We start from the raw sequence: 47,463 nt of genomic DNA, 5'->3' as shown, positions 1-47,463 counted from the left end.
GGTGCTGGTCCGGATCGAGCTGCCGGACAAGCATTCCGCCGAGACGCCCGCCCTGGCCCAGCTGCCGCGCGACTGGCCGCGCGTGCCCGCCACGCCCGGCAGCATGACCTTCGGGACCGCCTGGGCGAAGGAGCTCCGCTCGCTCGTCCTCTATGTCCCCTCCGCCCTCGTGCCCGAGGAGAAGAACGCGGTCGTCAACCCGGCCCACCATGAGTTTGCCGCGGTCCGGATGGCCATCGAGCGCGAGTTCCGCTACGACGACCGCATGTACCGGCCGCGCAGATCTTCTCGCGAGAGCAGGTAAGCAGCTTGGTCTGACTATCGATCCGTAGACCAACATCTGCGCGTATCAAACATTTCACGTTGACGGCTGGCATTTGCGCGGCTTAGTTTGCGCGCATGAAAGCCCGTACGGACTCACCTCGGCCCGAAAAATCCGACCGCCCGTGGGCCGGTCTCCTGGCACGGCGCGAGACGCGAGCAGTCGCCGCAGTATCGCTGGGTGTCGTGTCGCTGATCGTCCACATTTCTCCTGAAGGCTCTCGCTGGCTACGACTTGATAGCGCGGATTGGCTGGTCGCAGCTCAGGACGTCAAGCAACGGGAGGCCATGGTGAAGGTCAAAGCAGTGCGAAGGATTGTGCTCGATGCGCCGGGCTATGCCAACGTCATGGCCTGGGCGCCCAACAGCCAACGACTCGCTGTGGGTGGTCTGCTGGACAAACGGATGAGCGTCTGGGATGTGCGCACTGGTCAACGATTGCCCGGACCGGCGGATCAGATGGGCGGCACTCATGGCCTTGCCTATAGCCCGGACGGCCGCTATTTGGCGGTGGCGCGCGGGATGATCGGGCGCGGCCCGGATCAGCCCATGCCGACAGGCCCGGGCCGATACGTCGTGAGTGTGTGGGACGGGCAATCCAGCGCGTGGGTGCAAAATCTTGTCGACGAAACGCAGGAAATTGGATCGTTCGGCGTCCGGGCAATTGCATTCAGTCCAGATGCTCGACATCTCGCTGTGAGCTACACAGGCGGGTTGGCCTTCTATGCCAAGGACGGCATGACTTGGCGTCGTGTTGGAGCTCTAGCGCCTAATGCAGCCCAAGTGGCCTTCAGCCCAGACGGCGCTCGGCTCATCGGGACCATCGGCAACGAGATCCTCGTCTATGACGTACCTAGTGGCCGTGTACTGACGCAATGGGTCAGTCTCCGGACGGGAATAGAGGTCGGGTATCCGAGCATTGCATTTCGTCCTGACGGTCAGCAGGTAGCTGTTGGTGAGGGTACGCGCTTAGGTTTCTTCAATGCAGTCACCGGAGAATTGGTGCAAATGCTGGAGCCGTCGAAACCCTACACCATCTATGGTTTGTCCTTTTCACCAAACTCGCGCTATCTGGCCATGGCATTGCGCCGGTCTGTCTATCTTCTGGATGCCAGTAGTCGCGTAACAGTGGCTGTACTTACCGACCATCGGCACAGTGTCGATCGCCTCGGAGTTAGCCCTGATGGGACCATCATCGTTGCCGTCGGGGGTTCTGAGATTACACTCTGGGAGCTTTCCGGTCTCGAACGCGCGGAACGCTGATCACCTTACTAATTTAGGAGGTCTCTATGGGTTACTCCCCGACTGTTGTCGATGCGAAAGAACTCATAGAGCTCAATGCACACGCATACGACAGCGCGACCAGAGTACCGGCCGGTTGGGTTGTAATCAGGACAGCCTTTGATCCCGAGTCCGGACTCAAGGCAGTGGCCTACCAGAACAACTTGGATCCAACCCGCATCGCGGTGGCAGTTGCAGGAACGCAATTCAATGGCGGCGGGAGTCTCGATACTGATGGGGCGGTGTTGGGAAACAACTTCCCACAGCTGTATAACGATCAACTCCGACTTTTTCTCGACGCCGTTACTCGCGATCAACCCAAGGATGTTCAGATCGCCATGACGGGTCACTCCCTGGGAGGACTCGGTGTTCAACTGTCCGTACCCTACCTCATCGATCAAGGGTTCATCAACGCATACGGAGTTACATTCGGCGCTCTCGGAGCGGCAACTGTTGCCGGCGAGGCAGGATTCGTGTCTCCGTTGTCCAGTTACGCGCCCTCCATCTTGAACATTGTCAACGCAGGCGATCCCATCGCTACGATCAAGTCTCAGATCGGGCAGGTCGTCCAGATCGGCGAGCAAGGACCAATATGGCGGCTTCTGGACGTGGTGACTTCTGTCCTCTTCCCGACCCGTCCGCTCTATCTGGCCGGAGCGATCGCTGCCTTCCATGCGCTGGACGAGTACCAAGCAAAGCTTGACACGGTTCCGGGGACGGACCCATTGCCGCCCTTGCAGATTGATCCGACGCGGGACACTCCGGACAATGCTTCGGCCCTGTCAAGTGCGTTCCTCAGTCTACGTGACGCCAGCGACAGATTGATCGACCCCACCGCGGAGATCGACCTGGAGCGACTCGGGAAGGCCTACGTCTTGCTGGCGGGCGAACCGGGGCAGCCCGCATCCCTCTTGACGGTGCCAGCGGAAGGTTCGACAGAAGGAATGCTTGTGGGCCTCGACCGAGACGGGGCACCCAACCTTGTGGCTACCGCCGGCTCGGTTGAGCGCATCCAAGGGCTGGTGGATGGAGGGGCGAGGCTAATTCTTGAAGTCGGCCCATCACTCGAGCTCGAGAGCATCGACGAGAAAGCGGATGGTTCGGGCACCTTGAAATTCATTGACGGACGGACGGCCGATTTTGAGCGCGGCACGTTGATTCAGATTGGCGGATTTGCGAGTGAGCAACTCGCCGGTAGCGACAGGCCTGATCTCATGGTTGGCGGAGATGGTGATGATGCCCTCGTGGGCGCCGGTCACCATGACCAGCTCTATGGCGGGCCTGGAAACGACAAGCTGGACGGCGGGCACGGGAACGACAAGCTCATCGGGGGTCCGGGAAACGACGGCCTCGAGGGCGGGCGCGGCAACGACAGGCTAGACGGCGGCCCGGGCGACGATGCCATGCGTGGTGGCAGTGGAAGCGATACCTATGGCGTCGACGGAGCCGGCAATGATTGGCTATGGGATCAGGACCTGACCCCCAGTGCCGATGAGGTGGATACAATCGAGCTCGATCCGTCGATCACCCCCGATCAGGTAGAAGTGTTCCAGTCCGGAAACGATCTTGTCTTCCGTATCAACGGGACAGATGGCGGAAATCAGAGTGGCGGGACTCTCTGGATTGAAGATGGGGTGCCGAGCTGGGACGATGAGGCGGTCTCGAGAATCGAGCTGGTTCGGTTTGGAGACGGAACGGTGTGGTCCTGGAAGCAGGTGCTGGACCGAAAGCAGGCGCTGCCATCCGATCTGCTGTCGCTCGACCCTCAGTCGGAATTGACCGACCAGCTGACAGGGCCGCGCGCCCTGTCTGTTCCCGGGTCGTGGATCGATCAGACGATCGGAGCTATCAGCGACAAGTTCGACCACGCGGAGCAGATCGTCTCGCCCATCGTGCTCGACCTGGACGGGGACGGCGTGGAAACGACGCCGGCCACGGATGGCGTGCCCTTTGACCACAATGGCGACGGGTTCAAAGAACGGAGCGGTTGGGCAGGATCGGGCGATGGGTTCCTCGTGTGGGACCGGGATAGCAATGGTCACATCGATGGTGGGTCCGAGCTCTTCGGGAACCGGACTCCTCTGCGAGGGGGTGGCGTGGCGGCCAATGGCTTCGCGGCGCTGGCCTCATGGGACGGCAATGCGGATGGCCGGATCGACGCCAACGATGCGCTGTGGTCCAACCTCCGCATTTGGCGCGATAGCAATGATGATGGGGTGAGCGAGCCGGATGAGATCACCTTGCTGAGCGATCACGGGCTCACGGCCATCAACACCGCATACGTCAACGCCACGACGGTGGACACCCAGGGGAACGCACACAAGCAGATCGGCAGCTTCACACGGGTTGACGGTACAACGGGAGCGGCTGAGGATGTCTGGTTCCAAGCTGATCCGCTGCACAGCACCGCAGCGTCCCTGCTCAACGTTCCCGCAGATGTCGCGGCCCTGCCCGACTTCCCCGGATACGGGACGACTCATAGCCTGCACCAGGCGATGGTGCGCGATGCGAGCGGAACATTGAAGGGCCTCGTCGAATCGTTCACGAATTCGAGTGATCCGAATCAGCGTGGTGGGCTCGTGGATCAGATCCTGTTCCGCTGGACGGGGAGCGACGGAATCAACCCCGCCGGCCGGGGCCCCCTCATGGATGCCAGGCAGGTAGCGGTGCTCGAGGCCTTCATGGGCAGAGGCTATCTTGGTTACGGCGGCGCCACGGACCCATATCACACCTCCGCGCCAATCCTGAAAGAGGCCTACGCGAATCTGAAGGGCCTCGTACACGCAGGGCTCATGGCCCAGACGCATCTGGCTGACCTCTATGATCGCATCGGCTTCATCTGGGACGAGACGAGGGGATTGAAGGCTGACCTCAGTGCCGTCACGGCCGAGCTTCAGCACCGGCTCGTCGTCGATGCTGTTGCCGCCCAGGCAGATCTGGCCGAGTTCGCGCGCGGGCTGCGCACGTTTGCAACCGAGGGCATGCTTGACTACTGGTCGTTCCGCGACGCCTTCGTGTCGCAGGATCCCTCGCTCGGATGGGTGTTCGACTCGCTCCGGAGCAATTTCATCCTCGGCACGAGCGGCCCCGATGTGCTGTCAGGGACACTGAGCGACGACGCGCTGCGTGGCGGGACCGGCAATGACGTGCTGAGAGGCGCTGAGGGCCCCGACGCGCTGTATGGCGATGAAGGGGCCGACACGCTGTGGGGCCAAGACGGCGATGACGTCGTCGTGGGTGGCGTCGGCAGCGATCAATTGTACGGCGGTAACGGAGCTGATCGGCTGGAAGGCGGCGACGGGGACGATCTCCTGTTCGGGGAGGCCGGCGACGATGCGCTGCTCGGGGGAGCGGGCAATGACCAGCTGGGCGGGGGCGCCGGGGATGACGTGCTGCGCGGTGGCGACGGGACCGACGTGCTCACCGGCGGACCCGGGGCGGATCTCCTGGATGGGGGACCAGGCTCCGACAGCATGCAAGGCCATCAGGGTAACGATGTCTACCTCTTTGGTCGCGGCAGCGGGCAGGACTCCATTCAGGAGAATGGGGATATCACCGGGGCATCCGATGTCATCCGCCTGGGGGCGGGCATCGCGCCGAGCGATATTGCCGTCCGACGCGAGGGCGATCATCTCGTACTTGGCATCAAGGGAACCACGGATCAGCTGACGGTCTACTACGCGTTCGGACAATTCAGCCCCGCCAACGAAATGGAAGCGATTGTGTTCGCCGACGGCACCGTGTGGGACCTCCTCCAGGTCAAGAACATCCTGATCCAGGGGACGGGTGGGCCGGACACCTTGATCGGTTACGAGACGCCCGACAGCATCAGCGGTCTCGGGGGCAACGACGTCATTTCGGGCCGAGGGGGTAACGACACACTCGATGGTGGTCCCGGGGCGGATCGCCTCGACGGGGAGGCGGGGGACGACAGCCTGCGGGGCGGCGCCGGAAACGACCAGCTCTACGGTGGGTCCGACGACGATGCCCTCAGTGGAGAGGTCGGGGACGACTATCTCGATGGCGGTACCGGTGCGGATCGGCTCGATGGTGGAGCCGACAATGATTCGATGAATGGTGGCCGTGGGCCCGATACCTATCTCTTCGGCCGTGGGAGCGGACAGGACACGATTCAGGATGCGGACACGATGCCGGGAGTGATCGACGCCATCCAGCTCGCATCTGATCTGAGGCCGAGTGACGTCGCCGTCAAGCGCGACGGCGATCATCTCGTCCTCTCGATCAATGGCACGAGCGATCAGCTCACCGTTTACAACTGGTTCTGGCAGGATCTGCCCGACAACCAGGTCGAGCAGGTCCGCTTTGCCGACGGAACGGTGTGGGATACGCCCACGATCAAGGCGAAGGTGGTGACGGGGACGCCTGGGGCTGACACGTTGACCGGCTATGCCACGGCCGACACCCTTGATGGTCTGGCCGGCAATGACACCGTCTTCGGCCGGGCCGATGATGACATGCTGAGGGGTGGCGACGGGGCGGACCGGCTCTATGGCGAAACGGGCAATGACACGCTGCTGGGCGGCCCCGGCGACGACTATCTCAATGGCGGCGCGGGAACGGACACGCTGGACGGCGGTGCCGGCAACGACTCGATGGATGGCGGGCTCAGTGGCGACACCTATCTGTTTGGCCGCGGCAGCGGCCAGGACACCATCCAGGACGCGGACTCGACGGCGGGAGTGGCGGACACCATCCAGATGGCGGCGGGAGTCTTGCCGATCGACGTCGCCCTCTCTCGCAATGGCGATCATCTCGTGCTGCGGATCAACGGCACGACCGATCAGCTCACGGTCTACTACTGGTTCTGGCAGGATCTCGCCGACAACCGGGTGGAGCAGATCCGCTTCGCGGATGGAACGGTGTGGGACGCGGCGGCGATCAAGCTCAACGTACTGACGGGCACGCCCGGGGCCGACTCGCTGGTCGGCTACGCCACGGCCGACACTCTCGTTGGGTTGGGCGGAAATGACACCATCTTTGGCCGGGCCGGCGACGATCAGCTGGACGGTGGCCCCGGTGCCGATACCATGTACGGCGAGGCCGGCGACGATACGTATCTCGTGGACAATCCTGCCGACGTCGCCGTCGAATCCTCCGGCAAAGGGACGGACACCGTCCTGAGCTCGGTGACTTACGCGCTGCCCGCCAACATCGAGAACCTGATGCTGGTCGGGAGCGCCATGATCAACGGCAATGGCAACGCGCTCGACAATGTCCTGACCGGCAATAGCGCGGCCAATATCCTGGCCGGGGGCGCGGGAAACGATACCTACGTCTTCAAGCCTGGCTGGGGCCAGGACACCGTCGCTGAGAATGACTCCGCCGCCGGAAACAATGACAGGCTCCTCTTCGGCGGACCCGTGCGGCCACTGGACCTCGTTCTGAGCCGGGCCGGCAGTAGCCTGGCTCTCGCGCTTCACGGGTCGGCGGACAGGGCCACCGTGCAAGGCTGGTACAACGGTGGTGCCTGCCAGACGGAGGTGATCCAAGCAGGGGACGGGAGCAAGCTGCTCAGCAACCAGGTAGACCTGCTGATTCAAGCCATGGCGAGCTATAGCGACAACACGGGCCTTACTTGGGACCAGGCTATCGACCAGCGGCCCGAGGACGTCCAGACGGTTCTGGTCGGCTACTGGCAACGCCCGTCCTAGGCGACGGGACGTGGGCGAGCAGCGAAAGCATGAAGTGTCTGCGGGAGACGGCTCGCCCGCAGAACTGGACACCGGCCTCATGTGCCTGGTCCTGCTGGCTCGCTACCTGGGTCTGCCCGCTGACGCGAATCACCTCAAGCACCTTTTCGGCGCGCCGGCCACGCTGTTTGGCGACACGGAAATCCTCCGCGGTGCCAAGTCCTTGGGGCTCAAGGCCGCGCGTCTCTCGAGCAGCTGGGAGCGGCTCGAGGCGACCCCGCTCCCCGCCATAGCCGTATCAAGGGACGGGCACTACGTCGTGCTGGCGCGAGTCGAGGGCGAGCAGGTCGTGCTCCAGGACCCGCGGGAGCCCGCGCCTTCGCTTCGACGGCGCGAGACCTTTGAGCAATCGTGGACGGGTCACCTGATTCTCGTCGCCCGCCGCGCCATGGACCCTTCGTCGGACCGGGGGTTCGGCTTTACCTGGTTCATTCCCGCCCTCGCGCGCTACCGACGCTTCCTCGGTGAGGTCCTGATTGCCTCGTTCTTCCTCCAAATCTTCGCTTTGCTGGCGCCGCTCTTCACCCAGGTGGTCATCGACAAGGTGCTCGTCCACAACGCTCCAACCACCCTGCATGTGCTGTCCGTGGGCATGCTGGCGTTGACGGTTTTCGAAGCGCTCCTGGGCGGGCTCCGAGCCTATGTCCTGTATCACACGTCGAGCCGCATCGACGTCGAGCTAGGGGCTCGGCTCTTTCGCCATCTGCTTGCCCTTCCCCTCGCGTATTTCGAGGCGCGCCGCGTCGGGGACACCGTGGCCAGGGTTCGCGAGCTGGAAAACATCCGCCAGTTTCTCACGAGCTCCACCGTCACCCTCCTCGTCGACGTTCTCTTCACCGGGATTTTTCTGGGCGTCATGTTCTTCTACAGTCCATATCTGACGTGGATCGTGATCGGGTTGCTGCCCGGCTACGCGATTCTCTTCGCGGTGGCCACGCCCGTCTTTCGCGCGCGGCTCAACGAGCGCTTCGATCGAGGAGCCGAGAACTACGCCTTCCTTGTTGAGTCCGTGAACGGGATCCAAACCGTCAAGGCCCTGTCCGTCGAGCCACAGATGCAGCGCCGATGGGAGGAACAGCTCGCGGCCTATGTGAGAGCAAGCCTGAGCGCGGTCAGCCTCGGCAACGTGGCGGGGCAGGCGGGGTCGTTTCTCAACAAGGTCTCGCTGATCGCCATTCTCTGGACGGGGGCCCATCTCGTGATGCGCGGTGAGCTGACGGTGGGAGAGCTGATAGCTTTCAATATGCTCGCGGGGCGGGTGACCGGACCTGTGTTGCGCTTGGTCCAGCTGTGGCAGGAATTTCAGCAGGCGGGAATCTCGATTCACCGTTTGGCGGATGTGCTGAACGCGCCCGCCGAGCCGCGCCACCGATCTCCGGACATGGCAGCCTGGGTCTTGAACGGTCAGGTCACCTTCGAGAGCGTCACCTTTCGCTATCGCCCGGACCGCCCGGAGGCTCTCCGCCGAGTCTCGTTCGTGGCGACGCCCGGCACGGTCATGGGAATCGTGGGTCGGTCGGGCTCAGGTAAGAGCACCATCGCCAAGCTCATCCAAAGGCTGTACGTGCCGGAGAGCGGCCGGGTCCTCATCGACGGCATAGACGTCGCCCAGATCGACCCGACGTGGCTACGTCGCCAGGTGGGCGTCGTGCTTCAGGAGAACTTTCTGTTCAACCGCTCTGTTCGGGAAAATATCGCCCTGGCCGATCCCGGCCGACCCTTTGAGTCCATCGTCCGGGCCGCCCAACTCGCAGGGGCCCACGACTTCATCCTGACCCTGCCCGAGGGCTACGACACCGTAGTCGGAGAGCACGGCTGCTCGCTGTCGGGGGGCCAGCGGCAGCGCATCGCGATCGCTCGCGCGCTCGTCGTCGATCCGCGAATCCTCGTCTTCGATGAGGCCACGAGCGCCCTCGACTATGAATCAGAGCGGATCATCCAGCAGAACTTGAGCGAGATGTGTGCGGGCCGGACCGTTTTCCTCATCGCCCACCGCCTGGGCACGGTGCGGAGAGCAGACCGAATCGTGGTCATCGATCAGGGCACCATCGTCGAGGAAGGCAATCACGACGAGCTGATCAGGCTGGGTGGCTCCTATGCCCATCTTCATGGTCTCCAGAGCGGGCGCGAAGTCCTGGCTGTTTCCGTGTGAGGGAACGCCGCCCGGCGCCGCGCCGACGAGAAAGCGAATTCTTGCCCGCGGCCCTGGAGATTCAGCAATCTCCTCCATCGCCGATCGGCCGGACGGTGATGTGGGTCATTGTCCTTGTGTTCTCGACGGCGATTGGGTGGGCCGTCGTCGGCAGGATTGACGTGGTCGCGGTGGCTCGCGGGAAGCTGATCCCGAGCGGCCATTCCAAGATCATCCAGCCTCTCGATGCGGGGATCGTCCGGGTCATTCACGTGCGCGATGGGCAGGACGTCGGCCAAGGGCAGGTCTTGATCGAGCTCGATCCGACGGCCAGCCGCGCCGAACAGGAACGGGTGACCCGGGAGTATTCCGCCGCCCGAGCGCAGGCGACGCGACTACGTGCGCTCTTGGCGGGAGGACCCTTCGAAGCGCCAGTGGATGTCCACCCGGCTTTTGCGACGCTCCAGGGGCAGCTCCTGCAAGACCAGCGACGTGAGCACGAGAGCCGGCTCGAGGCGGCCCAACTGGCCGTCGAGCAGCGCGAGGCCGCCATGGCCGCGACGCAAGCTGACGTGCAGCGACTTGAAACCACCGTACCCATGCTGACTGAGCGTGCCGAGGCCTTCAAGAAGCTCCTGCAAGGCGGCTTTGTCGCCCGGATGCAGTATCTCGAGATCGAAGAGCAGCGAGTCACGCGGGTCCAGTCGCTGGCCATGCAAAGGGAGCGGCTGGTTCAGGACGAGGCGGCCTTGGCCGAAGCGCACCAGCAAAAGGCCACGCTCGAGGCTGAGTTCAGGCGTACTCATTTGACCGAATTGACCGAATGGGAGACACGGGCAACGTCGCTCGCCCAGGAGCTCGTCAAGGCTTCCCAACGAACGGCCATCCAGCGACTTGCTTCACCTATCGCTGGCGTGATTCAGCAGATGGCCGTGCATACCGTCGGCGGAGTGGTCACGCCGGCGCAACAGCTGATGGTGATCGTGCCGCACGACCATCCCCTCGAGGTAGAAGCATGGATCGAGAACAAGGACGTGGGCTTCGTCAGCTCCGGCCAGCCGGTAGAGGTCAAGATCGACACCTTTCCCTTCACAACATACGGAACTGTGCCGGGAAGGATTCTCGTCGTTTCCCGGGACGCCGTGCAGGTGGACAAGGTCGGGCTCGTCTACGCGGCCCGGGCCAGCCTGGATCGGTCTGCCATCGTTGTGGATGGGCCGGCGACGCCCCTGCTGGCCGGAATGTCCGTGAGCGTCGAGATCAAGACGGGACAGCGCCGGCTCATCGAATTCTTCCTGAGTCCGCTGATTCGCCACGCTCGGGAGAGTCTGCGCGAACGATAGTGTGGCGAGCCAGACTGCTACCCGGCGCGGGACGTCAGCCGATGATGCGGATGGTCGCCGTCTTGTGCACGGACTCGTAGGCGCTCTGCTGCCCCACCCAGGCCACGGCCTCTTCCAGATAGGACAGGGCGTCCTTCTTGGCCTGGCGGCGCAGGTCCTTGACCCAGGCGTGCCCGATCTCGGTGGGGCGGAAGAGCGAGCAGGCCTCGCCGGGCTGCCAGGTCTTGCTGACCAGCCCTTCGTCGACCAGGGCGTCCAGGTCGGCGTAGAGCTCCTGGGAGAATGGGCCCTCGGCCTCTTTGGCGGCGGAGCCATAGTTGTGCGGCTCGAACTCGTAGAAGTCGGGGCCGGAGTCTTTCTCGCGCTTCAGATTGAAGAGGAACAGGCTCTGCTGCAACTGGATGGGGGCGATGCCGGGATCATCGGCGGCGGCGATGGCGAGGACCAGCCACTCGTCGCGCGTCATCTGCGAGGCTTCCTCACCCTCGGCCACCTCTCGTGCGTCTCGTGGTCGAACCTCGCCGACACCCGGCCGCGTCACCGGCGCCGGCGCTCTGTTCGGGCCAAGGCTAGCACATCGCCATCGCGCAGGGCTGCCTGGTTGCGCCTCGATTGCGCGGCGTGTTAGGTTCGCCCCGGCTTGGCCTCGCATCTACGCCCAGGGGCTGGGCCTCGGAGGATCCTCGATGAGCGAGCGGCAGCCCCGGCAGGCCGAGCTGGCGCACCTGGCCGGCATCATCGAGCGGCTGGCGGGCGAGCTGGCGCTTGCCGAGGAGCCGGCCGGCTTCGAGGCCGCGCTGGAAGAGGGCGCCCCCAAGACCGGCGATGAGTGAGCGCAGCCTCGTCACCATTGCCGCGGCCATCCGCACGCGGCGCATGTCGCCCGTCGAGGCGGTGGGAAGCTGTCTGGATCGCGTGCGACGGCTCGACACGCGGATGCGGGCCTTCATCCGCCTGGATGAGTCCGGGGCCCTCGGCGCGGCACACACGCTCGAGGCCGATGGCGCGGCGGGGCGCTGGCGCGGGCCGCTGCACGGGGTGCCGGTGGCCTTCAAGGATCTCTGCCATCTGAAAGGCCTGCCGACCTCCTGCGGCACTAAGACGGCCGAGTACTTCAGCTCGCCGCAGGAGTGCACGGCGGCCCGGCGTCTGCTCGATGCCGGCGCCATCAGCCTGGGCAAGCTCAACATGACCGAGCTGGCCATGGGCCCCTATGGCGACAACGCCCATCACGGCGACGTGGACAATCCCTGGCGGGCGGGGCATTGCGCCGGCGGCTCGTCCAGCGGCTCGGGGGCGGGGGTGGCCGCGGGCTTCTTCCTGGGGGCGCTGGGCACCGACACGGGCGGCTCCATCCGCCTGCCCGCGGCCTGCTGCGGCATCGTCGGCCTCAAGCCGACCTATGGCCGCGTGAGCCGCGCGGGGGCCATGCCGCTGTCCTGGTCCATGGACCATATCGGGCCCATGGCGTGGACGGCGCGCGACGTGGCCATCCTGCTCCAGGTGATCGCCGGGCGCGATCGCGCCGATGAGACCTCGAGCCGCCACGCCGTGCCGGACTATCTGGCGCGTCTTGACGACGGCGTGGCGGGGCTGCGCGTCGGGGTGCCCGAGAACTATTTCTTCCAGGGCGTGGATGCCGAGATCGCCGTGGGCGTGCGCCAAACGGGGCGCCTGCTCGAAGAGCTGGGGGCGCATGTGTCCGAGGTGAAGCTGCCCGATCCGCAGACCATCCTGGACATCGCCATGCTGATCACGCGCTCGGAGGCCTCCACTCTGCACGCGCGCATCGCCCGGGAGCGGCCGCACGAGCTGCAACCCATGGTGCGGGCGCGCCTCGAGGTGGGCTTTGGCATCTCGGCCTATGACTACCTGCAGGCCCTCCGCCTGCGCGCGCGCCTCACGCGCGGCTTCATCCGCGACGTGTTCGGCGAGGTCGACGTGCTGCTGACCCCGACGATCCCCGAGCCTGCCCCGGCGCGCGAACCCCTCAAGGCCCTGACGGCCGATGAGTTCAATACGCGCGCGGCGGCCTTCTCGCGCCTCACGCGGCCCTTCAATGCCTATGGGCTGCCCGCCCTGTCGGTGCCGTGCGGCCTCTCGAAGGCAGGGCTGCCGCTCGCCTTCCAGCTCGTAGGGCGGCCCTTCGACGAGGCCCTGCTGCTTCGCGTGGGGCACGCCTACCAGGAGGCCGCCTCCTGGCATCACCAGCGCCCCGCGCTGGGCTAGCCTCGGGCGCGGGGGATCGCTGAGCTACCGCGGTCTTTCCGCGAACTTGAATCCCGTGAGCTCTCGCTCGCGAATCCCGTAGCTGAAGCGCGTGCGCTCCTTGACCATGTGACCGACTTCCGGGGCATACCAGAGCTCGAAGTTCAGCAGTTTCGATCGCTGGTTGTTGCAGATCACGTGAAACGTCCGGAACGTCCCCGCCGGCACCGTCACTGACTCCTCGCCCTCGACGCGGCAATCCAGGAGCAGCTCGGTCGTCCGCTGTGCCGTGGGTCGTTCGTGCGTGAAGTCCGGATGCCACTGCTTTCCCACCTCGAGCGGGAAGGGCAAGCTGAGGAACGGGGGATCATAGCGGGATTCCACCCGGCCGTTCACGGTGGAGTGCCGGAGGGCGCCGTCCTCGCGACGGTAGAAGCTCTCGCGGGAGCCGCTCTTGATCACGACCGAGTCGATGCCATCCGTGTTGTCGAAGCGATCCACCACCCAGACGAAGGTGCCTTTCCCCTCTGGGCTCTGCCACCGATAGGACCACTGGTCGCCCACCGTCCAGGTGGGCTTGAGCGCGCGCTCTCCGCTCGGGCCGACGGAGGCCTTGGCCAGCGGCGATTGAGTGGTCGTGGCCGTCGAGGAGGTCACGCTTCCACTTGAAGACGGGGCCACGGGAGCGGACTCGAGCGAGCCCGAACGCTCCCTGAGCCACGTCCCGTAGGGTGTCTTCTTGAACTGCTCTTGCATGCACTGCAAGTATTCGTTTCTCCCGGGAGGAGCGTTCGTGGCTCCTTGAACCCAATAGCGGCCATCCGCCTCGACCCGCTCCATGCGCCAGAAGGGAGAGTTGGCGTCGCAAATGCGGCCCATTTGCCAGACGTAGGCCTGCTGCGGGGTCTCCTGGGTCGTGGCGCAGCCGGCGACGACGGTGAGGACGAGGCAGGCGAGAGCGACCAGGGTGAAAAGCTGGGAAGGCCGGCTATAGCGCACAGGACACTCGTTATCGTTAAAGGATGTAGTGCAGCCGGTAGACGCCGAGGATGGGGTCGGGCTCGGCCCCGTGGCTGGCCAGGGTCTTGGCGTCCAGCACCTCGCGGCAGGCGCGCTCGACGATGTCCGTGTCGATGCCCTCCACCAGCACCACCCAGCGCGCCAGCTCGTCGGGCTTGTCGCGGATGTTCTTCTCCTCGGTCTTCACGGTGGTCGTCTCGACATCCGCCTCGAAGAGATTGGCGCCCGAGAGGCCCGGCCGCTCCACCAGCTTGGGGAAGGCCTCCTCGGTCAGCCAGCGGCGTAGCGCGTTTTCCTGTCCCACTCGAGGGCCAAGGCGCAGCGTGGCCAGGACCCCGCCGATGCCGCGCCCCACCGAAGCCACCGTGCGGCAGGCCGTGCGGTTGGAGTTGCGGAAGATGGCCAGCGACTTGCGCGTCCACGGCGTGGGGTTATTGAGCCGGTCGACATAGGCCGGGCTGGCCAGGGTGCCGAGGCTTTCCGTCTCGTACATCATGAAATACTTGGGCGCCCCCTTGACGGCCACGTAGCGACGGCCGCGGAGAAAGCCGGGGACCCCGACGCGCTCGGGCATGTGCTCGCGGGTGTGCCAGTCGTTGAAATCGGCTTCGCCGGCAGGCTCGACGTCGGCCCAGAAGGCGAGGATGGCGGATCCCAGGAAGCTCATGGCGCCGACCCTAGCCGCTCGCCCACGGGCCGTCAAGAGGGATCGGGCCCGCGGCGCCGGTTGAGATAAACTACAGGCCATGCCGACCCCGGCGCGCCGGACCTGGACCGCCATCGTTCGTCTCCTCGAGCGCGACGAGCGCGTGTTTGCCGTGCTCCTGGCCGTGGTCATGGTCGGCGGCCTCTCCACCCTGGGCCTGGCCCTCCGGCCGCGCTTCCGCATCGACCTGCCTTCTCTGGTCTTCTGGTTCGCCGCCTACAAGGTCGGCATCCTCGCCCTCGTCAGCGTCAACCCGAGCCCGCGCAAGACGAGCGTGGTGTTCAGCGGGGCGCTCGCCGTCGACCTGCTCCTGATCTTCGCGCTCCTCTACCTGACGGGCGGCTACGACAGCCTCTTCTACCTCCTCTTCTTCCCCCTCATCGCCGTCAACGCGTATTACTTCGGCCCCTGGCTCGGTCTCGCGAGCGCGGTCGTGGCCGGGCTCCTCTACGCCGCGGCGGCCGCGCTGACGCCGCCCTGGGTGGGGTGGAACGCCGTGATCATCCTGATCGGGCTGGTCGGCCTGCCCGCGCTGGCCGTGGGCATGGCCGCCAATCGCGAGCGGCGTGCCCGCGTGGAGGTCGAGCGGCTCAATGCCGAGCTGACCGGCACCCTCACGCGCCTCCGGGCCGCCCAGGACGAGCTGGTGGTGGCCGAGCGGATGGCCACGGTCGGACGGCTGTCTCTCAAGATGGCCCACGAGGTGCGCAATCCCATTGCGGCCATCGGGCTGAACGCCGAGCTCGTCGGGGATATCGTCAAGGAGCGCCAGGGCCCGGACATGGAGGAGGCGGGCAGCCTCGTCTCGGCCATCCGCGAGCAGGTCAGCGCCCTCGACGCGCTGACCGAGGAGTACCTGGCCTTCGCGCGCTTCCCCCGACCCCAGTACGAGGAGGATTCGATCAACGAGATGGTGACGGCGCTCGTGGAGTTCATCCGGCCGCTCGCCGCGCGCCAGGGCGCGGTCCTCGAGACGACCACCGATCAAGCCTTGCCGCCCATGGCCATCGACCGCACCCTGCTGCGCCAGGCCGTCTTGAACCTCGTCAAGAATGGTCTCGAGGCGCTCGGCGGCAAGGGGCGCCTCACCGTGAGCACGCGCCGCGTGGACGACCACGCCGAGATCGCTATCATCGACAGCGGCCCCGGCATCAGGCCCGAGGTGGCCAAGCGGCTCTTCGAGCAGTTCTTCACCACCAAGCCGCAGGGCACGGGCCTGGGACTCTATATATCGCGGCAGGTCATCGAACAGCACGGCGGCACGCTCACATGGGAGAGCGTGCCGGGGCAGGGGACCACTTTCACGGCCACGCTGCCGATCAAGAGGGCACAGGATGTCTGATGAGAGGATGGCTGAACAGGCGATGCTGCTGGTGGCCGATGACGATCCCGCGGTCCGCCAGAGCCTCGAGCGCACGCTGACGCGCGAGGGCTATGGCGTGGTGCTGGCGCCCGACGGGCAGGCTGCCCTCGATCGGCTGCGCGAGGGCGGCATCGACCTCCTGCTCTCCGATCTCAAGATGCCGGGCCTCACTGGCCTCGAGCTCTTGAAGCAGGCGCGCGAGGCGGCGCCCGACGTCGACGTCATCCTCCTCACCGCCTTCGGCACCGTGGAGGAAGCCGTGCGTGCCATGAAGGACGGTGCCATCGACTTCCTGACCAAGCCGCTCCAGCGCGCCCAGCTCGTGCGCGTGATTCGCCAGGCCCTCGAGCGGCGCTCGCTCATCCAGCAGAACCGCGCCCTCCAGCAGCGCCTCGACGACCTGCTGCGCGAGGGCAGGGCCATCGGGGTCAGCCACGCCTTCAAGCAGATGATGACCCTCGTCGAGCAGGTGGCCGACAGCTCGGCCAGCGTGCTCATCCAGGGCGAGAGCGGCACCGGCAAGGAGCTGGCGGCGCGCGACATCCATGACCGCTCGCCGCGGCGAAACGGGCCCTTCATCGCCGTCAACTGCGCCGCCCTGCCCGAGACCCTGCTCGAGTCCGAGCTCTTCGGCTACGAGAAGGGCGCCTTCACGGGCGCGGCGACCCGCAAGGAGGGTCGCTTCGAGCTGGCCGACGGCGGCACCCTCTTCCTCGACGAGGTCGCCGATCTCTCGCCCGTCACCCAGCCGAAGATCCTCCGCGTGCTGCAGGAGGGCGAGTTCGAGCGCGTGGGCGGCACGCGCACGCTGCGCGTCGACGTGCGCATCGTCACCGCCACCAACCAGGACCTGACGCAGCTCGTGCGGGACAAGCGCTTCCGCGAGGATCTCTTCTACCGGCTCAACGTCATCACCATCACCACGCCGCCCCTGCGGGATCGCCGCGAGGACATCCCGGTGCTCGCCCAGCACTTCCTGCGCCTCTACGCGGCCAAGAACAACCGCAGGCTCGACGGCGTCTCCGACGGGGCCATGAGCTGCCTCGAGGCCTATGCGTGGCCGGGCAATGTCCGCGAGCTCGAGAACGTGATCGAGCGCGCGGTGGTGCTCGCCCGCGGCACGGCCATCGAGGTGGAGAACCTGCCCGCCAATGTCACGGAGCGGTCGGTCATGTTCAAGCGCGACGACCTCGAGAGCGCTGGTGCCGCGCCGGGGGATACCCCGGGCGGGGTCTTCACCATCCGCGTGGGGACTCCGCTGGCCGAGGTGGAGGAGCGCCTGCTCGAGGAGACGCTGCGCATGAACAAGGGCAACCGGAGCCTCACCGCCAAGCAGCTCGGCATCGACCCGAAGACGGTCTTCCGCAAGCTCAAGCGGGCCGAGGCGGAGGACAGCGTCGCCGACGCCGACAAGCCCACCGCCTCCTGACCCGTGGCTTACGAGCAGATCCGCTACGAGGCGGCCGATGGCATCGCCACGGTGACGCTCCATCGCCCCGAGAAGCTCAACGCGGTCACCAGCGTGATGATCGGCGAGCTCATCGCGGCCTTCGATGCCGCCGATGCGGACGACTCCGTGCGCGCGGTCATCGTCACGGGAGCCGGACGCGCGTTCTGCGCGGGCGCCGATCTGTCCGGCGGGGCCAAGACGTTTGATGGCGCCGAGCGGGGACGACCGGACGTCGATCACGAGCACCGCGACGGGGGCGGGCTCGTGACGCTTCGGATCTTCGACATGAAGAAACCCGTCATTGCCGCCATCAATGGGCCGGCCGTGGGCTTCGGCGTCACGGTGACGCTGGCCATGGACATCAGGATCGCCTCCTCGGCCGCGCGCATGGGCTTCGTCTTCTCACGGCGCGGCGTGGTGCCCGAGGCCTGCAGCACCTGGTTTCTCCCGCGGCTCGTGGGCATCCAGCAGGCGGCCGAATGGGTCTATACGGGACGCGTCTTCGATGCCGAGGAGGCGTGCCGGAGCGGGCTGGTGAGCCGCGTGGTGCCGCCCGAGGCGCTCCTGCCGGCGGCGCGGGCCCTGGGCCGCGAGATCGCTGACAATACCTCGGCCATCTCCGTGGCCCTGGCCAGGCAGATGATGTGGAAGCTCCTGGGCGCTGACCATCCGATGGAGGCCCACCGGCTCGACTCGCGCGGCATGGACTGGACGGGTCGCTCGGCGGATGCGCGCGAAGGCGTCTCGGCTTTCCTCGAGAAGCGCCCGGCGCGTTTCCCGCTCAAGCCCAGCCAGGACATGCCCCCTTTCTATCCGTGGTGGACCGAGCGCTCCTTTAAGTGAGGGGCGCGGGCCGCCCCTTTCTGCGTACCCGGGTCGGGCTGCTCTCCGTCCTGCTCTTCTGCAATACCTTCGGGCTCGGGGGCTTCAACCCGCTGCTGCCCGAGATCAGCCGGACACAGGGCTTGGCCAACTGGCAGATCGGTCTCCTCGCCAGCGCCTTCGGCTTTGCCCGCATGGCCGCGGCCATGCCGACGGGCGCCTTCGTGGGACGACGGCTCGGCACCGCGCTCGTGGCGGCGCCGCTCGTGCTCATCTCGGGACTGCTCCTGCTCGTGAGCGGCGGCCCCTTTTGGCTCCTCGTCGCCGGTCGCCTGCTCCTCGGGGTGGCACACACGCTGGCCATGGTGGGCGGGCTGAGCGCGATCCTCATCGACGAGCGCGGCCGCAACGCTTCCGTGCGTCTCAACATCTTCGAGTTCGCCGGCATGCTCGGTATCCTGGGCGGTCTCGGCACGGTGGCCCTGGTGCCCGTCGCATGGGGATGGAAGATCTCCCTCCTCATCGGCTCCGCGCCCGTCCTGATTCCGCTCCTGTTGACGCGGACCATGCGGCGGGCGTTCCCGAAGGCGCCGATGTTCGAGCGCGTGGTTGCTCCCGCGGATCGCGCGACGGCTCTCCGTCAACGGCCGGGCAGCAAGAGCGTGATCGCGCTGATGTTCGCGGTGGGCATCATATTCGCGCTGGGCTGGTCGGGGGTGAGCCAGTTCGTGGTGCCGATTCGGGGCGCCCGGGACTTCGGCCTCTCGCGCACGGGGATCTCCTGGCTGCTGGCCGCCGCGCAATCGCTCGATCTGCTCGTGCTGCTTCCCGTGGGGCGTCTCGCCGACCGCGTCGGCCGCGGCCTCGTGCTGGGCTCGGTCGCCGTGATGCTCGGGTTCGGCGCCATCGGGGTAGGGCTGGGCTCCCTCGTGTGGTTCGCCTTCGGCTGCATCTGTCTCGGGTTGGCCCTGGCGGGCTGGATGCTGCCGCTCGGAGTGATCCGCGAGCACACGCCGCTGGCCCGGCTCGCGTGGACCACCGGCGTCTATCGCGTCGGCGTGGACGGCGCGTCCTTCCTCGGGCCGTTCATCTGCGGGTTTCTCGGCCCTTCGGGCGAGGCGGTCTTTCTGACCGCCATCGGCGTGGTCGGCCTCGGGCTCGGCGCGCGGCTCCTGTGGCGGCCGACTCGTTGACGCCGGCGGTGCTATGCTATGCGGCGCTCGGTCAGACCCTTCTTCCCTATGGGGAGAGGGGTTTCCGAGAAGTGAGGGGCGGCGCTCACCAACGGGACGCAGCCGGCAGCGGGCTCGGAGGCCGTGCCATGAAGATGAACGGGACGGGTATGCGGATCGGGGTGACGGTTCTTGCTCTCGGCGTAAGCCTGCTCGCCATACCGACCTCGCTCGAGGCGCAAAGGGCTGCCGGGATATCGCGCGTCGGCTGGCTGGAGGTCTGTGGCCCCGGTCCTCGGCGCCCCCATTTCGATATTTTCCGGGCCCGCCTAGCGGAACAAGGCTGCGTCGAGGGGAAGAACCTCATCTTCGAGCAGCGATTCGCAGATTGCCGATACGACCGGATGCCGGGGTTGGCCGCTGACCTCGTGCAGGTTCCGGTCGACGTTCTGTTCACCATGGGCACGAGGGCGGCGCGAATCGTCGCCGGAACCGTGAAGACTACCCCGCTCGTCGTCTACTCGTGCGACCCGTTCGAGCACGTCACACACCTCGCCCGGCCCGGTGGAAATCTGACAGGTGTTACATGCATGACGACGGAGCTCATGCCGAAGCGCCTCCAACTCCTCAAGGAGGCGGTTCCCAAGGTCTCGCGGGTGATGTTTCTTCATGACCCTGAAGCTGCTCACAACGCGTTCAAGCTGACCCAGGAGGCCGCACCGCGTCTGGGTATCAAAATGCAGGCGGCTCAGGTGACAGCCGCCGAAGAGCTGCTACCAGAGCTCACGATGATCGCGAAAGAGCGTCCTGACGCGTTGCTCGTGTATCCCGACGTCGTTCTCAGCTCTCATCCTCGGCCTCGGCAGCTCGCCGACTTCGCCATCAAGGCCCGCTTGCCCACGATGCATGCGTTCCGTTTTTTCGTAGACGCTGGCGGTCTCATGTCCTACGGCGCGACCCAATCCGAGATCTATACGACCGCGGCTGATCAGGTCGCAAAAATCCTGGATGGCGCTCGGCCGAGTGAGTTGCCGCTGCGACAGGCAACGCGGTTCGAGTTGGTCATCAACAACAGGACTGCGAAGGCGCTCGGACTCACAATCCCACCGTCGCTGCTGTTGCGAGCCGACGAGGTGATCGAGTGACCCAATTGATCTCGCTTCAGGACATCCGTTTCAAGAGCTCTCCTCAATTCCTCTCCCGTCTGGGGAGAGGGCAGGGTGAGGGGCGCGGAATCGCACATTGACTCGATCGGCAGGAGCCCAGGTGACATGACGACGAGACGAGAGACGGACAGCATGGGCGCCGTCGAGGTGCCCGCGGACCGCTACTGGGGCGCGCAGACCCAGCGCTCGCTCGAGCACTTCAAGATCGCCGGAGAGCGCTTCCCGCCCGAGATGATCCGGGCCTTCGGCCTGCTCAAGCGCGCCGCCGCCGAGGTGAACGCCGAGCTCGGACTCCTGCCCAAGGACGTCGCGTCCGCCATCGTGCAGGCCGCCGACGAGGTGATCGCGGGCAAGCTCGACGACCACTTCCCGTTGGTGGTCTGGCAGACAGGCAGCGGCACCCAGAGCAACATGAACGCCAACGAGGTGATCGGCAATCGGGCCATCGAGCTGCTGGGCGGCCAGATGGGCTCGAAGAAGCCCGTGCACCCGAATGACCACGTCAACCGCTCCCAGTCCTCCAACGACACGTTCCCCACGGCCATGCACGTGGCCGCGGTGCAGGAGATCGTCGGGCGGCTGATCCCCGCGGTGGAGCGGCTCCGCCATGTCCTCGACGACAAGGCGCGCGCCTTTGCCGACCTCGTCAAGATCGGCCGCACACACCTTCAAGATGCCACGCCGCTGACTCTCGGGCAGGAGATCTCCGGCTGGGTGGCCATGCTCGACCAGTGTCTCGCCGCCATGCGCGCCACGCTGCCCTTCCTCTATCCGCTGGCCATCGGCGGCACCGCCGTCGGCACCGGTCTCAATGCCCCCGCTGGCTTCGGGGAGAAGGTGGCGGCGCGCCTGGCCGCCCTCACCGGGCTGCCGTTCACGAGCGCGCCCAACAAGTTCCAGGCCCTGGCCTCCCACGAGCCGCTCGTGTTCGCGAGCGGCGCGCTCAAGACCCTGGCCACCTCGCTGATGAAGATCGCCAACGATGTCCGCTGGCTCGCCTCGGGTCCGCGCGCCGGGCTGGGGGAGCTGCGCATCCCCGAGAACGAGCCCGGGAGCAGCATCATGCCCGGCAAGGTCAATCCGACTCAGAGCGAGGCCATGACCATGGTCTGCGCCCAGGTGATCGGCAACGACGTGGCCGTGACCATTGGCGGCGCCTCCGGCAACTTCGAGCTGAACGTCTTCAAGCCGCTCATCATCCACAACGTGCTGCGCTCGATTCTCCTCCTGGCCGACGCGTGCGACTCCTTCCGCGAGCACTGCGCGGAGGGCATCGAGCCCGACCGCGAGCGGATCGGCCGCCACGTGGGCGAATCGCTCATGCTCGTGACCGCGCTTGCCCCCCACATCGGCTACGACAAGGCGGCGGAGATCGCCAAGCACGCCCACCACAAGGGGATGACCCTGCGCGAGGCCGCCCTCGAGCTGGGCCACGTCACCCCCGAGCAGTTCGACCGCGTCGTGCGGCCCGAGACCATGGTCGGGCCCGACCCCGAGGAAAAGAAATGACCGCGCTCAAGATCGGCGACGTCACCGTGACCAAGGTGGTCGAGCTCGATCGCTCGTCCTTCGAGATCGGTGCCATGCTGCCGGAGTCGACGCCCGAGCGGATCGCCGCGCAGCGGGACTGGATGGGACCCGAGCTGCTCGACCCTGCCACGGGCGTCCACAAGGCCTGCATCCAGTCCTACGTGCTGCGCACGCCGTGGCACACGGTGGTCATCGATACCTGCGTGGGCAACGACAAGCCGCGCAACGGCGTCCCGGCGTGGCACATGCGCCGGGGGACGTATCTCTCGGACCTCGCCGCCGCCGGGGTCAAGCCCGAGGGCGTGGACATGGTGATCTGCACGCACCTGCATGTGGATCACGTCGGGTGGAACACGCGGCTCGAGGGCGGCCGGTGGGTGCCCACCTTCCCGCGCGCCCGCTACATCATCGTGGGCGAGGAGTTCGAGTTCTGGAAGCGCGAGGGCGAGACGGGCCGGGAAGAGTTCGGCCTGATCGACGACAGCGTGATTCCTGTCGTGGAGGCGGGCGTGGCCGACCTGGTGGCGAGCGACCACGTGATCGACGACCGGCTCCGGCTCGAGCCGGCCCCCGGCCACACGCCCGCCCATGTGTGCGTGCGGCTGACCACCCCGGCGGGCGAGGCCATCTTCACCGGCGACATGATGCACCGGCCCATCCAGGTCGCCGAGCCCGCGTGGAACAGCCGCTTCTGCGTTGATGCGGATCTCGCCCGCAAGACCCGCCGCGGCTTTCTCGAGCGCCACGCGGATGCCGACGTCATCGTGCTCGCCGCTCATTTCCCGGTGGCGGGGCGCATCGTCGCCCCCGGCGGGCGCACGCGCTTCCAGCCGCTCTAACTCGGAGGGGGGCTTCGCCCCCTTCCGAACCTCCCCCCGACAGATTGCGCCGGCGAAGCCGGCGCTCGAAGCGGAACGTTCCCGCTCGCGTGGCATACCGTTGCCTCTTGCGCGCGGGCGCTATACAACTGGTCGATCCCGTCCCCGCGGCCCCATACAAGGGGCCACCCAGAATACCGCTTGACTCACTGTCGCTTCGGGACGATGGTCAGGCGCATCGAGCGGGACATGTCCGATCACATCGCGAGGAGACGAGACGATGGTGACCAAGGACCTGGAAGCGTTCTTCGACGGCTGGAACCGTCACGACGTCGACTTCATCATGACCTTCATGTCCGAAGACTGCGTCTTCGAGACCACCGCAGGCAAGGAAGCCTGCGGCACCCGCTACGCGGGACGCGACAATGTCCGCGAGGCGTTCGCCCGGGTGTTCAAGATGTTCCCCGACGCGAATTTCGGCAACGCGCGCCACTTCGTGGCCGGCCATCGCGGCCTCTCGGAGTGGCTCTTCACGGGCACCACGGCCGATGGCAAGAAGGTCGAGGTCAACGGCTGCGATATCTTCACCTTCGACAAGGGCAAGATCGCTCTCAAGAACTCGTTCTTCAAGAATCGCAGCGCGTGAGCCGGGTCACGCCGGAGGGGGCGCCTTCCCGCTCGCTCTTGAAGCCGATCCTCTTGTGGCCGCCGTCGCAGAAGGGCTTGTTGCCCGAGGCACCGCAGCGGCAGAGGAAAGTGTCGCCGGTCTTGGCCGGGAGGGAATTGCCCTGGGCATCCAGGACCTCGCACTCGCCCTTCACCATGAGGGGGCCGTCCGGAATCGGCTTGACCGTGATCGACATGCCTTTTCCTGAGAGAAATGTGAACCGCCGAGCCCGAGTATACTCCACGCGATGAGCACCATGGCCGACCGGCTGATCGAGGCGATGACCAGGTCCGCGCCGCGACAGTATGGCAAGGAGCGGGTGACCGAGCTCGCGCACGCGCTGCAGTGCGCGGAGCTGGCCGCGGGGGCCGGCGGCGACGAGCAGATGATCCTGGCCTGCCTGGTCCACGACGTGGGGCGCTACGCGGTGGCCCAGGAGGAGATCAGCGATACGCTCGTGGAGGGCGGGCCACGCCCGGGGAAGGTGCGCGGCCACCACGAGGCGGGCGGCGATCTGATCGCTCCGTATGTTCCCGAGCGCGTGGCCTTTCTCGTGCGGGCGCATGCCGACGCCAAGCGCTATCTTTGCGCCGCCGACCCTGGCTACTACGCCACGCTCTCCAAGGGCTCGAAGCACACGCTGGCTCTCCAGGGAGGCATCATGACGCCCGACGAGGCCGTGAACGTCGCCACGCATCCGTGGTGGCCGGACGCGCTGCGCCTCCGCCGCTGGGACGACGAGGCCAAGGTCGCGGGCCGGCCCACGCGGCCGCTCTCGGCGTGGGAGCCGCTCCTGAAGAAGTACTTCGCCGCGCCTCACTGACCCGGGCGCGCGCCCCGAGGAAGAGAACCGCTACATTCCGGCGCCGCCGCCGCCCCTGAGCTCGAAGGAATACACGGAAACGCGGTAGCTGGCGCCGGTCATGGGCAGAGGAACGTAGAAGTAGACGCGGTCGAAGGCGTTCACGGAGCCCTGCACCACCCCGTAGGTCCGGCCGATGACCTGGCCCTGGGCATCGAGGATCTCGACGAGCAGGCGGACGTCGATGGCGCCCGTGGGCCGGGTATTGAAGACATAGCCATCGAGGATGGGGGCGCCCTTCTTGCTCTTGCCTTCCTGCCATTCCACGCGGAACTGAGGCTGGGTCGCGCCAAACTGCGCCTCGACCCTGCCCGCGCCGGCCATGAGCAGGAGCGCGACCGCCATGGCCGCCCCGAGGTGCCAGGCCTTCATTGCCCGGTGCTGAACGAATCCCACGACAGCACGCGCACACGATAGCTCGCGCCGGTCGTCTGGATCGGCACCTCGAAGTAGAGCCGGTCGCGGGCGAGCATGTTGCCGAGCGCCTGGCCCTGAGCCTGGCCGATGACCTGCCCCTGGGCATCGAGCGTCTCGACGAGCAAGCGTGGATTGGCCACGCCGCCTTTGCCGTCGTTGTTGAGATAGCCCCAGACAACGGGAACGCCCTTCTTCGACTGACCTACTCGAAGCTCGACGCGGAAGCGCCCGGCGTCCATCTGGGCGTGGGCGACCGCGGCGAGCAAGACCATGAAGACGGCCGCGGCGAGGGCGGCGTGGCCACGAATCCCTATGATCCGCCGCCGCCGCACTTGAGCCACGAGTCAGCCGAGACCCGATAGGCGGGCCCCGCCACCTTGATGGGCACCTCGAAGTAGACGTGGTCATCGCCACCCACATAGCCGGGGACAAAGCCGGTGTAGCTCGCGATGACATTGCCCTGGGCGTCGAGCGTTTGGATGGAGAGGCGGATATTGCAGTAGCCCGACATGCCCTGGTGTGTGTGGACATACCCGGTGATGAGCGGCTTGCCCGAGCGAGTCTGACCGGGCTGCCAGTCCAGGCTCAGGACTGAGTCGGAAGCGGCCCCGTTCACGCTCGCGGCGGGGAGGGCGTTGGCGTCGGCGGCTCCTCCCGCCAAGGCCAGCGCCAAGACGCTCCCCGCGATCATTGTCCTCGCGACATGCATGTCCACGCTCTTAAGAAGCAGGGAGGAGGCCAAAGGGTTCCCCGGGAAGGAACTACCGCCGGCCGCCGGCCAGCCGGAGCGCCTCGGGCAGCGCGCGAAGCCGCGCCATGGCCAGCACGCCCAGAGCTGGACCTATGGCCAGGGAGACAAAGGCCCAGCGCCAGCCCACCGCCCCGACCACGGGCGGGATGAGCCAGATCGAGATCATGGTCAGCGCGAAGCCGACGCACGTCTGCGCCGTGAGCGCGGTGCCGACATAGGCGGGGGGCGAGAGCTCCGTGACGGCGGTCGAGAACTGCGCCGAGTCCGCGATGACGGAGACGCCCCAGAGCATGGCCAGCCCGAAGGTGAGCGCGGGCGGGCCTCCGAAGGAGAGTCCGATCACGGTAGCGCAGAGTCCCGAGAGGGCCATGGCCGCCATGGTCAGCGTGGTGCGCCCCCAGCGATCGGCGAGCGCGCCGCCCGCATAGGCGCCCAGAGCTCCGCCCGCTCCCATCGCGGCGAAGGTGGCCGCGGGCGACGACAGGCCGAGGTAGCTGCCGCCGCCGCGCGCCTCGAGGCTGGCGGCGAGAAAGAGGCCGAGCCAGGTCCACATGGCATAGAGTTCCCACATGTGGCCGAAATAGCCGAAGCAGGCCAGCCGCGGTCCGCGCTCGCGGAAGACGGCGCCGGCCATGCGGAAATCGAAGCGCGCGGCGGGAAAGCGGTCGGGGCCTTCGCGCACGAAGCGCCAGACCACGAGCGCGCTGGCCAGGGCCATCACCGAGGCGGCCAGGAGCGTGCCGCGCCACGGCAGCTCGGTGACGCCGCGAATCAGATGCGGCGCGGCCGAGCCCACGGTGAGGGCGCCCACCAGGATGCCGATGGCCAGACCGCGCGCCTCGCGGAACCACGTGGCCACGATCTTCATCGCGGGCGGATAGGCGCCGGCCATGCAGAGGCCCGTGGCGAAGCGAAGCACGAGGGCAGGGGCCAGGCTGTCCACCCACAGGGCGAGCGCGCCATTGAGCGCCGCGCCGGCGAGCGCGCTCCAGCCCATGAGGGCGCGCGGCGAGACGATGTCGGGAAGATTGGCGAGCGCCGAGCCGAGCGTGCCCAGGATAAAGCCGGCCTGGACGGCGATGGTGAGCCCCGCGCGTCCCCCGTCGCCGAGCGCCCACTCACGAGAGAGCGCGGGGAGGACGGCCGAGGCGCTGAACCAGAGCGAGAGCGCGCCCAGCTCGGCGGCGGAGAGGAGAGCGAGGGCCGGCCAGCGGCCGGGGGCGGGGCTAGACCCGCGCGGCGTCTCCAATGCCGCCTTACTTGATGGTGTAGCCGCGGCCGGCCAGGCAGCCGTAGAAGGCACGCTGGGTGTCGTTGAGACCCTTCTCGTGGAGGAAGGAGCCGCCCAGCATGGCGCCCGTCGTGCCGCCCGCGATGGCGCCGAAGGATGCGCCCGTGCCGACCACGCCCCCGCTGATCCCGGCCGCCGCGCCCAGGCCCGCGCCGAGGGCGCCGCCCACGACCAGGCCGGTCAGGGCACCGGCGGTCATCGCGCGGGCTGGATCAAAATTCGTCTGCTTCTGCGCCTGGAGCGCGCACTCGTAGCGGTCGCGGTCGAGCGTTTCGCTGCTTTGCCCCTGGCCGGGCAGCACCTGATAGCGCGGCACCTGCGAGCAGGATGATGCCAGGAGCAGCATCGCCGTGAGGCCGGCCAAGAGGCGGAGCGCTCGCCGTCGTGAACGGATGCGCAAGGCGCGCCAGATCATCATGACGACGCAAAGAATACCATCCCAGGGGCGGTTGACTGAAACGCGGGCATCGCTTAGCATCCAAAAATGAACGCCACGCGCCAGAGCCTCGAGGAGCATCTCGGCAGCCAGCAGATTTTGCTGGGCTCCGATCAGGCGCGCGGCACCGCCCTCATCATCACCTGCATCGCCGCCGTCGCTTCCACCATTGCCCATGAGCTCGCGCACGCGGCCCTCCGTGGCCGGCTGGGCGCGGCGGGCGGCACCAATGTCACGGGCGATCAGGTCAAGAAGCTCGATGTCTGGGGCCACGACGTCATGCTGGATACGCTCCGCAAGTGCGGCGTGTGCGCGGCCCTCGTCTCCGAAGAGGCGCCCGAGCCCATCGAGATTCCCGAAGGCAAGGGCCCGCGGGGCGTGGTCGTCGCCTGTGACCCTGTCGACGGCTCCTCCAACCTGGATGTCAACGGCACCGTGGGGACGATCTTCTCGGTCAAGCCGAGTCTCGGCTGGGATCCGGCCGGCCCCGCCGCGCTCACGCCGGGGACGGACCAGCTGGCCGCCGGCTATGTCATGTACGGGCCCGCCACCGCGCTCGTCTACACCGCGGGCCAGGGCACGCACGGCTTCACCATGGATCGCGAGAGCGGCACATTCTTCCTGACCCACCCGGATATCCGGATTCCCAAGAAGGGCAAGGTCTACGGGATCAACGAGGGCAACATCTCGACCTGGCATCCGGGCCAGCGCGGCTTCGTCGAGTATCTCCGCACCCCGGACAAGGCCACGGGGCGGCCCTATTCGCTGCGCTATTCGGGGGCCATGGTCGCCGACGTGCACCGGACGCTGCTGGACGGTGGGCTCTTCATGTACCCTGCGGATATGAGCGATCCCACCAAGCCCAAGGGCAAGCTTCGCCTCCTCTACGAGGTCGCGCCCATGGGCATGGTTGTCGAGCAAGCGGGGGGGCGCGCGAGCACGGGCACCGAGCGCGTGCTCGAGCTCAAGGCCACTGACTATCACCAGCGCGCGGCCATCATCGTGGGGAGCCCCGACGATGTCGCGCTCGCCGAAGAATTCTACCGCCGGTAACAGAGAGAAAGGACGGCACGGCTATGGAAGCCCGCGTTCGCGAAATCCTCTCCTGGTATGCCAGCGACAGTCCCGGCACTCGCACCAACCTGGCCCGCCTGCTCAATCATGGGAGCCTGGCCGGCACCGGCCGGCTCGTCATCCTCCCCGTCGACCAGGGCTTCGAGCATGGGCCGGCCCGGAGCTTCGCCGTCAATCCGCCCGGCTATGACCCCACGTACCACTTCCAGCTCGCCATCGCGGCGGGCTGCAATGCCTATGCGGCGCCCCTCGGGTTCATCGAGGCGGGCGCGGCGGAGTTCGCGGGCGAGATCCCCCTCATTCTCAAGATCAACAACCACGATCTCCTCCACGACGAGAAAGATCCGCTCTCGGCGGTGACGGGATCCGTCAAGGACGCGCTCCGGCTCGGCTGCGTGGCCGTCGGCTTCACCATTTACCCAGGCTCGTCCCATGCGCAGATCATGTACCAGCAGTGCCGCGAGATGATCGCAGAGGCCAAGGCCCATGGCCTGGTGGCCGTGGTCTGGTCCTATCCACGGGGCTCCGATATCAGCAAGGAAGGCGAGACGGCCATCGACGTGGTCGCCTATGCCGCGCAGATCGCCGCTCAGCTGGGCGCCCATGTCATCAAGGTCAAGCCCCCCACCCAGCACATCGAGCAGCCCGAGGCCAAGAAGGTCTACGAGAAGACCGGGGTGGCGATCTCCACGCTGTCCGAGCGCGTGCGTCACGTCGTCCAGTCTGCCTTCGACGGGCGGCGGGTGGTCATCTTCTCGGGCGGCGCCACCAAGGAGAACGACGAGGCGATCTACGAGGAGTGCCGGGCCATCCGCGATGGCGGCGGCTTCGGCTCCATCATCGGACGGAACTCCTTCCAGCGGGCCAAGCCGCGCGCGCTCGAGTTTCTCTCCACGGTGATGAAGATATACTCCGGCGAGCTGAAATAGCCGCGCGGCCATCGCGCCGGTAGCACCCGTTGTGACCGAGGCCCAGGTGCGTGAGTACATGCGCACCCTGTCCCAACTGGGGTCGCTGGGGTAAGGACGACGAGCTCCGCACCACGCGCAAGCGCTGGGAGTTCCTGCTCACCCTCGCCCCGCTCCGGCTCAAGAACGTCACGGGCTCTCCCGTCAATCCCATCGCGCTGTTCTGAGCCCCCGCCCCGCGCCCCTTCTGTAGGTTTTCTTTACAACTCGAGAGTCTCCCCAAGGAAGAATCGTCCTGATCGTCCTGTTTCCCGGGGTTTGCCCCGCGGTTTGCGGGCTGGAATTCTTCTTGCTCACACCCCTAGCCGCTGCGCGAAAGCGACGGACATAGACCCAGAATCTTCGCCCTGGAAGGGCTGACCCAGGCTGTTTGGCTGAGGCCCCTGGATTCCGGCGAAGCCGAACGGTGAGGCAAGCGGCCACAATGAGGGCGATCTGCGCGTGGTGTAAAGCTCAAGGCCGACCCGGTGACCTCGGAGAGCGAGAGCCCTTCGACGACCCGAGCGAGACGCATGGCCTGTGCCCGGATCATATGGCCCAGCTTCTCGCCCAGCTTCCGTCCGTCTCCTTCCCCGGCGTCCAGCTCCTGATCGTCGTCGCGAATGAGGACAAAGGCCTCTACGATCATCTGTCCCGGAGCATGGCTGCCGTCTCCGGCGTCAAGGTCATCGCGGAGCGGCGCACGCGAGAGCAGCGCCGAGCGTTGCGCTCCGTGGCCGTCGACCGACGTCGGGGCGATCGGCGCCAGTCGCGGGATATCCGGCACTCCATGGGGTGTACCTTCATCCGATTCGGGCCCAAGATTACCACTTCCTAGAATCTCTTTGACTGGCCGAACCTGCCCAGGAGCCGCCCCTTGACTCTCCTGGCCACTGGCCTAGACTGACCCCAGAATTTCCTCTGCCCAGGGAGGTGCCTCCATGTCGAACAAGGTACGCGTGAATCTCGCCAACCCCCTCGAGCTGCTGGAACTGCCCGGGGTTGGACCGCGTGAGGCCGAGGCCATCTTGAAGTTCCGCGCCGAGCACGGCCCCATCCAGGACGCGCGACAGCTCGCCACGATTCTCGGTGGGCCGTCCCTGGCCGGGACGCTCTCGGAGCGGGCAGACTTCTCTCCGGCCGACGGGACCGCGCCCGAAGCTCCGGGCGCCTAGGGTAGCTCGGAGGGGGGCTCCGCCCCCTTCCGAAGCCTCCCCCCGACGCAGTGCGAGCGGCAGGACGTCGTGGGGCTGGGGCCCCGCCGTCCGAGGCGAGCAATCTGAGAACCGCGTCGGCGAAGCCGGCGCTCGAAGCGGAACATTCCTGCTCGCGAAGGCAGGAGAATTACTTGGACAAGCGCCTAGCCCGCCGTCCGAGTCTCCGCGTGGCGCGCCGCGGGCCAGTGGCGCAGGACGGGCGAGGCGATCGGCAAGGCGTGGCGCACGATGGCGCTCAGCATGGCCAGCCGCCGTTCCTGGCCCGCCGTCCACCCGAAGCCGTAGGCGTGGCGAATCGCCGGCGGCAGCAAGCCCACGGCGGGGAGCCGAGCCAGCGCCAGGAACGGGCGCAGCGGCCACGACCCGCGCGGCGCGAGCACGTGGCGCGCGAGTCCCCGGGCGGTGTTGGTGACGGCAATCTCGCCGCTGGCCGCCATTCGCTCCATGTACGACGAGAGCTCGGCGGCGCTTCCCGGCAAGACCCCCGGCGGGATACCCAGGAGGGGTCCGCCGCTGAGGGCTTCGAGGCAGTACCGATCACGCTCGGCCGGCGTCAACGGCGCGACGAAACGCTCGTAGGTGAGGAGAAAGCTGTCGATCAGGGTCGCGTGGACCCAGGCGAGCAGCGCGGGATCGTGAGCGCTGTATGCAGTGCCGGGCGCGAAGGCGCCGGCGGCCTCGGCGAGGCGGCCGTGCACTCGATCGTGGATGCGGTTGATCCCCGCCGCGGCCGTCTCGGCCTCTTGGGGCGTGCCAAAGGTCAGAGCGAGCATGGCTCGAAGCGTGCGTTTGAGCCGCTTCACGTGTCCTCGCGGTTGCGTGGCGAAGCCGCTGTGGTCGGCCACTCCCTGGGCCACCAGCGGATGGGCGAGCTGGAGCAGGATGGCTCGGCCCCAGCCGGCCAACAGCACGACCTCGCGGTGAAGCCGCCAGGTCATGAGAGTGGTCGGGCGCGGGTCCTGGGCGGCCATGGCCATAACGGTACCGGAGGGGCCAGGGTCTTGCTACCGCGGGGGGGTACTGGGCCAATTTGCTTCGCCATATCAACTCAGCTCTCACCTCGCGGCCGGGCCGCTCAGCTCGAAATGCCACGTTCTCGGTCGCCAGCGACGCTCAACGTACATACAGGTACGCCTCGCGCCGCTGGCTCCCTCGGGCCTCGTCTGGCTCGCAACTTGACCCAGTACCGGGGGGCCGACCTGGCCATTTCGCCTCTCGCGATTTCACAATTGGCGGGCTACGGTGTCTCATGGTCAAGAGTATGACGGGGGATCCCTTCGAGGCGGTCGTGGCGGCGCATCACGCCGAGATACACCGGTATCTCGTCCGCGCCACCTCGCGCAACGGGGATGCCGACGACCTGTCACAGGAGACCTTTGTGCGAGCATACAAGGCCTATCAAGCGCTGCCTGCGGATGCCAACGTGCGGGCCTGGCTTTTCACCATCGCCACCAACCTCTGTCGGAACCACTATCGCGCGGAGAAGCGGCGGCGGCAGGCCATGGCCGTGGCCGCGGCGGGCGCCTCGGAGCGGGGTCCCGCTTGGCCCGAGGGCGAGGCTATCGTGAATCAGGTCAGCGCCCAGCTCGACCGGATCGTGGCCGCGCTGCCCCTCAAGCAGCGCCTCGCCTTCACCCTGCGAAAGGTCCACGAGCTCGAGTACGATGCCATCGCCGAGAGCCTCCACTGCTCGGCGGAAAGCGCCCGCGCCCACGTCTTTCAAGCCCTCCGGAAGATCCGGCGCGGACTGAATGACCTCGCGGTCGTCCCCACGGAGCCCCAGCCATGAGTGCCGCGAACCCGACCTGTCGTGAGATCGAGCGCGATCTGGTCGCGGTGGCCGCCGGCGAGGCCGCGCCCGTGGCCACGCGCGTGGTCGAGCGGCACCTCGCGGTGTGCCGCGACTGTCGCGACGAGCTCGAGCGTTACCGAGTGCTCGAGGGCATGGTGACAGACCTTCGCCGCGCGCCTCTGCCGGGAGCTGACCCGGCCCTCTCGCGCGCTGAGCTCGAGGCGCGCCTGGCCGATATCCGCGCGCGTATGGTCGCCTACGGCATCTTCTCCTCGCCGCTCGGGAAGATTCTCATTGCCCGATCCGAGCTGGGGATCTCGCTCGTCGAGTATCTGGAGTCGGAGAGCGCGGCCACGTCGCACCTGGCCCGCCTGGCCGGGGGTGAGATGCGAGAGGACAAGGCCGGTGTGGAGGCGGTGTACCAGGAGCTCCTCGAGTACCTGGACCATCGACGCACCCGCCTCGACTGGCCGCTCGACCTCCGCTGGGTCCGGAGCGATTTCCAGCGACGCGTGCTCACGGCCACGGCCGAGCTGCCGTATGGCGCGGTGACCTCCTATGCCGGGATCGCCCAACGCATCGGCACGCCTTCGGCAGTGCGGGCGGTGGCCCAGGCGCTGCGGCGCAATCCCGTGCCCATCGTCATCCCGTGCCATCGGGTGATCGGCAATGGCGGCGATCTGACCGGATATGCCGGCAACAAGATCTCGCTCAAGCGGACCTTGCTCTCGCTCGAGGGGGTGCCGGTGGCTGTCCGCGCCCGCAAGATCGAGCGCGACCACATGTACGTTCGGGCCGGGGCGGATTCGGAGTACTGCGTGCCCACTTGTGGGTCGCTGTCTCGGCAGTCTCTGGCCGGGCTCACGCTCTTTGGCTCGCGCGGGCACGCCGAAGCGGTGGGCCTCACGCCCTGCACGAGCTGCCGGCCCGATCTCCACCCGCTGTCCTCCTAGCTTCTCTCGCCTCCTTTCAGCCCTCGCGATCTACTCAGCACTCGGCTCGCACCGTCGGTGCTTACCTCGAACTGCCACACGCTCGTGCCTGCGGCAGCTCGGCCGCCCCTCATCTCGAAAGACAGTTTCTCGCGCGTTTCACACCCGCGCGCCTCCGGTGTCTCAGGAGTGGAAAAGGAGGGCGACCATGATGACCCTGTTTACCGCTCTGACAGTTTTGCTGGCTCCGTTTCTCGCGATAAGCGGGCTGCTCGTCCTTGCCGAGCATCTACAAGAGAGGCGCGAGCGCGTGTGGCTCCGGCAGATCGCGCTCACCGATGCCATCCACCGCGAGCTGGGCGCCGCCGCCGCTCCCACGGTGCGCCAGCGGATCGGCGGCGGGTGGCAAGTCTCCATGGCCGTGCCCCTCGACCGACCCGCCGCCGTTGCGGCCATCCTGCGGGTGACGGGCGAGCACTTCTCGGAAGAGCACGCCGCCGAGCCATTGGAGATCGTTCTCTCGCCCGACCCCGCGGGCGTGGGGCCGCGCGCCGCACGCACGATCACGTCACCGCGCGGCACCGCCGGCACCCCGCTCGCGGCCTGAGCCAGGAGGATTGCACCATGGACATGAATACTTATGTGCTGGAACGATTCGTGGAGAGCAAGCTGGATCAGCTCCGCGCGGACGCGGCGCGGAGTCGGCTGCTGGGGTCGCTGCGGAGGCACCCGCGCGGGCTGCGCTCGGCGCTGGCCGTCGCCCTCCTCAGGGCAGGGCGGCGGCTGAGTGGGCGGGGTTTTGTCACTCCCCGAACCGCCTGAGTCACCTGAGCGCCCACCCCGCCCACTTTTGACTATTCCTTTGGCGAACCCCGGGCGTATAGTAGGGCGACCATGAGAGTGAGGGTGGTTTCGCGGCTCGTGAGCTTGCTGGTAGCGGGGGCGCTGGTTCTGTCGCTGGCCGCCCCCGCCCGTGCCCAGGTCGATCCCATGACGCTCAGCCTGATCATCAGCGGCGCGCAGCTTCTCCTGGGCGCGGTGAGCACGCTGGTCACTGCCGGCGCCTACGAGGCTGAAAAGAAGCGCGGACCGGTGCCCATGGGACTGCCCTGCGGAGCGATGGACGGCGTGCCGCAGATGTGCTGGCAGAACTCGAGCGGTGGATACGAAGGCACCGATGTGCTGCCGTACTCGGCGCCCGCCTCGGTCACGCCACAGTTCTCCCTGGAGCTCGTCGTCCAGGAAGCACCCCCGGGCCGACCGGCCAGCCGCGACTCCAGTAGTTCCGGCCAGTAGCGCTCGGAAAAGGAAGACGGCCGGCGGGTCGACCCGCCGGCCGTTGTCGTTTCCGAGGCCGCCCTTACTTCTTGCTGGCGTCTACCAGTTCGCCGAAGACGGCCCAGCGCTCCCCGTCGAACTTGGCGAGCTGCTCCTGCTCGATGGGCGCGAAGTCGCTCGCGCTCGTATTGACCTTGATACCGGGCAGGAGCAGGGGCAGCTCCACGTTCTTGAGATTCGCCGCCTGGCGCATGATGTTCTCCCGCGACAGGTCGTTGCCGCATTGCTTGAGCGTCTGCGTCATCAGGATGGCGACGTTGTAGGCGTACCCGTTGGCCTGGTCGTCGAGCGCCCCCTCGGGGTAGTACTTCTTCATCCACGCGATCCATTCCAGGAAGCCCTTGTCGTTCTTCCACTGCGGGTCGGTGATCTCCTTCATATAGAGCGCGGTGATCAAGCCCTTGGAGGCATCAAGCCCGGCCGGCTTGAGCACGGTGCCCAGCGAGCTCGACACGTTGTTCAGGAAATGCAGCGGCTTCCAGCCGATGTCGTGGGACTTCTTGATGGCCTGCACGGCGAACTTCGGGATGGTGACGTTGAAGAAGACATTGGCCCCGCTGTTCTTCAGGTTGACGATCTGGGAATCGATGGTCGGATCGGTGACCTCGTGGCTCTGCTCGAGGACGATGAGCTTCTTGGCGGCGTCGCCCAGGCCATCCTTGAATCCCTTGACGTAATCCTTGCCGTAGTCGTCATTCTGATACAAGATGCCGACCTTGGCGTCGGGCACGTTCTTCAGGATATAGGCCGCGTAGATCTTGCCCTCCGTCTGATAGTTGGGCTGGAAGCCCATGGTCCAAGGGAAGGTCTTGGGGTCGTTCCACTTGGTGGCGCCGGTGGCCACGAAGAGGTGGGGCACCTTCTTTTCGTTCATGTACTTGTGAATGGCGCTGTTGGTCGGCGTTCCCAGCGTCTGGAAGACGAAGGCGACCTGGTCCTGCTCGACGAGCCGCCGGATCATCTCCACGGTCTTGGGCGGGCTGTAGGCGTCGTCGTAGGTGATGTAGTTAATCTTGCGGCCGTTGATCCCGCCCTCATCATTGACCTTCTTGAAGTAGGCGCCGAGGGCCTTGCCGATGGTGCCGTAGGCGGAGGCGGGCCCGCTGTAGGGGTTGGTATTGCCGATCTTGATCTCGGTGGCGGTGACGCCCACCACCGTCTGGGCGGCGGCCACGCCGACACCGGCCGCGGTCACCACGCCGAGCGCGAGAAGGAGCGCTACGACTCGCTTCGTCAGACCCATGAATGTCCTCCCGTTCAGGTTGATTGTGGCCTTTTGTGTCACTGGATTTTCGCCTCCGCCTTCGTTCCTGTAACCGCCGGCCTCGTCATCCGGATCCAGGCCAGCCGGAGAAAGCCGGCTATCCCGTGCGGCATCACGTACATGAAGGCGATGAGGAAGACGCCAAAGATGGCCCCCGGGGCCGCCTTGGAGATGTCCTGGGCCCAGTTTGGCACGAACTGGATGAACAGGGCGCCGAAGATGGCGCCCGAGATGGTGGCCAGACCCCCGATGACCACGCCCGTCAGGAGCGTGATGGACAGGAAGACATTGAAGGAGTCGGGGGCGACGAAGGCGATGGTGATGCCGCTGAGCGCCCCCGCCACCCCGGTATAGGCGGCGCTCACGCCGAAGACGACCGACTTGTAGAGCGCGCTGTTGATGCCCATGGCCTCGGCGGCGATGTGGTTGTCCCTGATGGCCACGATAGCCCGGCCCGTGCGGCTTCGCAGCAGGTTTGCCGCCAGGACGAAGAGCACGATTAGGACGGCGAGAGTCAAGAAGTAGAGCCACTGGTCCTCGCTGAGGGGCAGCCGGAATGGCGCCTTGGGCTTGGACAGCACGATGCCCTGCGAGCCGCCCGTCCAGTGCTCGAAGTATTTCAGGATCTGTGGCGCGGCCAGGGCCAGCGCGAAGGTGGCCAGGGCCAGGTAGAGACCCTCGAGCCGGAGGGCGGGCCGCCCGAAGAGGAAGCCGACCACGAGGCAGAGGACGCCGGCGGCGGGGATGGTCCAGCCATAGCCGATGTTCCACTTGTCGATCATGATGGCCGTGGTATAGGCGCCGATCGCATAGAAGGCGCTGTGGCCGAGGGAGATCTGTCCGTTGTAGCCGGTCAGGATGTTGAGGCCGAGGAGGGCAATGGCATAGATGTAGACCTGGGTGAACTGGAAGAGGCGGAACCCGCTGAGGGCGAAGGGGAGCAAACCGGCCAGGAGCAGGATGAGCACGAGGCCCGCGTTCTTGACCGCCGCGCCGCTGCCGCGCCCCACCGGCTAGACCCTCCTGACGAAGGAGCGGCCGAAGAGGCCGCTCGGCCGCACGAGCAGCACGATGATGATCATGGCGAGCGCCACCGTCAGCTTGAGCTCCGTCCCGATGAAGGTCACATAGGTCCCGACCAGGTTCTCGGTCACCCCGACGAGGAGCCCTCCCACCACCGCGCCCAGGGGGCTCGTGAACCCGCCCACCGTCGCCGCCGCGAAGGCGTAGATCTGGATGCCGAACATCATGTAGGGATCGAGGAAGACGATGGGGGCGATCATCATGCCCGCCACCGCCCCGAACGTCGCGGCCAGTCCCCAGCCAAGTGCCAGCATCCAGCCGACGCGGATGCCCACGAGACGGCTCGACGTCGGATTTTGCGCCGCCGCCCGCATGGCAAGCCCCAGCGTGGTGTAGCGGAAGAAGAGGAAGAGCAGCAGCAGGACGCCCAGGGTGAGGCCGATCTCGCCCAGGTCGTGGGCGCCGAAGACGATGTTGCCGAACTTGATGGGCTTGCCCGGGAAAGGGCTCGGGAAGGGCTTCTGGATATAGGTGTAGATCCAGCCCGCCACGCTGTTGAGGATGACGAGGAGGCCGATACACACGATCACGATGGTGAGGATGGGGGCGTTCTCCACGGGCCGGATCACGATGCGCTCGATGAGCACGCCGCCCACGAAGGCGATGACGAGGGTCGCGAAGAAGGCGACCCAGTAGGGCAGCCCCGCCTGGAGCAGCGACCAGCAGAGGTAGGTGCTGAACATCGCCATCTCGCCCTGGGCGAAGTTCACCACATCCGTCGCCTGGTAGATCATGACCAGAGCCAGGGCCAGACTCGCGTAGATGCCACCCGTGGCCAGTCCCGACACCACTTGCTGAATAAGAATGTCCACGGACGGTCAGTAGCCGAGATAGGAGCGGCGCACGGACTCGTTCCGGCGCAGGTCTGCCGACGGACCAGACATGACGACGCGGCCGGTCTCGAGGAGATAGGCGTGGTCCGCCAGATCGAGAGCGAGGGCGGCGTTCTGCTCGACGAGCAGCACGCTCACGCCTTCCTCCCGATTGATGGTCCGCACGATGCGGAAGATCTCTCTCACCACGAGCGGCGCGAGCCCGAGCGACGGCTCGTCCAGGAGCAAGAGGCGCGGGCGCGACATGAGACCGCGCGCCACCGCGAGCATCTGTTGTTCGCCGCCCGAGAGCGTGCCCGCCTGCTGGCCCTGGCGCTGGGCGAGGACGGGGAAGTACTGATAGACGCGGTCGAAGTCGGCGGCGAGGCCGGCTCGGTCCTTCCGGACATAGGCGCCCAGCCGCAGGTTCTCCTGCACGGTGAGGTTCATGAAAGTGCCGCGCCCTTCGGGAGTGTGCGCGATCCCGAGCCGGACGATCTCCTCGGTCGCCTTGCCGTCTATGCGTTTGCCTTCGAAGCGCACGCTCCCGGCCGTCTTGACCATGCCGCACACCGCGCGCAGCGTGGTCGTTTTCCCCGCGCCGTTGGCGCCTAGTATGGTCGTGATACCGCCGGACTCCACCGTGAAGCGGAGCCCGTGGAGGACCTTGGTCCAGCCGTAGGAGGCCTCCAGGTTCTCAGCTTCGAGCAGCGTGGGCATGGGGCTTCACTCTCCGAGGTACGCCTTGATCACGTCGGGGTTACGCTGGATTTGCGTGGGCGGCCCCTCGGCAATCTTGCGGCCGAAGTCGAGCACGACGACATTGTCCGACACCTGCATGACCAGGCTCATGTGGTGCTCGACGAGCAGGACGGTAATGCCGCGGGCATCGCGGATCGTCCGCAGGAGCTCCGCGAGCGTCGCCACCTCCTCGTGGTTGAGCCCGCCCGCCGGCTCGTCGAGGAGGAGAAGCTTGGGGCGGCCGGCCAGCGCGCGCGCGAGCTCCACCCGCTTGAGGGTGCCGAAGGACAGCCCCGCCGCCGGGTGCCCCGCCACGTCGTCGAGGTCGAGAAAGGCGATCACCTCGCGGGCGATCTCCCGCGCCTCGCGCTCCTCCCGCCCCACCCACGGCAGCTTGAGAGCATTGCTCGCGAAATCGCTCCGCGTGCGGCTGTGGACGCCCACCAGCACATTGTCGAGCACGCTCATGGTCGTGAAGAGCGCGAGGTTCTGGAAGGTCCGGCCGATGCCGAGCTCGGCGATCCCGTGCGGGGTGGCGGCCGTGATCGAGCGGCCCTCGAAGAGAATATCGCCGTGCTGAGGCGTGTACAGCCTCCCCAGGCAGTTGAAGAGCGTGGTCTTGCCGGCCCCGTTGGGCCCGATCAAGCCCACGATCTGGCCCGAATCCATGGCGAAGGAGACGCCGTCGAGCGCCACGATTCCGCCGAAGCGCATCGTAAGGTCCTGGACGGCGAGGATGGACGAGGTGGACGCGGGCGTCATTGCCAGTCTGATGGTGGGCTCGTTTATAGGGAGGGCGGGGTAGTTTGTCAATGAAATCCCGCGACCGCCCGGTATAATCCAGACCCCATGGCCCCTCAGTTCATCTTCATCATGAAAGACCTCCGCAAGATCGTCCCGCCCAAGCGGGAGATCTTGAAGGGTATCTGGCTCTCCTTCTATCCGGGGGCCAAGATCGGCGTGCTGGGCGCCAATGGCGCGGGCAAGAGCACGTTGCTCAGGATCATGGCCGGCGTGGACCAGGATTTTCTGGGGGAGGCCAAGCCGGCCGACGGCGTCCGCATCGGCCACCTGCCTCAAGAGCCTCGGCTCGATCCGGACAAGGACGTGCGAGGGAATGTCGAGGAGGGCGTGGCCGAGGTACGCGGGCTCCTCACGCGCTTCGACGAGATCAATGCCCGTCTGGCCGAGCCTATGGATCCCGCGGAGATGGAAAAGCTGCTGGAGGACCAGGCGCGCGTGCAGGACGCCATCGAGGCGGTGGGGGGATGGGATCTCGACCGCACCGTCGAGATCGCCATGGACGCGCTCCGCTGCCCGCCCGGCGAAGCGGAGGTGGCGACCCTGTCGGGCGGCGAGGTCCGGCGCGTGGCCCTCTGCCGACTCCTCCTCTCCAGGCCCGACATGCTGCTGCTCGACGAGCCCACCAATCACCTTGACGCCGAGAGCGTGGCCTGGCTCGAGCGCTTCCTCAAGGACTACCCGGGCACCGTCGTCGCCATCACCCACGACCGCTATTTCCTCGACAATGTGGCCGGCTGGATCCTCGAGCTCGACCGGGGCGCCGGGATCCCGTGGGAGGGCAACTACTCCTCCTGGCTCGATCAGAAGAAGCAGCGTCTGGCCCAAGAGGAGAAGCAGGAATCCGCGCGTCAGCGGACGCTCGAGCACGAGCTCGAATGGGTGCGCATGTCGCCGCGGGCGCGCCAGGCCAAGTCCAAGGCGCGCCTGCAGGCCTACGAGACGCTCCTCGCGGAGGGCGGCAAGGAGCGCGACGGCGCGGCCGAGATCGTCATTCCGCCGGGACCGCGCCTGGGCGACGTGGTCGTGCAGGCCGAGCATCTCTCCAAGGGCTATGGCGATCGGCTCCTCATCGACGACCTGACCTTCAGCCTCCCGCGCGGGGGCATCGTCGGCATCATCGGCGCCAACGGCGCGGGCAAGACCACGCTCTTCCGGATGATCACGGGTCAGGAGAAGCCGGACAAGGGCTCGCTGCGCGTCGGGGAGACGGTGCGTCTGGCCCACGTGGACCAGAGCCGCGACACGCTCGATCCCCGGAAGAACGTGTGGGAGGAGATCTCGGGCGGCGCCGAGCAGCTCACGCTGGGGACCCGCCAGATGGCCTCGCGCGCCTACGTCGCCTCCTTCAACTTCAAGGGCAGCGATCAGCAGAAGAAGGTGGGCGATCTGTCGGGCGGCGAGCGGAACCGCCTGCACATGGCCAAGCTGCTCCAGGCCGGCGGCAATCTGCTCTTGCTGGACGAGCCGACCAACGACCTCGACGTGGACACCCTCCGCGCCCTCGAGGACGCGCTCCTGGCCTTCGCGGGTTGCGCCGTCGTCATCAGCCACGACCGCTGGTTCCTCGACCGCATCGCCACGCACATGCTCGCCTTCGAGGGTGACAGCCACGCCGAGTGGTTCGAGGGCAACTACCAGGACTACGAAGCCGACCGGAAGAAGCGGCTGGGCGCCGCCGCCGAGCAGCCGCACCGCCTGCGCTACAAGCCGCTGACCCGCGGCTAGCGAGTGACGATAAACCTGGCAGGCGGCTCAAAAAGGTCCAGATGCGAGGCGGCGACCCGCCGTTCGAGTTGAGCGGCGGCCCCTGGCCGTCGCGAGACGAGAGCTGAGTTGATCCGCAGGCGAGGCGTACTCTCTGTACGTTGAGCCTGCGGTCGAGGGCGCCAACGAAGCAGATGGGCCTTTTTCAGCCGCCTGCTTAGCGCTCGCGCAGCCTGGCGAGGACCAGCTGGCGGAAGCGCTCTTCCTTGGGGCGATCGCCGATCTCGCGGGCCACCGCCTCGACGATCTGACGCACGTCGTGCGGCGGGCCCGTCGCGGCCGCGCGGGCGACATGCTCGCGGCAGATCACCACGGCCATCGGCCCGAGATACTCCGTCAGCTCCATCTCGATCACGGCCTGTACCCTTGCGAGCTGCGCATCCGCCGCGGAAGGGGAAGGGGGCTGAGCGGGGGCGGTGGGTGGCGCGGCAAGGGGCGCGGGACGGGTCGGCGCCACCGCGGGCGGCTCCTCAGCGCCCAGGATGCTCAGAAGGTCGGAGGTGGCGGGCAGGTCGCCCCGGACGCCACGGTCCATCACGGCATCGGTGAAGTTGATGCGGGCCGCCACGATCTTGCGCAGATGATCGAGGGCCTCGAGCCCGCGCTGGTTGCGGAACACGAGTGAGGTGATCTCGCCCTGCGTGAGCCCGATCCGCGCCGACTGATTGTCCGTGGTGGCCATGAACAGCGTGCCCGTCCGCCCCGCGCCGCAGAGGGCGGCCAGCTCAGCGACGATCTGACGGTAGGGAACGGGCGCGGGCTCTGGACTCATGGAGCACCCCTACCGTTTACCGCGTGCCGAGCCGCTCGACGGCCAGCTTGACGCTCGCGCGGAGCCGCTCGATGGCCCGCGCAAGGCTGCCGATCTCGTCCGAGCGCTGGACCTCAGCGATACTCGCGCCCAGGTTGCCACGACTGATCCCGTCGGCGATCTGGGTCAGCCGCCGGATGGGGCGCGTGAAGGCGACGGCCAGCGCGTAGGAGACGAGGAGCACGAAGACGACGGTGATGCCGAGGAGGATGAGGGCATTGCGATTGGCCTGCCGCAGGGGCCGGTAGGCTTCGTCGAAGTCCTGCTGGGCCACCAAGGTCCAACCGTGTTTGGTCTTTTCCGCCAGGGCGATGGCCTGCTTGCCCCTGACGGGATCGGTGAACACGATCTGCTTCCGGGGCTCGCCCCCCAAGGCCACGATGGCCGGATGGCTCTTCAGGCTGTCGCGCACCGTGGGGTGCGCGATGACCTTGCCCGAATCGTCCACGAGAAAGACGAAGCCCGTCTGGCCGATCTTCACATTGGTGATGGTGCTCGTGACATCCGCGATGCTCGTCCCCACGGCCAGCACCCCCACGACCTGCTCCACCCTCCACACCGGCACGGAGAAGATGACGGCGGCCTGCCCCGTGGTGCGGCTGATGACGACCTCCTGGCCCATCTGCCGCCCGTCGATGGCCTGCTTGAAGTAGCCCCGGTCGCCATAGAAGCGCAGCGGCTCCTCGTCATTGCGCCCGACGTTGTTGCCGTCGGGGGCGATGGTGAAGCCGAGGTAGATCCACTTGTACTCGGCGGTGATGGCGCGCAGGAGGGGCTTCTGGCGCTTGCCGTCCATGGAGGACATGTCCTCGAGCGCGGCGTTTTGTCGCAGCATGCGCAGGTGCATCTCGACCCAGGCATCGACATAGCCGACGATGGTGTCGGCCTGGCCGCCCAGACGCTGCTCGATCTGCCGCGAGAGGTTCTCCGATTCCGTGCGGTAGTCGAGGTACCAGATGGCGCCCAGCGGGGTGAGCGTCACCACGAGCATGGTCAGGAGGAGCTTGGGGAAGATGCCGAAACTCAGGCGTAGTCTCATGAATCCCCCTCGATGATCGGGACTCGATCAGGATAGCGCCTGCCCTCGCCGCCCACCAAGAAAATGAGAACGCGTAAAGTGTCCCCTCGAGCGGGGGGGTGGCCGCCGCCCTCTCGCGCGTGCTATCCTCCCTGCAGGAGGTGGGGCCATGTTCAAGGACGTGGTGAGTTCAAAGCAGGAGTTGCGCGCTCTCTTCGGAGAGGCGAACGAGCGTGCCGTCCTCAAGTGCAAGGCCGCGCTCGACGAGCACTCGCGCGCCTTCATCGCCGCCTCGCCCTTCCTGCTCCTGGCCACCTCGAACTCGGCCGGGCAGTGCGACGTGTCGCCCAAGGGCGATGGGCCCGGTTTCGTGCTGGTGCTGGATGAGACTCACCTCGTCGTGCCCGACCGTCCCGGCAACAATCGCATCGACGGCTTGACCAATATCCTGGAAAACCCGCACGTGGGATTGATCTTCCTCGTGCCCGGCCGCGGTGACACGCTTCGCGTGAATGGCCGCGCGTCGATCGTCCGCGACGAGGAGATCCTTTCGCGGGCCGCCATGCGCGGCAAGCTGCCCAAGGTGGGGATCGGCGTGGAGGTCGAGGAGGCCTTCCTGCACTGTCCGAAGGCCTTCCTCCGTTCGAGCCTGTGGGACACGTCGACCTGGGCCGATCCTCAGAAGCTTCCCTCCTTCGCCCAGATGCTCTGGGACCAGGTGCCCAACGCTCGTCTCGGCGCGACCTCGGTTGATCAGTACGCCAGCGATCTGGCGAAGCGCGTCCGCGACACGCTTTACTAGTTGGCCCCGCTGTCTCCTCCGGATCCCTCTCCCCCATCGGGGGAGAGGGGAGGGTGAGGGGGCGCGGCAATGAACGCGAAGCGGTAGTTCCGGCCCCAGGAGTCGTCGAACCCTTCGAGGCCGAGCTCGCGCCGGCCGGCATTGCCCCAGAGGCAGAGGACGTCGCGCCGACCGAAGAAGCCCAGCCAGGGATCGTGAAGGAAGACCACCGGCCTCTGACCCTGGACGTCGGGATGGGCGATCCCGAAATAGAGCGCATCCTCGTAGGTGGGTGGCTCGAGACCCCGCCGGGCCGCCTCGGCCATGGCGTCGCTGGACGTTACGTCGCGATCGAATTCGAGGAGAACCACCTCGCGCGGTCGTGGTCCACCCAGATGCCTCGACGGAAAATTCTCCGAGTTGACGCACGAATGCGCATACCCGTAGCCACCGGCCTCCACGAGCTCTTCGGTGGACCGGCCATCTCCGATGGTGATCCGGTAGATATCCGTGGGATGCAACCCCTGATCAGCGCGGCTGCATCCGGATGGCGCCGTCGAGCCTGATGGTCTCGCCGTTGATCATGGTGTTCTCGACGATGTGTGCGGCCAGCGCCCCGTACTCGGCCGGCCGGCCCAGACGCGGCGGAAACGGCACTTGCTTGCCCAGCGAGATGCGCGCGGGCTCGGGCAGGCCGGCCAGGAGCGGCGTGTCGAAGAGGCCGGGGGCGATGGTGACGACGCGGATCCCCAGCTCGGCGAGGTCCCGCGCGATGGGCAGCGTCATGCCGACGATGCCGCCCTTGGAGGCGGAGTAGGCGGCCTGGCCGATCTGACCGTCGAAGGCGGCGACCGAGGCGGTGTTGATCATGACGCCGCGCTCGCCCTCCTCGTTGGGCTGGTTCTTCGCCATGTGCGCGGCGGCGAGCCGGATGCAATTGAAGGTACCGATCAGGTTGACCTGGATGGTGCGGGTGAAGGCGGCCAGATCCGCCGGCCCGCGCTTGCCGTAGGCTTTCTCCGCCGTCCCGATGCCCGCGCAGTTGACGAGCACGTGGATGGCGCCGAATTTCGCCGCGGTCTCGGCGAGCGCGGCCGTCACCTCGTCCGCGCTGGTGACATCGCACGGCGTGAAGAGCGCACTCGCGCCCAAACCCTTGGCGACCTCCGCCCCCGGCGACCTCGGCAAGTCGAGGAGCGCGACCTTGCCTCCGCTCCCGAGAACTCGCTCAGCCGTGGCGCGGCCCAGTCCCGAGGCGCCACCCGTGATCACCGCCACGCTTCCCGCGATCTTCATCGATGGAATCCTCCTCGGCAGGGGGTTCGCCTGCGCGATAGTATAGCCGAGACCCATGACCCCGCCGCGCTGGATCCGGACCCCCGACGAGCTCGCCGCCCTCGTGGCTTCGTTGAGCTCAGCCAAGGCGCTCTCGTGCGACACCGAAGCCGATGGCCTTCACCACTATCCGGCCAAGCTCTGCCTGGTGCAGGTGGCCGATGATCGCGGCCAGAGCCACCTGATCGATCCGCTCGCCCTGTCCACCCTCTCGCCGCTCGGCCCGTTCTTCGCCGATCCCGGCATCCTCAAGGTGCTTCACGCCGCCGACAATGACCTGGGTTACCTCAAGCGCCTGTATGGCTTCACGTCCGCGGGAATCTTCGACACCGCGATCGCCGCGCGCTTCCTCGGCGTGACGTCGCTGTCCCTGGAAGGGCTCCTGCGCGATTTCCTCGGGGTGGATCCAGGCCCCTCGCGGCAGAAGGACGACTGGTCGCGGCGGCCGCTCTCGCCGGCGCAGGAGACGTATGCCCTCAACGACGTACTGCATCTGATCCCGCTGCGCGATCGCCTCGCCGATGAGCTGCGTGCCAAGGGACGTCTCCGCTGGGTCGAGGAGGAGTGCGCGGCGGTGGCGGCCATGCCCGCCCCTTCGAGCCCCGTCGACCCCGATGCCTACATGGGGCTCAAGGGCGCCAAGGACCTCGACGGGCGCGGGCTCGCCGTGCTGCGCGAGCTCCATCAGGCGCGTGAGGCGCTGGCCGTGAAGCTCGACCGGCCGCCCTTCATGATCCTGGGCAACGAGTCGCTGGTCGCGCTGGCCGCGCTCAGGCCGCGGGACAGCGAGGCCATCCTGACCGTGCGCGGGTGCACGAGCAATGTCGTGCGTCGGGCGGGGGAGGCCATCCTGGCCGCCGTTGAACGCGGGCTCGCCGTGCCAGAATCGGAGCTGCCCGTGCGAAAGAGCAGGCCCCGGCCCGTCATTTCCGGCGCCGTGCAGCGCCGGCGCGAGGTCCTGCGCCTCTGGCGGGTGGAGGCCTCCAAGCAGGTCGGGCTCGATCCCGGCGTCATCTTTCCGCAGCGGTTGATCGATCGCCTGTCGGCCGATCCGCCGACGGACATCGAGGCCCTCGCTCGCGTGGAAGCCGTTGGCCGCTGGCGTGCCGAGCTTTTCGGCGCCGATCTCCTGAGGAGACTGCGATGACCACCAGATCGAATCGTCACGTCGTGCTCGCGGCGCGTCCGCAGGGCCTCCCCAAGCCGAGCGACTTCAAGATCGAGAGCACGCCCGTCCCCGAGCCGGCGCCCGGCCAGGTGCTCGTGCGCAATCTGTGGATGTCCGTCGACCCGTACATGCGTGGGCGCATGAGCGATCGGAAGTCCTATGCTCCCTCCTTCGAGGTGGGCAAGACCATGGAGGGCCGCGCCATCGGCCGCATCGTCCAGTCCAGGCATCCCTCGCTCAAGGAAGGCGCCGTGGTCAGCAGCATGCTGGGCTGGCGCGAGTACTTCGTGTCGAGCGGCGAAGGACTCAATCCCGTCGACCCATCGGTGCCGCTCGCAGCATATCTCGGAGTTCTCGGGATCCCGGGCTTCACCGGCTGGTACGGGCTCAAGATGATCGGCAAGCCCAAGGCGGGCGAGACGCTCGTGGTGTCGGGGGCGGCGGGAGCCACGGGATCCCTCGTGGTCCAGATGGGCAAGATCTTCGGCTGCCGCGTGGTGGGGACGGCAGGGACGGACGCCAAGTGCGCCTATCTGACCAAGGAACTGGGCGCGGACGCCGCCATCAACTACAAGAAGGCGGGCGATCTCCTGGAGGCGCTCCGCCCGGCCTGTCCCACCGGCATCGACATCTATTTCGAGAACGTGGGCGGTCCTCTCCTGGATGCCGTGCTGCGGCTCGTGAATCCCCATGCCCGCATTCCCCTCTGCGGCATGATCTCGCAGTACAACCTCGATCCGCCCGATCCCGGGCCGCGCTATCTCTTCTCCATGATCGGCAATCGCGTCCTGATGCAAGGCTTCATCATCTCCGACCACCTGAATCTCTATCCGGAGTTCCTCGCGGAGGTGGGAGGATGGCTCGAGTCCGGACGCCTCAAGCGCGAGGAGACGGTGGTCGAGGGCATCGAGAACGCGCCGCGGGCCTTCCTCGGCCTCTTTTCCGGCGACAACCTCGGCAAGATGGTCGTGAAGCTCGCCCCCGAGTCTCCGTAGATTTCCACGAACACGGGCGGGTGCGGTGACCGGCATGCCCTCGGGAGCGAATCCGACGAGCCGTAGCGCGCCCCGAAGCGCAGGGCGCCTCCGCCGCGCGAGCCGTCCTGCGTAGCAGGGC

General features: G+C 66.9%; 49 protein-coding genes. 30 read left to right on the top strand and 19 right to left on the bottom strand.

The window, feature by feature from the left end; all coding sequences use genetic code 11:
* From VGT00_02810 to VGT00_02790, 5 genes are all read left to right on the top strand, one after another.
* A partial coding sequence (locus tag VGT00_02810; protein HEV8530329.1) for an RES domain-containing protein occupies positions 1-304 on the top strand: 304 nt, incomplete at its 5' end.
* A 203-nt stretch (positions 305-507) separates the two neighbouring features.
* Complete coding sequence (locus VGT00_02805) at positions 508-1,584, top strand: hypothetical protein (GenBank protein ID HEV8530328.1); 1,077 nt, start codon at positions 508-510, stop codon at positions 1,582-1,584.
* Positions 1,585-1,610: 26 nt separating this feature from the next.
* On the top strand, positions 1,611-7,274 hold the full coding sequence (locus VGT00_02800; protein HEV8530327.1) for a calcium-binding protein: 5,664 nt from the start codon (positions 1,611-1,613) through the stop codon (positions 7,272-7,274).
* Positions 7,275-7,284: 10 nt separating this feature from the next.
* Positions 7,285-9,465: a type I secretion system permease/ATPase gene (locus tag VGT00_02795; GenBank protein HEV8530326.1), complete on the top strand. Its 2,181-nt coding sequence runs from the start codon at positions 7,285-7,287 to the stop codon at positions 9,463-9,465.
* Positions 9,466-9,506: 41 nt separating this feature from the next.
* Entirely contained in the window at positions 9,507-10,787 is a 1,281-nt protein-coding gene (locus VGT00_02790; protein HEV8530325.1) for an HlyD family type I secretion periplasmic adaptor subunit, read from the top strand.
* Between the two features lie 34 nt (positions 10,788-10,821).
* On the opposite strand, the gene VGT00_02785 is transcribed toward VGT00_02790, so the two are convergent.
* Complete coding sequence (locus tag VGT00_02785) at positions 10,822-11,253, bottom strand: hypothetical protein (GenBank protein HEV8530324.1); 432 nt, start codon at positions 11,251-11,253, stop codon at positions 10,822-10,824.
* Between the two features lie 220 nt (positions 11,254-11,473).
* On the opposite strand from VGT00_02785, the gene VGT00_02780 reads away from it, so the two are divergent.
* Together VGT00_02780 and VGT00_02775 are read left to right on the top strand one after the other, a co-directional pair.
* Positions 11,474-11,620 carry a hypothetical protein gene (locus VGT00_02780; protein ID HEV8530323.1) on the top strand — a complete coding sequence of 49 codons (147 nt, stop codon included), beginning with the start codon at positions 11,474-11,476 and terminating at the stop codon, positions 11,618-11,620.
* A complete protein-coding gene (locus tag VGT00_02775) occupies positions 11,613-13,016 on the top strand; it encodes an amidase (protein HEV8530322.1) in 1,404 nt (467 codons plus the stop codon). Before VGT00_02780 ends, VGT00_02775 begins: the two co-directional genes overlap by 8 nt.
* Positions 13,017-13,040: 24 nt before the next feature.
* Here the strand turns inward: VGT00_02775 and VGT00_02770 are convergent, their stop codons facing one another.
* Together VGT00_02770 and VGT00_02765 are read right to left on the bottom strand one after the other, a co-directional pair.
* Positions 13,041-13,994: a hypothetical protein gene (locus tag VGT00_02770; GenBank protein HEV8530321.1), complete on the bottom strand. Its 954-nt coding sequence runs from the start codon at positions 13,992-13,994 to the stop codon at positions 13,041-13,043.
* 16 nt (positions 13,995-14,010) lie between these two features.
* Complete coding sequence (locus VGT00_02765; GenBank protein ID HEV8530320.1) at positions 14,011-14,682, bottom strand: hypothetical protein; 672 nt, start codon at positions 14,680-14,682, stop codon at positions 14,011-14,013.
* 79 nt (positions 14,683-14,761) lie between these two features.
* Here VGT00_02765 and VGT00_02760 point away from each other — a divergent pair, with 79 nt between their 5' ends.
* The 8 genes from VGT00_02760 to VGT00_02725 all read left to right on the top strand — a co-directional run bounded on the left by VGT00_02760 (position 14,762) and on the right by VGT00_02725 (position 23,688).
* Positions 14,762-16,063, top strand: a complete 1,302-nt coding sequence (locus tag VGT00_02760; protein HEV8530319.1) for an ATP-binding protein — start codon at positions 14,762-14,764, stop codon at positions 16,061-16,063.
* A 7-nt stretch (positions 16,064-16,070) separates the two neighbouring features.
* Positions 16,071-17,513, top strand: a complete 1,443-nt coding sequence (locus VGT00_02755) for a sigma-54 dependent transcriptional regulator (protein ID HEV8530318.1) — start codon at positions 16,071-16,073, stop codon at positions 17,511-17,513.
* Positions 17,514-17,516: 3 nt separating this feature from the next.
* Complete coding sequence (locus VGT00_02750; protein HEV8530317.1) at positions 17,517-18,377, top strand: crotonase/enoyl-CoA hydratase family protein; 861 nt, start codon at positions 17,517-17,519, stop codon at positions 18,375-18,377.
* On the top strand, positions 18,374-19,549 hold the full coding sequence (locus VGT00_02745; protein ID HEV8530316.1) for an MFS transporter: 1,176 nt from the start codon (positions 18,374-18,376) through the stop codon (positions 19,547-19,549). Before VGT00_02750 ends, VGT00_02745 begins: the two co-directional genes overlap by 4 nt.
* A 128-nt stretch (positions 19,550-19,677) precedes the next feature.
* Positions 19,678-20,673: an ABC transporter substrate-binding protein gene (locus VGT00_02740; GenBank protein ID HEV8530315.1), complete on the top strand. Its 996-nt coding sequence runs from the start codon at positions 19,678-19,680 to the stop codon at positions 20,671-20,673.
* A gap of 126 nt (positions 20,674-20,799) precedes the next feature.
* Positions 20,800-22,203: a class II fumarate hydratase gene (fumC, locus tag VGT00_02735; protein ID HEV8530314.1), complete on the top strand. Its 1,404-nt coding sequence runs from the start codon at positions 20,800-20,802 to the stop codon at positions 22,201-22,203.
* Positions 22,200-23,063 (top strand): MBL fold metallo-hydrolase, encoded by an 864-nt coding sequence (locus tag VGT00_02730; GenBank protein HEV8530313.1) that lies wholly within the window; start codon positions 22,200-22,202, stop codon positions 23,061-23,063. Before fumC ends, VGT00_02730 begins: the two co-directional genes overlap by 4 nt.
* Positions 23,064-23,322: 259 nt before the next feature.
* Positions 23,323-23,688, top strand: coding sequence for a nuclear transport factor 2 family protein (locus VGT00_02725; protein ID HEV8530312.1), 366 nt, complete (start codon positions 23,323-23,325; stop codon positions 23,686-23,688).
* Here the strand turns inward: VGT00_02725 and VGT00_02720 are convergent.
* Positions 23,669-23,905, bottom strand: coding sequence for a CDGSH iron-sulfur domain-containing protein (locus VGT00_02720; protein HEV8530311.1), 237 nt, complete (start codon positions 23,903-23,905; stop codon positions 23,669-23,671). The two genes, VGT00_02725 and VGT00_02720, sit on opposite strands and share 20 nt — an antisense overlap.
* 51 nt (positions 23,906-23,956) lie before the next feature.
* Between VGT00_02720 and VGT00_02715 the strand changes: the two genes are divergently transcribed.
* Positions 23,957-24,532 carry an HD domain-containing protein gene (locus VGT00_02715; protein HEV8530310.1) on the top strand — a complete coding sequence of 192 codons (576 nt, stop codon included), beginning with the start codon at positions 23,957-23,959 and terminating at the stop codon, positions 24,530-24,532.
* Positions 24,533-24,562: 30 nt separating this feature from the next.
* Here the strand turns inward: VGT00_02715 and VGT00_02710 are convergent, their stop codons facing one another.
* The 5 genes from VGT00_02710 to VGT00_02690 all read right to left on the bottom strand — a co-directional run bounded on the left by VGT00_02710 (position 24,563) and on the right by VGT00_02690 (position 27,448).
* The gene (locus VGT00_02710; protein HEV8530309.1) at positions 24,563-24,943 is read right to left on the bottom strand and encodes a hypothetical protein; all 381 of its coding nucleotides are present in this window, start codon (positions 24,941-24,943) and stop codon (positions 24,563-24,565) included.
* Positions 24,940-25,329, bottom strand: a complete 390-nt coding sequence (locus VGT00_02705; GenBank protein ID HEV8530308.1) for an FxLYD domain-containing protein — start codon at positions 25,327-25,329, stop codon at positions 24,940-24,942. Before VGT00_02705 ends, VGT00_02710 begins: the two co-directional genes overlap by 4 nt.
* Positions 25,299-25,679, bottom strand: a complete 381-nt coding sequence (locus VGT00_02700) for a hypothetical protein (GenBank protein HEV8530307.1) — start codon at positions 25,677-25,679, stop codon at positions 25,299-25,301. The genes VGT00_02705 and VGT00_02700 overlap by 31 nt, the downstream gene beginning before the upstream one ends.
* Before the next feature lie 70 nt (positions 25,680-25,749).
* Positions 25,750-26,988 (bottom strand): MFS transporter, encoded by a 1,239-nt coding sequence (locus tag VGT00_02695; protein HEV8530306.1) that lies wholly within the window; start codon positions 26,986-26,988, stop codon positions 25,750-25,752.
* A gap of 7 nt (positions 26,989-26,995) precedes the next feature.
* A complete protein-coding gene (locus VGT00_02690) occupies positions 26,996-27,448 on the bottom strand; it encodes a hypothetical protein (GenBank protein HEV8530305.1) in 453 nt (150 codons plus the stop codon).
* Positions 27,449-27,514: 66 nt separating this feature from the next.
* Between VGT00_02690 and VGT00_02685 the strand changes: the two genes are divergently transcribed.
* The 5 genes from VGT00_02685 (at position 27,515) to VGT00_02665 (ending at position 30,662) form a co-directional block, all read left to right on the top strand.
* Entirely contained in the window at positions 27,515-28,519 is a 1,005-nt protein-coding gene (locus tag VGT00_02685) for a class 1 fructose-bisphosphatase (protein ID HEV8530304.1), read from the top strand.
* Positions 28,520-28,542: 23 nt separating this feature from the next.
* Positions 28,543-29,469 carry a class I fructose-bisphosphate aldolase gene (locus tag VGT00_02680; GenBank protein HEV8530303.1) on the top strand — a complete coding sequence of 309 codons (927 nt, stop codon included), beginning with the start codon at positions 28,543-28,545 and terminating at the stop codon, positions 29,467-29,469.
* A 50-nt stretch (positions 29,470-29,519) separates the two neighbouring features.
* Positions 29,520-29,675 carry a hypothetical protein gene (locus VGT00_02675; protein HEV8530302.1) on the top strand — a complete coding sequence of 52 codons (156 nt, stop codon included), beginning with the start codon at positions 29,520-29,522 and terminating at the stop codon, positions 29,673-29,675.
* A 365-nt stretch (positions 29,676-30,040) separates the two neighbouring features.
* Positions 30,041-30,325, top strand: coding sequence for a hypothetical protein (locus tag VGT00_02670; protein HEV8530301.1), 285 nt, complete (start codon positions 30,041-30,043; stop codon positions 30,323-30,325).
* Positions 30,326-30,428: 103 nt separating this feature from the next.
* Positions 30,429-30,662, top strand: a complete 234-nt coding sequence (locus tag VGT00_02665) for a helix-hairpin-helix domain-containing protein (GenBank protein ID HEV8530300.1) — start codon at positions 30,429-30,431, stop codon at positions 30,660-30,662.
* A gap of 185 nt (positions 30,663-30,847) precedes the next feature.
* On the opposite strand, the gene VGT00_02660 is transcribed toward VGT00_02665, so the two are convergent.
* Positions 30,848-31,675: an oxygenase MpaB family protein gene (locus tag VGT00_02660; protein HEV8530299.1), complete on the bottom strand. Its 828-nt coding sequence runs from the start codon at positions 31,673-31,675 to the stop codon at positions 30,848-30,850.
* 278 nt (positions 31,676-31,953) lie between these two features.
* Here VGT00_02660 and VGT00_02655 point away from each other — a divergent pair, with 278 nt between their 5' ends.
* From VGT00_02655 to VGT00_02635, 5 genes are all read left to right on the top strand, one after another.
* On the top strand, positions 31,954-32,493 hold the full coding sequence (locus VGT00_02655; protein HEV8530298.1) for an RNA polymerase sigma factor: 540 nt from the start codon (positions 31,954-31,956) through the stop codon (positions 32,491-32,493).
* Positions 32,490-33,449: a methylated-DNA--[protein]-cysteine S-methyltransferase gene (locus tag VGT00_02650; GenBank protein ID HEV8530297.1), complete on the top strand. Its 960-nt coding sequence runs from the start codon at positions 32,490-32,492 to the stop codon at positions 33,447-33,449. Before VGT00_02655 ends, VGT00_02650 begins: the two co-directional genes overlap by 4 nt.
* Before the next feature lie 187 nt (positions 33,450-33,636).
* Positions 33,637-34,035, top strand: a complete 399-nt coding sequence (locus VGT00_02645) for a hypothetical protein (GenBank protein HEV8530296.1) — start codon at positions 33,637-33,639, stop codon at positions 34,033-34,035.
* Positions 34,036-34,052: 17 nt separating this feature from the next.
* A complete protein-coding gene (locus VGT00_02640) occupies positions 34,053-34,250 on the top strand; it encodes a hypothetical protein (GenBank protein ID HEV8530295.1) in 198 nt (65 codons plus the stop codon).
* Positions 34,251-34,322: 72 nt separating this feature from the next.
* A complete protein-coding gene (locus tag VGT00_02635; protein HEV8530294.1) occupies positions 34,323-34,724 on the top strand; it encodes a hypothetical protein in 402 nt (133 codons plus the stop codon).
* A gap of 64 nt (positions 34,725-34,788) precedes the next feature.
* Here VGT00_02635 and VGT00_02630 read toward each other — a convergent pair whose 3' ends face one another.
* The 5 genes from VGT00_02630 to VGT00_02610 are packed head-to-tail and all read right to left on the bottom strand — an operon-like array spanning position 34,789 to position 39,428.
* The gene (locus tag VGT00_02630) at positions 34,789-36,009 is read right to left on the bottom strand and encodes an ABC transporter substrate-binding protein (protein ID HEV8530293.1); all 1,221 of its coding nucleotides are present in this window, start codon (positions 36,007-36,009) and stop codon (positions 34,789-34,791) included.
* 38 nt (positions 36,010-36,047) lie between these two features.
* Entirely contained in the window at positions 36,048-37,040 is a 993-nt protein-coding gene (locus VGT00_02625; GenBank protein HEV8530292.1) for a branched-chain amino acid ABC transporter permease, read from the bottom strand.
* A gap of 3 nt (positions 37,041-37,043) precedes the next feature.
* On the bottom strand, positions 37,044-37,925 hold the full coding sequence (locus VGT00_02620) for a branched-chain amino acid ABC transporter permease (protein ID HEV8530291.1): 882 nt from the start codon (positions 37,923-37,925) through the stop codon (positions 37,044-37,046).
* A 6-nt stretch (positions 37,926-37,931) separates the two neighbouring features.
* Complete coding sequence (locus VGT00_02615; protein HEV8530290.1) at positions 37,932-38,645, bottom strand: ABC transporter ATP-binding protein; 714 nt, start codon at positions 38,643-38,645, stop codon at positions 37,932-37,934.
* A 6-nt stretch (positions 38,646-38,651) separates the two neighbouring features.
* Positions 38,652-39,428 (bottom strand): ABC transporter ATP-binding protein, encoded by a 777-nt coding sequence (locus VGT00_02610; protein ID HEV8530289.1) that lies wholly within the window; start codon positions 39,426-39,428, stop codon positions 38,652-38,654.
* A gap of 87 nt (positions 39,429-39,515) precedes the next feature.
* On the opposite strand from VGT00_02610, the gene ettA reads away from it, so the two are divergent.
* Positions 39,516-41,195 (top strand): energy-dependent translational throttle protein EttA, encoded by a 1,680-nt coding sequence (gene ettA, locus VGT00_02605; GenBank protein HEV8530288.1) that lies wholly within the window; start codon positions 39,516-39,518, stop codon positions 41,193-41,195.
* Positions 41,196-41,391: 196 nt separating this feature from the next.
* On the opposite strand, the gene VGT00_02600 is transcribed toward ettA, so the two are convergent.
* Both VGT00_02600 and VGT00_02595 read right to left on the bottom strand, forming a co-directional pair.
* Positions 41,392-42,006 carry a hypothetical protein gene (locus VGT00_02600; GenBank protein ID HEV8530287.1) on the bottom strand — a complete coding sequence of 205 codons (615 nt, stop codon included), beginning with the start codon at positions 42,004-42,006 and terminating at the stop codon, positions 41,392-41,394.
* Between the two features lie 16 nt (positions 42,007-42,022).
* A complete protein-coding gene (locus VGT00_02595) occupies positions 42,023-43,084 on the bottom strand; it encodes a cache domain-containing protein (protein ID HEV8530286.1) in 1,062 nt (353 codons plus the stop codon).
* 148 nt (positions 43,085-43,232) lie between these two features.
* Between VGT00_02595 and VGT00_02590 the strand changes: the two genes are divergently transcribed.
* Positions 43,233-43,865 carry a pyridoxamine 5'-phosphate oxidase family protein gene (locus VGT00_02590; protein ID HEV8530285.1) on the top strand — a complete coding sequence of 211 codons (633 nt, stop codon included), beginning with the start codon at positions 43,233-43,235 and terminating at the stop codon, positions 43,863-43,865.
* Here the strand turns inward: VGT00_02590 and VGT00_02585 are convergent.
* Positions 43,862-44,365, bottom strand: a complete 504-nt coding sequence (locus VGT00_02585; GenBank protein HEV8530284.1) for a hypothetical protein — start codon at positions 44,363-44,365, stop codon at positions 43,862-43,864. The genes VGT00_02590 and VGT00_02585 overlap by 4 nt on opposite strands.
* Positions 44,366-44,372: 7 nt before the next feature.
* Positions 44,373-45,140 carry a 3-hydroxyacyl-CoA dehydrogenase gene (locus tag VGT00_02580; protein ID HEV8530283.1) on the bottom strand — a complete coding sequence of 256 codons (768 nt, stop codon included), beginning with the start codon at positions 45,138-45,140 and terminating at the stop codon, positions 44,373-44,375.
* 55 nt (positions 45,141-45,195) lie between these two features.
* Between VGT00_02580 and VGT00_02575 the strand changes: the two genes are divergently transcribed.
* Both VGT00_02575 and VGT00_02570 read left to right on the top strand, forming a co-directional pair.
* Positions 45,196-46,326, top strand: coding sequence for an HRDC domain-containing protein (locus tag VGT00_02575; GenBank protein HEV8530282.1), 1,131 nt, complete (start codon positions 45,196-45,198; stop codon positions 46,324-46,326).
* A complete protein-coding gene (locus VGT00_02570; protein HEV8530281.1) occupies positions 46,323-47,342 on the top strand; it encodes an NADP-dependent oxidoreductase in 1,020 nt (339 codons plus the stop codon). Before VGT00_02575 ends, VGT00_02570 begins: the two co-directional genes overlap by 4 nt.
* Positions 47,343-47,463: the final 121 nt, after the last annotated feature.

The organism is Candidatus Methylomirabilota bacterium (assembly GCA_036002485.1).
GTDB lineage: Bacteria > Methylomirabilota > Methylomirabilia > Rokubacteriales > CSP1-6 > AR37.
The sequence above is the reverse complement of the archived record's forward strand: the minus strand, read 5'-3'. Positions and strand labels throughout refer to the sequence as shown.

Coding starts and splice junctions, on each gene's coding strand:
- VGT00_02800 (HEV8530327.1), top strand. CDS start 1,611: ATGGGTTACTCCCCGACTGTTGTCGATGCGAAAGAACTCATAGAGCTC.
- VGT00_02785 (HEV8530324.1), bottom strand. CDS start 11,253: ATGACGCGCGACGAGTGGCTGGTCCTCGCCATCGCCGCCGCCGATGAT.
- VGT00_02780 (HEV8530323.1), top strand. CDS start 11,474: ATGAGCGAGCGGCAGCCCCGGCAGGCCGAGCTGGCGCACCTGGCCGGC.
- VGT00_02775 (HEV8530322.1), top strand. CDS start 11,613: ATGAGTGAGCGCAGCCTCGTCACCATTGCCGCGGCCATCCGCACGCGG.
- VGT00_02765 (HEV8530320.1), bottom strand. CDS start 14,682: ATGAGCTTCCTGGGATCCGCCATCCTCGCCTTCTGGGCCGACGTCGAG.
- VGT00_02760 (HEV8530319.1), top strand. CDS start 14,762: ATGCCGACCCCGGCGCGCCGGACCTGGACCGCCATCGTTCGTCTCCTC.
- VGT00_02755 (HEV8530318.1), top strand. CDS start 16,071: ATGGCTGAACAGGCGATGCTGCTGGTGGCCGATGACGATCCCGCGGTC.
- VGT00_02740 (HEV8530315.1), top strand. CDS start 19,678: ATGAAGATGAACGGGACGGGTATGCGGATCGGGGTGACGGTTCTTGCT.
- fumC (HEV8530314.1), top strand. CDS start 20,800: ATGACGACGAGACGAGAGACGGACAGCATGGGCGCCGTCGAGGTGCCC.
- VGT00_02730 (HEV8530313.1), top strand. CDS start 22,200: ATGACCGCGCTCAAGATCGGCGACGTCACCGTGACCAAGGTGGTCGAG.
- VGT00_02725 (HEV8530312.1), top strand. CDS start 23,323: ATGGTGACCAAGGACCTGGAAGCGTTCTTCGACGGCTGGAACCGTCAC.
- VGT00_02720 (HEV8530311.1), bottom strand. CDS start 23,905: ATGTCGATCACGGTCAAGCCGATTCCGGACGGCCCCCTCATGGTGAAG.
- VGT00_02715 (HEV8530310.1), top strand. CDS start 23,957: ATGAGCACCATGGCCGACCGGCTGATCGAGGCGATGACCAGGTCCGCG.
- VGT00_02710 (HEV8530309.1), bottom strand. CDS start 24,943: ATGAAGGCCTGGCACCTCGGGGCGGCCATGGCGGTCGCGCTCCTGCTC.
- VGT00_02700 (HEV8530307.1), bottom strand. CDS start 25,679: ATGATCGCGGGGAGCGTCTTGGCGCTGGCCTTGGCGGGAGGAGCCGCC.
- VGT00_02690 (HEV8530305.1), bottom strand. CDS start 27,448: ATGATGATCTGGCGCGCCTTGCGCATCCGTTCACGACGGCGAGCGCTC.
- VGT00_02685 (HEV8530304.1), top strand. CDS start 27,515: ATGAACGCCACGCGCCAGAGCCTCGAGGAGCATCTCGGCAGCCAGCAG.
- VGT00_02680 (HEV8530303.1), top strand. CDS start 28,543: ATGGAAGCCCGCGTTCGCGAAATCCTCTCCTGGTATGCCAGCGACAGT.
- VGT00_02670 (HEV8530301.1), top strand. CDS start 30,041: ATGGCCCAGCTTCTCGCCCAGCTTCCGTCCGTCTCCTTCCCCGGCGTC.
- VGT00_02665 (HEV8530300.1), top strand. CDS start 30,429: ATGTCGAACAAGGTACGCGTGAATCTCGCCAACCCCCTCGAGCTGCTG.
- VGT00_02660 (HEV8530299.1), bottom strand. CDS start 31,675: ATGGCCGCCCAGGACCCGCGCCCGACCACTCTCATGACCTGGCGGCTT.
- VGT00_02655 (HEV8530298.1), top strand. CDS start 31,954: ATGGTCAAGAGTATGACGGGGGATCCCTTCGAGGCGGTCGTGGCGGCG.
- VGT00_02650 (HEV8530297.1), top strand. CDS start 32,490: ATGAGTGCCGCGAACCCGACCTGTCGTGAGATCGAGCGCGATCTGGTC.
- VGT00_02645 (HEV8530296.1), top strand. CDS start 33,637: ATGATGACCCTGTTTACCGCTCTGACAGTTTTGCTGGCTCCGTTTCTC.
- VGT00_02640 (HEV8530295.1), top strand. CDS start 34,053: ATGGACATGAATACTTATGTGCTGGAACGATTCGTGGAGAGCAAGCTG.
- VGT00_02635 (HEV8530294.1), top strand. CDS start 34,323: ATGAGAGTGAGGGTGGTTTCGCGGCTCGTGAGCTTGCTGGTAGCGGGG.
- VGT00_02630 (HEV8530293.1), bottom strand. CDS start 36,009: ATGGGTCTGACGAAGCGAGTCGTAGCGCTCCTTCTCGCGCTCGGCGTG.
- VGT00_02615 (HEV8530290.1), bottom strand. CDS start 38,645: ATGCCCACGCTGCTCGAAGCTGAGAACCTGGAGGCCTCCTACGGCTGG.
- VGT00_02610 (HEV8530289.1), bottom strand. CDS start 39,428: ATGACGCCCGCGTCCACCTCGTCCATCCTCGCCGTCCAGGACCTTACG.
- ettA (HEV8530288.1), top strand. CDS start 39,516: ATGGCCCCTCAGTTCATCTTCATCATGAAAGACCTCCGCAAGATCGTC.
- VGT00_02600 (HEV8530287.1), bottom strand. CDS start 42,006: ATGAGTCCAGAGCCCGCGCCCGTTCCCTACCGTCAGATCGTCGCTGAG.
- VGT00_02595 (HEV8530286.1), bottom strand. CDS start 43,084: ATGAGACTACGCCTGAGTTTCGGCATCTTCCCCAAGCTCCTCCTGACC.
- VGT00_02590 (HEV8530285.1), top strand. CDS start 43,233: ATGTTCAAGGACGTGGTGAGTTCAAAGCAGGAGTTGCGCGCTCTCTTC.
- VGT00_02580 (HEV8530283.1), bottom strand. CDS start 45,140: ATGAAGATCGCGGGAAGCGTGGCGGTGATCACGGGTGGCGCCTCGGGA.
- VGT00_02575 (HEV8530282.1), top strand. CDS start 45,196: ATGACCCCGCCGCGCTGGATCCGGACCCCCGACGAGCTCGCCGCCCTC.
- VGT00_02570 (HEV8530281.1), top strand. CDS start 46,323: ATGACCACCAGATCGAATCGTCACGTCGTGCTCGCGGCGCGTCCGCAG.